Source organism: Lacibacter sp. MH-610 (assembly GCF_045780045.1).
Classification (GTDB): Bacteria; Bacteroidota; Bacteroidia; order Chitinophagales; family Chitinophagaceae; genus Lacibacter.
In genome coordinates, this window is record NZ_CP116002.1 from 1,727,915 (window position 1) to 1,785,585 (window position 57,671).

At 39.3% G+C, this 57,671-nt stretch carries 49 protein-coding genes (1 of these 49 cut by a window edge); 38 read left to right on the forward strand and 11 right to left on the reverse strand.

Features of this window, described 5'->3' with window-relative positions; translation table 11 throughout:
* The first annotated feature begins 1,831 nt into the window (after positions 1-1,831).
* From PDL71_RS07930 to PDL71_RS07945, 4 genes are all read left to right on the forward strand, one after another.
* Positions 1,832-3,082: a glycosyl hydrolase family 17 protein gene (locus PDL71_RS07930; protein ID WP_407527742.1), complete on the forward strand. Its 1,251-nt coding sequence runs from the start codon at positions 1,832-1,834 to the stop codon at positions 3,080-3,082.
* A gap of 63 nt (positions 3,083-3,145) precedes the next feature.
* On the forward strand, positions 3,146-4,567 hold the full coding sequence (locus PDL71_RS07935; RefSeq protein ID WP_407527744.1) for an MFS transporter: 1,422 nt from the start codon (positions 3,146-3,148) through the stop codon (positions 4,565-4,567).
* Between the two features lie 283 nt (positions 4,568-4,850).
* Positions 4,851-9,416: a glycosyl hydrolase gene (locus tag PDL71_RS07940; protein ID WP_407527747.1), complete on the forward strand. Its 4,566-nt coding sequence runs from the start codon at positions 4,851-4,853 to the stop codon at positions 9,414-9,416.
* Between the two features lie 104 nt (positions 9,417-9,520).
* Positions 9,521-11,773, forward strand: a complete 2,253-nt coding sequence (locus tag PDL71_RS07945) for a glycoside hydrolase family 3 N-terminal domain-containing protein (RefSeq protein WP_407527750.1) — start codon at positions 9,521-9,523, stop codon at positions 11,771-11,773.
* Between the two features lie 135 nt (positions 11,774-11,908).
* On the opposite strand, the gene PDL71_RS07950 is transcribed toward PDL71_RS07945, so the two are convergent.
* The 4 genes from PDL71_RS07950 to PDL71_RS07965 form a co-directional block, all read right to left on the reverse strand.
* Complete coding sequence (locus PDL71_RS07950) at positions 11,909-14,092, reverse strand: multicopper oxidase domain-containing protein (protein WP_407527753.1); 2,184 nt, start codon at positions 14,090-14,092, stop codon at positions 11,909-11,911.
* A gap of 4 nt (positions 14,093-14,096) precedes the next feature.
* Complete coding sequence (locus PDL71_RS07955) at positions 14,097-14,579, reverse strand: DUF3347 domain-containing protein (RefSeq protein WP_407527756.1); 483 nt, start codon at positions 14,577-14,579, stop codon at positions 14,097-14,099.
* Positions 14,580-14,637: 58 nt separating this feature from the next.
* The gene (locus PDL71_RS07960) at positions 14,638-14,853 is read right to left on the reverse strand and encodes a heavy-metal-associated domain-containing protein (RefSeq protein ID WP_407527758.1); all 216 of its coding nucleotides are present in this window, start codon (positions 14,851-14,853) and stop codon (positions 14,638-14,640) included.
* Between the two features lie 137 nt (positions 14,854-14,990).
* A complete protein-coding gene (locus tag PDL71_RS07965; protein WP_407527761.1) occupies positions 14,991-15,566 on the reverse strand; it encodes a helix-turn-helix domain-containing protein in 576 nt (191 codons plus the stop codon).
* Positions 15,567-15,708: 142 nt separating this feature from the next.
* Between PDL71_RS07965 and PDL71_RS07970 the strand changes: the two genes are divergently transcribed.
* The 16 genes from PDL71_RS07970 (at position 15,709) to PDL71_RS08045 (ending at position 32,866) form a co-directional block, all read left to right on the forward strand.
* On the forward strand, positions 15,709-16,278 hold the full coding sequence (locus PDL71_RS07970; RefSeq protein ID WP_407527763.1) for an AraC family transcriptional regulator: 570 nt from the start codon (positions 15,709-15,711) through the stop codon (positions 16,276-16,278).
* 85 nt (positions 16,279-16,363) lie between these two features.
* On the forward strand, positions 16,364-18,619 hold the full coding sequence (locus tag PDL71_RS07975) for a heavy metal translocating P-type ATPase (protein ID WP_407527766.1): 2,256 nt from the start codon (positions 16,364-16,366) through the stop codon (positions 18,617-18,619).
* 216 nt (positions 18,620-18,835) lie between these two features.
* Positions 18,836-19,069: a heavy metal transport/detoxification protein gene (locus tag PDL71_RS07980; RefSeq protein WP_407527770.1), complete on the forward strand. Its 234-nt coding sequence runs from the start codon at positions 18,836-18,838 to the stop codon at positions 19,067-19,069.
* Between the two features lie 63 nt (positions 19,070-19,132).
* Positions 19,133-20,629 (forward strand): hypothetical protein, encoded by a 1,497-nt coding sequence (locus PDL71_RS07985; protein ID WP_407527773.1) that lies wholly within the window; start codon positions 19,133-19,135, stop codon positions 20,627-20,629.
* A 161-nt stretch (positions 20,630-20,790) separates the two neighbouring features.
* On the forward strand, positions 20,791-21,849 hold the full coding sequence (locus PDL71_RS07990) for an efflux RND transporter periplasmic adaptor subunit (RefSeq protein WP_407527776.1): 1,059 nt from the start codon (positions 20,791-20,793) through the stop codon (positions 21,847-21,849).
* Between the two features lie 14 nt (positions 21,850-21,863).
* Positions 21,864-24,950 carry an efflux RND transporter permease subunit gene (locus PDL71_RS07995; protein WP_407527778.1) on the forward strand — a complete coding sequence of 1,029 codons (3,087 nt, stop codon included), beginning with the start codon at positions 21,864-21,866 and terminating at the stop codon, positions 24,948-24,950.
* A 25-nt stretch (positions 24,951-24,975) separates the two neighbouring features.
* On the forward strand, positions 24,976-26,322 hold the full coding sequence (locus PDL71_RS08000; RefSeq protein ID WP_407527780.1) for a TolC family protein: 1,347 nt from the start codon (positions 24,976-24,978) through the stop codon (positions 26,320-26,322).
* Entirely contained in the window at positions 26,315-26,782 is a 468-nt protein-coding gene (locus PDL71_RS08005) for a hypothetical protein (RefSeq protein WP_407527783.1), read from the forward strand. Before PDL71_RS08000 ends, PDL71_RS08005 begins: the two co-directional genes overlap by 8 nt.
* A 165-nt stretch (positions 26,783-26,947) precedes the next feature.
* Positions 26,948-28,360 (forward strand): MFS transporter, encoded by a 1,413-nt coding sequence (locus PDL71_RS08010; protein WP_407527785.1) that lies wholly within the window; start codon positions 26,948-26,950, stop codon positions 28,358-28,360.
* A 245-nt stretch (positions 28,361-28,605) separates the two neighbouring features.
* The gene (locus PDL71_RS08015; RefSeq protein ID WP_407527788.1) at positions 28,606-28,839 is read left to right on the forward strand and encodes a hypothetical protein; all 234 of its coding nucleotides are present in this window, start codon (positions 28,606-28,608) and stop codon (positions 28,837-28,839) included.
* A gap of 1 nt (position 28,840) precedes the next feature.
* On the forward strand, positions 28,841-29,794 hold the full coding sequence (locus PDL71_RS08020) for a DMT family transporter (protein ID WP_407527791.1): 954 nt from the start codon (positions 28,841-28,843) through the stop codon (positions 29,792-29,794).
* Between the two features lie 31 nt (positions 29,795-29,825).
* The gene (locus PDL71_RS08025; protein ID WP_407527794.1) at positions 29,826-30,275 is read left to right on the forward strand and encodes a DoxX family protein; all 450 of its coding nucleotides are present in this window, start codon (positions 29,826-29,828) and stop codon (positions 30,273-30,275) included.
* Between the two features lie 3 nt (positions 30,276-30,278).
* The gene (locus PDL71_RS08030) at positions 30,279-30,707 is read left to right on the forward strand and encodes a carboxymuconolactone decarboxylase family protein (protein WP_407527796.1); all 429 of its coding nucleotides are present in this window, start codon (positions 30,279-30,281) and stop codon (positions 30,705-30,707) included.
* Positions 30,708-30,824: 117 nt separating this feature from the next.
* Positions 30,825-31,379, forward strand: coding sequence for an outer membrane beta-barrel protein (locus PDL71_RS08035; RefSeq protein ID WP_407527799.1), 555 nt, complete (start codon positions 30,825-30,827; stop codon positions 31,377-31,379).
* A 123-nt stretch (positions 31,380-31,502) separates the two neighbouring features.
* Positions 31,503-32,081, forward strand: a complete 579-nt coding sequence (locus tag PDL71_RS08040) for a Crp/Fnr family transcriptional regulator (RefSeq protein WP_407527801.1) — start codon at positions 31,503-31,505, stop codon at positions 32,079-32,081.
* 158 nt (positions 32,082-32,239) lie between these two features.
* Positions 32,240-32,866 carry an isochorismatase family protein gene (locus tag PDL71_RS08045; RefSeq protein ID WP_407527804.1) on the forward strand — a complete coding sequence of 209 codons (627 nt, stop codon included), beginning with the start codon at positions 32,240-32,242 and terminating at the stop codon, positions 32,864-32,866.
* Between the two features lie 281 nt (positions 32,867-33,147).
* Here PDL71_RS08045 and PDL71_RS08050 read toward each other — a convergent pair whose 3' ends face one another.
* Positions 33,148-34,035, reverse strand: coding sequence for a carbohydrate kinase family protein (locus tag PDL71_RS08050; protein ID WP_407527807.1), 888 nt, complete (start codon positions 34,033-34,035; stop codon positions 33,148-33,150).
* 125 nt (positions 34,036-34,160) lie between these two features.
* On the opposite strand from PDL71_RS08050, the gene PDL71_RS08055 reads away from it, so the two are divergent.
* Positions 34,161-34,769, forward strand: coding sequence for a Crp/Fnr family transcriptional regulator (locus tag PDL71_RS08055; protein WP_407527810.1), 609 nt, complete (start codon positions 34,161-34,163; stop codon positions 34,767-34,769).
* Here the strand turns inward: PDL71_RS08055 and PDL71_RS08060 are convergent.
* Positions 34,762-35,400 (reverse strand): hypothetical protein, encoded by a 639-nt coding sequence (locus PDL71_RS08060; RefSeq protein WP_407527813.1) that lies wholly within the window; start codon positions 35,398-35,400, stop codon positions 34,762-34,764. The genes PDL71_RS08055 and PDL71_RS08060 overlap by 8 nt on opposite strands.
* 235 nt (positions 35,401-35,635) lie before the next feature.
* Here PDL71_RS08060 and PDL71_RS08065 point away from each other — a divergent pair, with 235 nt between their 5' ends.
* The 6 genes from PDL71_RS08065 (at position 35,636) to PDL71_RS08090 (ending at position 40,346) form a co-directional block, all read left to right on the forward strand.
* Entirely contained in the window at positions 35,636-36,103 is a 468-nt protein-coding gene (locus PDL71_RS08065; protein ID WP_407527816.1) for a DoxX family protein, read from the forward strand.
* An 11-nt stretch (positions 36,104-36,114) separates the two neighbouring features.
* Entirely contained in the window at positions 36,115-36,588 is a 474-nt protein-coding gene (locus PDL71_RS08070; protein WP_407527819.1) for a VOC family protein, read from the forward strand.
* 71 nt (positions 36,589-36,659) lie between these two features.
* Positions 36,660-37,724 carry a flavin reductase family protein gene (locus tag PDL71_RS08075; protein ID WP_407527822.1) on the forward strand — a complete coding sequence of 355 codons (1,065 nt, stop codon included), beginning with the start codon at positions 36,660-36,662 and terminating at the stop codon, positions 37,722-37,724.
* Positions 37,725-37,807: 83 nt separating this feature from the next.
* Positions 37,808-38,128, forward strand: a complete 321-nt coding sequence (locus PDL71_RS08080; protein WP_407527825.1) for a DUF1330 domain-containing protein — start codon at positions 37,808-37,810, stop codon at positions 38,126-38,128.
* Positions 38,129-38,418: 290 nt separating this feature from the next.
* Positions 38,419-38,793: a hypothetical protein gene (locus PDL71_RS08085; protein ID WP_407527826.1), complete on the forward strand. Its 375-nt coding sequence runs from the start codon at positions 38,419-38,421 to the stop codon at positions 38,791-38,793.
* Positions 38,793-40,346: a sigma-54 interaction domain-containing protein gene (locus PDL71_RS08090; protein WP_407527829.1), complete on the forward strand. Its 1,554-nt coding sequence runs from the start codon at positions 38,793-38,795 to the stop codon at positions 40,344-40,346. The genes PDL71_RS08085 and PDL71_RS08090 overlap by 1 nt, the downstream gene beginning before the upstream one ends.
* Before the next feature lie 18 nt (positions 40,347-40,364).
* On the opposite strand, the gene PDL71_RS08095 is transcribed toward PDL71_RS08090, so the two are convergent.
* The 3 genes from PDL71_RS08095 to PDL71_RS08105 are packed head-to-tail and all read right to left on the reverse strand — an operon-like array spanning position 40,365 to position 42,099.
* Positions 40,365-40,916, reverse strand: coding sequence for a GNAT family N-acetyltransferase (locus tag PDL71_RS08095; protein WP_407527832.1), 552 nt, complete (start codon positions 40,914-40,916; stop codon positions 40,365-40,367).
* A gap of 2 nt (positions 40,917-40,918) precedes the next feature.
* Entirely contained in the window at positions 40,919-41,347 is a 429-nt protein-coding gene (locus tag PDL71_RS08100; protein ID WP_407527834.1) for a DM13 domain-containing protein, read from the reverse strand.
* Positions 41,348-41,364: 17 nt separating this feature from the next.
* On the reverse strand, positions 41,365-42,099 hold the full coding sequence (locus PDL71_RS08105) for a hypothetical protein (RefSeq protein WP_407527837.1): 735 nt from the start codon (positions 42,097-42,099) through the stop codon (positions 41,365-41,367).
* Between the two features lie 429 nt (positions 42,100-42,528).
* On the opposite strand from PDL71_RS08105, the gene PDL71_RS08110 reads away from it, so the two are divergent.
* From PDL71_RS08110 to PDL71_RS08160, 11 genes are all read left to right on the forward strand, one after another.
* Positions 42,529-43,233, forward strand: coding sequence for a LytR/AlgR family response regulator transcription factor (locus tag PDL71_RS08110; protein WP_407527840.1), 705 nt, complete (start codon positions 42,529-42,531; stop codon positions 43,231-43,233).
* 9 nt (positions 43,234-43,242) lie between these two features.
* The gene (locus PDL71_RS08115) at positions 43,243-46,263 is read left to right on the forward strand and encodes a two-component regulator propeller domain-containing protein (protein WP_407527843.1); all 3,021 of its coding nucleotides are present in this window, start codon (positions 43,243-43,245) and stop codon (positions 46,261-46,263) included.
* 607 nt (positions 46,264-46,870) lie between these two features.
* A complete protein-coding gene (locus PDL71_RS08120) occupies positions 46,871-47,200 on the forward strand; it encodes a thioredoxin family protein (RefSeq protein ID WP_407527845.1) in 330 nt (109 codons plus the stop codon).
* A gap of 15 nt (positions 47,201-47,215) precedes the next feature.
* On the forward strand, positions 47,216-47,431 hold the full coding sequence (locus tag PDL71_RS08125; RefSeq protein WP_407527848.1) for a hypothetical protein: 216 nt from the start codon (positions 47,216-47,218) through the stop codon (positions 47,429-47,431).
* A 127-nt stretch (positions 47,432-47,558) separates the two neighbouring features.
* Positions 47,559-48,149, forward strand: a complete 591-nt coding sequence (locus PDL71_RS08130) for a Crp/Fnr family transcriptional regulator (protein WP_407527851.1) — start codon at positions 47,559-47,561, stop codon at positions 48,147-48,149.
* A gap of 155 nt (positions 48,150-48,304) precedes the next feature.
* Entirely contained in the window at positions 48,305-49,534 is a 1,230-nt protein-coding gene (locus tag PDL71_RS08135) for a glycoside hydrolase family 57 protein (protein ID WP_407527854.1), read from the forward strand.
* 12 nt (positions 49,535-49,546) lie between these two features.
* A complete protein-coding gene (locus PDL71_RS08140) occupies positions 49,547-50,359 on the forward strand; it encodes an SDR family oxidoreductase (RefSeq protein WP_407527857.1) in 813 nt (270 codons plus the stop codon).
* Positions 50,360-50,406: 47 nt separating this feature from the next.
* The gene (locus tag PDL71_RS08145) at positions 50,407-53,064 is read left to right on the forward strand and encodes an MGH1-like glycoside hydrolase domain-containing protein (protein WP_407527859.1); all 2,658 of its coding nucleotides are present in this window, start codon (positions 50,407-50,409) and stop codon (positions 53,062-53,064) included.
* 143 nt (positions 53,065-53,207) lie between these two features.
* Positions 53,208-55,184, forward strand: a complete 1,977-nt coding sequence (locus PDL71_RS08150) for an amylo-alpha-1,6-glucosidase (protein WP_407527862.1) — start codon at positions 53,208-53,210, stop codon at positions 55,182-55,184.
* Between the two features lie 68 nt (positions 55,185-55,252).
* Complete coding sequence (locus PDL71_RS08155) at positions 55,253-55,663, forward strand: EthD family reductase (protein ID WP_407527864.1); 411 nt, start codon at positions 55,253-55,255, stop codon at positions 55,661-55,663.
* A gap of 35 nt (positions 55,664-55,698) precedes the next feature.
* Complete coding sequence (locus PDL71_RS08160) at positions 55,699-56,454, forward strand: DUF2490 domain-containing protein (RefSeq protein WP_407527867.1); 756 nt, start codon at positions 55,699-55,701, stop codon at positions 56,452-56,454.
* Positions 56,455-56,491: 37 nt separating this feature from the next.
* Here PDL71_RS08160 and PDL71_RS08165 read toward each other — a convergent pair whose 3' ends face one another.
* On the reverse strand, positions 56,492-57,433 hold the full coding sequence (locus tag PDL71_RS08165; RefSeq protein ID WP_407527870.1) for a carbon-nitrogen hydrolase family protein: 942 nt from the start codon (positions 57,431-57,433) through the stop codon (positions 56,492-56,494).
* Positions 57,434-57,491: 58 nt separating this feature from the next.
* Positions 57,492-57,671, reverse strand: the 3' end of a protein-coding gene (locus PDL71_RS08170) for a DUF5694 domain-containing protein (protein ID WP_407527872.1). The gene runs 633 nt beyond the window's last position; only the last 180 of its 813 coding nucleotides appear in the window; its start codon lies off the right edge, out of view; it ends in the stop codon at positions 57,492-57,494.

Below are 57,671 nucleotides of genomic sequence, written 5' to 3' on the forward strand. Positions count from 1 at the left end.
AATTTGCAAAAAACTATTATCCGCAGTTGTTACCGCAACTCTTAAATAAAGACAATTTTGTGTATGCAAATGTGCCGTACAATATCAAAGCATATCAGGATATACTTATTAATCCGAAAGATACTATCACCTTTAATCATCATCTGGATATTGCTATTCGTAAACGTATGAAGGAGTTGGGGGCTGACGGATCCTTACTCACCAATCAGCAACAAAATATCCATCATGTAAGCTTCACAGAAAAAATTCTTGCAACACTTTTAGCGAAGTTAACCAACCTGGTGCCCGATGGCGGCATATGGATGAACACACAGCGCCCGGAATGGAATGATGCTAACAATGCATTAGTGGGTAATGGTATTTCCATGGTTACCTTGTACTACATCCGCCGATTCCTGGTATTTGTAAAACCTTTGTTTGTAGCCAATGGTACAGCAGCATGTTCTGTGTCGGCAGAAGTGCAACGGTATTTTTCGGATGTGGCAACCATCTTTGAAAACCATGCAACTTCATTAGCAGCAGGCATGGATAACAAACAAAAGAAACAGATGCTTGATGCATTGGGTGAAGCAGCAAGTGCATTTCGGATTGCTATTTACAACACCCAATTCTCAGGTAAGAAGGAAACAATATCAGCCACAGCTATTGCTTCTTTTTTTGAAACTGCATTGAAATTTATTGACACAGCTATTCAAAATAATAAACGTACTGATGGTTTATATCATACCTATAACTTATTAAGTTATGATAATAACCAGCTTGAAATTTCTTACCTGAGTGAAATGCTGGAAGGGCAGGTTGCCGTTTTGAGTAGTGGCTATTTATCGCCTGAGGAAAGTTTGCAATTGCTAGACGCATTACGGAAAAGTGCGTTGTACCGCCCGGATCAGAACAGTTATATTTTATATCCCAATAAACAACTCCCATCTTTTCTGCAAAAAAATAATATACCCGCAACTGATGTAGCAAACAGCGGATTGCTGCAGGAGTTGTTAAAAGATGGCGGTGCAGGTATTGTTGAGAAAGATGTTAAGGGCGGCTATCACTTCAATGGAAATTTTAAAAATGCAAATGACCTTGATGCCGCTTTGCAAAAACTGGATAACAAGTATGAAAGCTTACGCAAACAGGAGCGTACGCAGGTGCTGGCCTTGTTTGAAAAAGTATTCAACCATAAAGCATTCACCGGTAGATCAGGTACCTTCTTTGGTTATGAAGGGTTGGGTTCTATTTACTGGCATATGGTGAGCAAATTGTTGCTGGCTGCGGAAGAAGCATACAATCATGCGCTTGCAATGCAGGCGGATCCATCTGTTGTTGATAGACTGGCAAAATATTTCCATGAAATAAAAGACGGAATTGGTGTACATAAATCACCACAGGTGTACGGTGCATTCCCCACAGATCCGTATTCACACACTCCTGCACATAAAGGCGCACAGCAACCGGGCATGACCGGACAGGTTAAAGAAGATGTATTAACAAGAATGGGTGAGTTGGGTGTGAAGATGAAAGAAGGTCAATTACTATTTATGCCTTCTTTGCTCAACAACTCAGAGTTTCTTACTACTGCTGCAACCGCTTCATTTGTATTGTTAGATGGTACAGTATCAGCTGTTGAATTAGAGAAAGACAGCCTGGCTTTTACCGTTTGCCAGGTGCCGGTAGTGTATCAAAAAGCTACGGAAGATTCGATTGAAGTTAGCCTTTCTAACGGAACAACAGTACGGGTGAGTGGTACTGTATTAAGTAAGGAAATAACAGATAAAATTATTTGCCGAACAGGAGAGGTGACCCGGTTAAACATATTTATAAATGCAAATCATCTGAGATGATGTACAAAAATCTTTTGGCCATTGTTTGGGTTCTTCTTGTTACAGCCTGCAACGGCAAACAGGAAGTTGTTTCAGTTACCGCCAAAGATATTTTGGGTAATCCCGGCTACCAGGCTATCTGTTATGGTGGTTACAGAACCGCTACAAGAGATAGTGTGCCATCAGTTGCTGAGATCAAAGAGGATATGATGATCCTGGCAGCAATGAATATTAAAGTAATCAGAACATACAATGTGCATTTTAAAGAAGTACATCATTTACTGGAAGCTATAACCGAATTGAAAAAACAACAGCCCGGTTTTGAAATGTACCTCATGTTGGGTGCATGGATTGATTGTAAAAATGCATGGACCGCCAATGCGCCTATTCATACAGAAGAAAGTGAACGCAATGCAGTAGAAATAGCAGAAGCAGTGAAGCTGGCAAATCAATATCCTGATATCATCAAGATAATTGCAGTGGGAAATGAAGCGATGGTGAAATGGGCTGCGGCGTATTATGTTACACCCAATATCATTTTAAAATGGGTGAATCATTTGCAGGGTTTAAAAAAGCAAAACAAACTTCCGAAAGATGTATGGATTACCAGCTCTGACAATTTTGCATCGTGGGGTGGAGGAACGGCTGATTACCATATAGAAGATTTGAATCAGTTAATTAAAGCTGTTGACTATATTTCCATGCATACGTATCCCATGCATGATACGCATTACAATCCTGCATTCTGGGGTGTGAAGTCAACGGAGGCATCCTTAACAGATAAACAAAAGATTGACTCAGCAATGATGCGGGCAAGAGATTATGCCATTCATCAATATAAAAGTGTAGTGGCCTATATGAAATCATTGGGAGTGAACAAGCCGGTACACATTGGCGAAACCGGTTGGGCTTCTTTTGATAATGAATTGTATGGAATCAATGGGTCAAAAGCTGTGGATGAATATAAAGCGGCACTTTATTATCAACTCATGAGAGATTGGACGAATAAAGAAGGTATTACCTGTTTTTATTTTGAAGCTTTTGATGAACAATGGAAGAACAGTACTAATCCTTTACATTCTGAAAATCATTTTGGCTTGATTGATCTGCAGTCAAGGGCTAAGTATGCTGCCTGGGAGATGGTCGATCAAAATGTTTTCAAAGGATTGACGAGAAACGGGAAACCCATTGTTAAAACCTATAATGGCGATGAAAAGCAAATGTGGCAGGAAGTGAAAGTTCCGACAAACAATGTTCAGCCTGAATAGAGGAATGTAATCTTAAAAGATGCTTTAAAAAAACAATCAACTGTATAACTTAAAACTTTCAACATGTCAAACAGTGTTTCAAGCTCCGTTAATAAAGTGCCGATCGGGCAAAAGATTGCTTTCGGTTTAGGGATGTTAGCTAACCAGATGTTTCCGGCTGCCTTGAGTATTTTCATGGTGGTGTTGGTTCAGGACCTTGGTTTCCCCGGATGGATGTGGGGTGTTTTGTTTTTTCTTCCCAGGATTTTTGACGCCTTTTTTGATCCCATCATGGGATTTATAACTGACAATACAAAATCTGTTTGGGGCAGAAGAAGACAATATGTTTTTGCAGGTGCGCTTGTATTGGGGATCTCGTTCATTATCATGTGGCAGTTGTACAGGGAGAATGGTATTACATTCAATTTCATCTTTTTTCTTTTGATGTCTTTTGCTTTTTATTTTGGTTATTCACTGTTTAGTGTTCCTTATGTGGCAATGGGTTATGAGATGAGTGATGATTTTCATGAGCGTACAACTATTATGGCGATTGCTCAATGGATTGGTCAGTGGGCATGGGTTATTGCACCATGGTTTTGGGTAATTATGTACAAGCCGGAATGGTTCCCCAATGCAGATACTGCAACAAGAACATTAGCAGTGTGGGTAGGGATAGGCTGTATGCTGCTGGCATTAACACCGGCGGTATTTATTAAAAGCAAGTCAACCAAAGAGGATCATAGTTTGAAACCTTTGACGTTTAAAACCATCGGTTCAAGTTTGAAAGATATTATCCAGAGTTTTAAGGAAGCGTTTGTGATTACGCCGTTCAGAAAACTATGTGTTGCTACATTTTTTATTTATAACGCTTTTAATACAGTAGCCGGTTTTACCTTTTTTATCATCGTTTATCGTTTGTTCAATGGCGATACAGGTGCGGCAGGGATATGGCCTACTCTTTTTGGTAGTGTTGGTGCATTGGGAACTACTTTTATTGTAATACCGATTGTGGCATGGATGTCAAAAAAATTAGGTAAAAAGAATGCATTCCTCGTTTCACAAGGTATTTCCATTATCGGCTACATTTTATTCTGGTTTCTGTTCATACCCGGAAAGCCGTATATGTTCCTTTTTGCGTTACCACTCTTTTCCTTTGGTATCGGTAGTTTGTTTACACTTATGATGTCTATGACTGCAGATGTATGTGATATGGATGAGTTGACTTCCGGTAAAAGAAGAGAAGGCATTTTCGGTGCCATCTATTGGTGGATGGTGAAGTTTGGTTTTGCCATTGCAGGATTGTTAACAGGTGTAATTATGGCTATTATCGGTTTTAACTCAGGTGCGGCCACACAAACGGAAGCTGCAATTACAGGCCTGCGACTTTCATTCTCCGGTTTGCCCATTCTTGGAACTTTAATTGCTATTTGGGTAATGTGGGATTATGATTTGAGTGAAGAAAAGGCGAATGAGATCAAAGTAGAATTATCAAAAAGAAAAAGTTGATTGCGGCAGTTGATTTTTTATCTGCAATACAGCTGTTCACTAAAACAAACAATAAGTGAAGAATCTGCATAGTGAGTTTTTTTATACTGATGCATTGATTTATAAAGTATGCTTGAAAAGACCACAATAAAAAAACAACTGCGTAAAAGTGTATCATGCAGTAAATGATACATTGTTTTCTGCCTTAAGACGCAAGCAGAATTGTGTGTTTGTAAACCCGGATTTTTAACAATAACAATACAGGCCCTTTATGGCAAGCCTGGTTGTTATTCAAAAAACAATTATGACACATAACACAATTCTGCTCCTGCAGCAGACAATCAGAAATCTTTTTTTTGCAGTTATCTTAGTGCTGCCAGTTTATTTATCTGCACAAATTGTTCCTGCAGGCAGTGGTAGCTATACGTTACAGTTGCCACCACCTGATGCGGCAGGCAGAAATGTACTGCCCAATGGTACACCAAGAGTTTCCGGCGCTGCCGCATCAAAACCAATCATGACGAATGATTGGTGGACAGGTTTGCTTACATTCAACGACGCCAATTTGTACAACTATCCTCTATCCATGAAAGGAAGTTCCAGTGGGTTGGTTATGAGCTTTACTTTTTTGGGATTAGGTGCGAATGATACACGCCAGCCGATGGGCCCTGAGCAACCCATCATTCTTGGTGTTTCAGGATTAACAGCAACCTATCCAACCGTTTCTGATTATACGGATTGGACGGTAACTGCCAGCTGGAGTAATGCAGGCCGTTCTTTTAACGCAATCATGGGCATGGGTATGCCTTTTGTGTATTGTACCAAAGGAAATGCAGATGTGGCTTCTGTTGTTGTAAATACCGGAACGGTTTCTGTACAGGGTGAAATGTTACTCATCACCAACTCAATCAGCGGAGCTAATTTTGCAGTGTATGCACCGGTTGGATCTGTATGGTCTAATTCAGGAAATACATACACTTCAACATTGGCCGGTAAAAATTATTTTTCTGCAGCCATGTTACCTGCTGGTGTGAGTGCTGCCACTGCTGCTAATGATTTCAAACAATATGCATATGTATTTCCGGCTAATACGTCAGTAAGCTGGAATTATAATAATGCAACATCCACTATGCAATCCACTTTTACTGCAACACCTGATGTAAAAGAAGGAAGCGGGTCAACTGTTTTATTAGGATTGCTGCCGCATCAATGGGCGCATTTAGGCGCAGGCTCACCGTTGCCCGGCTCTTATGCATATACAACATCAAGGGGTGTGATGAAGATGCTTGCATCTAATTCTTTTATTGTTGAAAATAAATTTAAGGGCGTTCTCTCTGCATTGCCGCTGATGGCAAAATACAGTTCCGGCTTTGATCCTGCTGCTTTGAATTCAAAGATTGATTTAGTAAAAAATTCCGGGCTTGATTTGTGGACTGATTCTTATAATGAAGGGTTAGCAATGAACAAGTTGGTTCAGGTAGCTAAGATTGCTGATCAAATGGGGAATACGGAAGCACGTGACAAGTTAATCAACACTGTAAAAACAAGATTGGAAAACTGGCTTAAAGCAGTACAGGGCGAAAATGCATTCATTTTTTATTATAACAACACCTGGACAACATTGATTGGTTACCCCGCAGGTTATTCTGCTGATGCAAACATCAACGATCATCATTTCCATTACGCTAATTTTATCAATGCGGCTTCAGCAGTAGAACAATTTCAACCCGGCTGGGCTGCCAATTGGGGACCCATGGTAAATATGCTGGTACGTGACGCTGCCAACTGGGAAAAGTCAAACACCATGTTTCCGTTTCTACGGAATTTTAATCCTTATGCAGGGCACAGTTTTGCATCAGGACAACTCAATGCAGAGCCACATGGTAACAACCAGGAATCTTCTTCAGAAGCAATGAACTTCGCTTCATCACTGATCCATTGGGGTATTCTTTCCGGTAACAATGCCATTCGTGATTTAGGTATTTATCTCTACACTACGGAGCAAACTGCCATTGAAGAATATTGGTTTGATATGAGCGACCGGAATTTTGCGCCTACTTATTCGCAAATGATGTGTGCACGTGTGTGGGGCAACGGCTATGACCGCAATACATTCTGGACGGGAGATATCGCTGCCATGTATGGTATTCAAATGTTTCCTTTAACAGGATCTCATCTTTACTTAGGTCATAATAAAACTTATGCAGCAAGTTTGTGGAATGATATGACTGCAAAAACAGGCGTACTCAGCAATACACCAAATGATAATTTATGGTTTGAAAATTATTGGTCTTTCCTTGCATTTACCAATCCATCTGCCGCAATAAATTTATATAACAATTATCCAACCTATAAAATAAAAAACGGAAATTCAGATGCACATGTATATCATTGGCTGCATGCCTTTAATGGTATGGGCACAGTTGATGCTACAGTAACGTCCAATTATCCTGTTGCAACTGTTTTTAATAAAGCTGGTGATAAAACCTATGTCGCACATAATTATGGTTCTTCAGAAATAACTGTTACTTATTCTGATGGGTTTTCAATGGTGGTTCCTGCAAGAACGTTAAAAACAAGTAAGGATATAGCCGTAGCAGCAACGCTTTCTTCATCAAGTACACAGGTGCCTACTAATGGGAGTGTTACCTTAACTGCGGCTGTTACAGGTGCCGGAATTACTAAAGTGGAATTTTATGATGGCGCCACACTTATTGATACAAAAACCGCTGTGCCCTATACAACAACAGCTAATAATTTAGCTGCAAGAATCCATGGCTTTTATGTGAAAGTGTATGTGGGTGCTTCTTTGGAACTTTCAAATGTAGTGTCAGTAGTGGCAGGTTCTCAACTTCCTTACCAGGGCAATATCGTTTCCATTCCTTCGCAGGTGATTGAGCCGGGTAACTATGATTACTATGAAGGTGGAGTGGGGCAGAACATTTCTTATTTTGATGCAACTATCTGGAATGATGCAGGAACATTCAGAAGCCCTGAGTATGTTGATGCTGGTCCAACAACAGGTGAAGGAAATACCGTAGGCTGGATTGATGAAGGCGAGTGGTTGGAATATACTGTTAACATTGCTCAGGCCGGCACTTACAATCTTTCAATCAGGTATGCTTCCGGTGTTGCTACTGGCGGCGGACCATTTCATATTGAAGTGGATGGTAATACTGTTGCAAATAATATTACTGTTGGTTTTACAGGTACAAACTGGAATGTATGGGCAACCAAAACGGTAAACGGTGTTATTCTTCCGGCCGGACAACATATCATCAGGTTGGTATTTGATAAACCAGGATTCAACATTGGAAGAATCTCATTTGTTTATGCAGGTTCTGCCAACCCATCATTAGGTGTCTCCTCCAATGCAGTTTCAATTGCCGCATTTGCCAACAGTAAAAAAACAGTAGATGTAACTTCAAATATTACATGGACAGCAGTAAGTAATCAAAGCTGGTTAGCAGTTGCACCAACTACTGCTTTTGGAAATACCACCGTTACATTTACTGCGCAGGAAAATCCAACAACATCAACCAGAACTGCAAGTGTAACGTTTTCAGGTAACGGTGTCACTGACCAGGTTGTAACAGTAACACAGGATGCAGGTGGTGTGCCTTACATACTTGTAAATCCTGCCACAATGAATTTCAATGCAGCTTCAAACACTGCTCAGAATATTGAAATCACTTCAAACGTTGCATGGACAGCATCCAGTAACCAGTCCTGGCTTACATTAAGTAGCACCAGTGGTAATGGGGTTGCTGTGATAACTGCCAATGCAACCGATAATCCCGGTACAACAAGTCGCTCTGCTACGATTACAGTTACAGGTAGCGGATTGCCGGCTAAAACAATCGCAGTTACGCAGAATGGAGCTGCCATTCAAATAACACTTCCCATCAATTTTGAATTAAGCGGTACGTATGTATTTACTGATTTTGATGGCGGTGTGGGTTCTGCTGTTATAAACCCGTTTCAAACAGGAAGTAACTTAAGTAACAAAGTAGGTAAGATCATTCGTAACAGCGGGGCAACATGGGCGGGCAGTTATTTAACATTACAAAACAAGATTGACTTTTCAACGTACAGTACGTTTTCCATGCGAGTATATTCTCCACGTTCAGGTGTTCCTGTTTTATTAAAGCTGGAAGGAGATGTGGCGCCATCAGAAATTTTAGCAACCACAACAACAGCCAATAATTGGGAAACACTCACATGGAATTTTGCAGGCAAGCCATCCAATGTATATAACAAACTGGTATTTATGTTTGATTTTGGATCTGTTGGAAACGGAACTGCCAATTCTACTTTTTACTTTGATGATATTTATCAAATCAGTAGTGCATCTAATATCCTGAATATTTCAAAGTATGCTGCTACCATTGCTGCGGCTCCCAACAGTACACAAACATTCGATATACAATCGAATGTAAATTGGACCATAACCAGCAGCCAATCATGGCTCACACCAAGTGTTGCAAACGGGTCAGGTAATGCTGTTATTACGCTTACTGCTGAGCAAAACCCAACAAGTTCTGTACGTACGGCTAATGTATTAGTCTCAGCGCCGGGTCTTGTTCCTCAAACGCTCATAATTACACAGGACTTGGGAACAACAGCCGTATCAAACATTCAGAATCCTTTGATAAAAATTTATCCGAATCCTGCAAAGGATGTGATCTTTATTGATGGATTTTCTGCAAATGCAGTGGTGAGTCTGTATGATGTAACCGGTAAGTTGCTCATCACACAGGTCTTAAATCAAAAACAATTAGACATCTCTTTTTTGAAAAATGGTATCTACCTGCTTCGTATTACAGAGAAGAAGGGTTTTACTCTGAAGAAGCTGGTTAAAATCAACTAAGACATAGCAAACAGTAAAAATTTAATTGTACTTCATCAAAAAACAGTACAAACTTGAGCAGTCAATGCTAAATTGCAGGGTATAAAATCATGCAATCAATGGGTATGAGATATGTTCAATATTGTAAGTATGCAGGGTTGATAGTTGTTTTGTTTGGTTTTCAAAATAGCTCTGCACAGAAAAAAACAATCGATCAGAAAGTTGATTCTGTGTTGAATCTTATGACACTGGAAGAAAAAGCCGGGCAACTCAACCAATACTCCGGCGATTGGTCTTTTACAGGGCCGGTTACTAAAGACAATACAAAAATACAGCAGGTTAAAGAGGGTAAGCTGGGTTCCATGCTCAATGTAGTGGGTGTGGAAAAGACAAGACTGCTGCAGCAATATGCCATGCAATCCCGTTTAAAAATTCCCTTACTGTTTGGACAGGATGTGATTCATGGTTTCAGAACCACTTTTCCGTTACCATTAGCCGAAGCAGCCAGCTGGGACCTGGAAGCAATTCAGTTAAGCGCCCGTATCTCAGCTATAGAAACAAGTGCCGCCGGTGTGCACTGGACTTTTGCGCCGATGGTAGATATCAGCCGTGATCCCCGTTGGGGCCGTGTTATGGAAGGAGCGGGAGAAGATACTTATCTCGGCAGTTTGATTGCTGCAGCAAGAGTAAAAGGTTTCCAGGGAAAAGGGTTAGGTAATACAGATGTGGTTATGGCCTGCGCCAAACATTTTGCTGCTTATGGTGCGGCTGTTGGTGGCCGTGACTATAACAGCGTGGATATGAGTCCCCGCATGTTATGGGAAACCTATCTGCCTCCTTTTTTTGCCGCCAAAGAAGCAGGTGCAGCTACGTTTATGAATTCATTCAACGATCTTAATGGTATTCCTGCCACCGGTAACCGTTATTTACAAAGAGATATTTTAAAAGGTAAATGGAATTTCAATGGTTTTGTGGTGAGTGATTGGGCAAGCATTGGTGAAATGATTGCTCATGGTTTTGCAAAAGATACCAGCCATGCAGCGCAACTTGGCTTGAGCGCAGGAAGTGATATGGATATGGAAAGCAGGAGTTATATCAAACACCTGCCGCAATTAGTAAGAGAAGGAAAAGTAAAAATTGAATGGTTAGATGATGCCGTGCGCCGCATCTTACGAAAGAAATTTGAATTGGGTTTGTTTGATGACCCCTTTAAATTTTCCAATGAACATCGACAGCAACAGCAATGGAATAATCCGCAACATATAGCAGCAGCAAGAGAGATGGCGAAGAAGAGTATTGTATTGCTGAAGAATCATCCCCTCCCGGGAGAGGTGGGGGTGGGAACATTACCATTAACAAATAATCAAAAAGTTGCACTCATTGGTCCATTTGTAAAAGCAGTAAAAGATAATCTTGGTTTCTGGAGTATGGAGTGGGAGGATGATTCAGCACGCATTGTTCCGTTGTGGAAAGGAATGCTGAACAAAGTAGATCCGGCCAATCTGCTTTATGCAAAAGGATGTAACATCAATGATGCTGATACGTCAGGATTTGCTGAAGCCATTGAAACAGCAAAGCAATCAGATGTTGTAGTAATCACCATCGGCGAGGCAAGAGATATGAGCGGTGAAGCAAAAAGCCGCAGCAGTTTGCAATTACCCGGTGTGCAGAACCAATTAATTGCTGCTATAGCAGCTACAGGTAAACCCATTGTTTTGTTGATACATGCCGGCAGGCCCCTGATATTTGATAAAGCAGCAAGTCATGCATCAGCTATTCTCTATACATGGTGGTTAGGAACGGAAGCAGGTAATGCCATTGCGGATGTATTGTACGGCGATTATAATCCTTCCGGTAAATTGCCCATAACCTTTCCCAGGACGGAAGGACAAATCCCTATCTATTACAATCATTACAGTACCGGTCGCCCGGCAGAAGATGAGTTTCAAAATAATTATGTATCGGCTTACATTGATTTGCCCAACAGCCCGGCTTATCCTTTTGGTTACGGGTTGAGTTATACATCCTTTGTGTTTACTGATTTTAAACTCAGCAGTACTTCGTTAAAAGGAAATCAAACCCTCACGGCATCAATTACATTAACCAATACAGGAAGAGTAAAGGGAAAAGAAACCGTTCAACTGTACATCAGGGACCTGGTGGGAAAAGTAGTTCGTCCGGTTAAAGAGTTGAAAGGATTTAAACAGGTAGAGTTAAATCCTGGAGAATCAAAAGTTATAACATTCACCATCACTACCAACGATCTCAGGTTTTATGATGACCAGCTCATTTATAATTGGGAGCCTGGAGAATTTGAAATCATGATCGGAAGCAATTCAAAGGAGGTTCAGGTGAAAAAAATTAACTGGAGCCGATAGAAACTATGTTTATACATGCACGGGAGATTTTGCGAAGTATTGATTCAAGGGATTGGTTGGTTTCTTAATAAAAAAAGACTTCACTACGAAGTCTTTTTTTATTCTGTCAACAACATTCCACGTTTGTGAAAGATATTAATAGGTTATTGTTATGCCACCCCCAATACCCATATCACTATCGTAGTGGGTTGAAAGCGATATGTATTTAGTAGCGATATAGCGGAAGCCTGTCATATATTCTTTATCTGAATTAACCATGAAGTTAAAACGTAAACGGCTGCTCACCGGTATATCTTCACGTCCTAACTGTAATCTTAATCTTCCATCTGTATCAATTCTTGCATCAGCCCGAACTAACATCGGTAATACATATTGAAAACCGAAGCAAATAACACCCCGTTTATCTTTAGTACTCACCTGTCCGAATAGATTTTTTTCTGCTTCGCTATGCGATCTGTAACGCCAGTCAAAACCAATATAAGGCATCAGCCATTGATTGCGACCAAGCAATCTGCCCACATGAAATTCATTTTCAAAACCTTTTGCTTCAGTTAATCCTAATCTCCATTCATTTTGAAACATCCACCTCGTATTGGAGTACATAATCTCACCATCACTGCCATTACTCTCCAACCCAATTTGAGCACCTAAGAAAAAACGCCGGTCATCACGGTACACTTTGCGTAATGCTTTTTGAGGATCCGGCAACTGTGGATTGGGTGGCGTGTTTTCGTATGTGAAGATTCGGCCCATTCCACTCATCATATGATAGAGAATGTGGCAATGAAAATACCAATCGCCGTATTTTTCGGAAGCATGAAATTCGATAGTATCGGTTTCCATGGGCATAATGTCAAGCACTGTTTTCAAAGGTGAGTATTCGCCTTGCCCGTTCAATGTGCGGAAAAAGTGACCATGCAGATGCATTGGGTGCCGCATCATGGAATTGTTGGTTAGGATAATGCGGATGTTTTCGCCCTGTTTGATCAAAATCTTATCCGACTCAGAAATGGTTTTTTTATCCAGCGTCCACACATATCTTGTCATATTTCCGGTAAGCTCAAACTTTAATTCACGAACCGGTCGTTCCGGTAATGTCGTTTTTTGAGGGGCTTTGAGCATGGCATAATTAAGCGTAACAATATTTTTATTGCTGTCAACAATTTCAGGGTACATTACTGTGTTCATATCCATTTGCTGCAGGCTCATATTCATACCCATATCATTCATGGTGCCATCCATATTCATCATGTCATTCATCATTTTCATGCCTTCAAAATATTTCAAACGGGGCATGGCACCTGCAGCATGTTTTATGCCGCTGCCTAACCAAAGCGAAGTACTCCTGGTGCGGTCTTCTGCAGTGGCAAGTAATTCATAGCTGCCCTCAGCAGGAATTGTTATAATTACATCATAGGTTTCTGAAACACCTACTATAAATCTGTCTACTTCTACCGGTTCTACTTCTGCTCCATCATTGGCAACCACACTCATTTTGCCGCCTGCAAACTGCACCCAGAAATAAGTAGAAGAACTTCCGTTAATGATCCGTAAACGAACCTTATCAACGGCTTTATATTCTTTTCTTTCTTCGTTGATCTTGCCATTCGTAAACAAGGCATCATAATAAACATCACTCACATCCATCGCCAGCATGCGTTTCCATTCATTCGTAATTTTTACTCCAAGCTTATTTTCCTTGATAGCCTGCAGGTAATTCTGTGTTGCTTTCTTTTTGATGGCATACCAATCCGTAGCATAATGGAGAGAACGTTCTACCTGGTTGGGATTTTCATTGGTCCAGTCACTTAACAAGACCACTTCTTCTGGAAGTGTTCCTGTTTCCTTTTTATGAATAACAATGGCTCCGTACATACCGCTTTGTTCCTGTAACATGGTATGCGAATGATACCAATAAGTGCCATGCTGCACAATAGGAAACCGGAAAATATGGGTGCTGTGTCCTTTTACAGGAGCTGTAGTTAAATAAGGAACACCATCCTGCTCGTTGGGAAGAATTAATCCATGCCAGTGAATAGATGTTTCCATGTGCATTTGATTGTGTACATGTATTTCTGCTGTGTCACCCTCTGTAAAATGGAGAGTAGGGGCAGTAATTGTTCCGTTTATGGCAATAGCTTTTGCTTTTTTACCGGTATAGTTTACAATAGTGTCTGTAACATATAAGTGATAAACAACTTTGTGCCCGTTACTGGTAACAAATGCTTCCCTTGTTAATACATCCTTGTTTGCGTTATGTTGTGCAAACGAAGAAGTGTACATGAAAAGCGCCGTTAGTATGCTATATGCCTGTTTCATTTTTTCAGGGGTTAATGGTTTCTTTTACGCTGCCGCAGGTGAGCATGCTGTTACCATAGTATGGGTTTTTAATTGCTTTTTCTCCACTGAGCCAGGAAGCTTTTTTCATAGGGCAATAATCTACGTACACTTCCTTGTCAGTTAATTTAATTCCCCTCGCTAATACGATCATGGCATTGGATAATGATATAAAGGCATCTCTTTGTTTATTAATATCTCCTGCTGATGCAATAATTCCTGCTGCATCAATTAAAGATTGTTGAAGTGGCTCAAATGTTTTTAACTCTGCAGCGTTGAGTTGCTTTATTGAAACAGCCGCTGCAGCATTTTTAAACTGAACTGCTATAGCCGCAGCCTGTTGCTGATTGCCTGCTACCAGTTCATTTTTTAAGTGATAGTAATGGGTAAGTAAATCAGAAAGAGATTTGTTTTGTGCTTTGGCTGAGCCTGTAAAAAATACAGTCAGTGCCAGGAAAATTGATTTCATATTTAAAGTTTTTGCAGATTTAAAAAAGTACACCGGCTATGAATGCCGGTGTAATTGTTTACTTTACAACTTCAGCTTTATAGCCGGCCTTTTCTACAGCTGCTACAACTTCAGCAGCGCTAAGGTTGCCCTCAGCTTCAATACGCAGAATTTTATCAGGGTTGGTAATATCTACTTCCCAGTTGTCTTCTCCTGCTACCTCGTTAAGAAAAGGAGTTGCTTTTGCCACACAACCTGAACATTTAATGGTTGTTTTGAAAGTTAATGCGTCCATCGTTCTGTATTTTTATTTTCTGATCAAATACGCCGGTCTTTTGCCGGTTTTCTTTTACAGTGTAAAATTAGAACTGCCTGCAGGCCTTATTGTTACAGAATAAATACAGAGATGTATATAATTTCAGGGAGTATCACTCAGTCAGTGATTTTATCAAGGGGTTTACGTTTGTTTTCCTTGAGGTTTTTGAAGTGGGAAGGTGTTAAGCCGGTTACTTTTTTAAATTGCTGGGAGAGGTGTTGTACGCTGCTGTAGCCCATCTCGTAGGCAATTTCGCTCAGGCTTTTTTCATCGTACATCAGCAGTTCCTTTACTTTTTCGATGCGCTGGAGTATGGCATATTTTTCAATGGTAATACCTTCAACTGAGGAAAACAAACTGCTGAGGTAGTGGTAATCAACACCAATTTTTTCTTCCAGCATGGCTGATAGCTTGAGGTTAAATTCCTCGGCATCTTTACCATGTATTAATGAAACAATTTCAGTTTTAATGCGCTCTACCGTTTTGGTCTTTTTATCATCCAGCAGCTCAAATCCCTGTTTTTGCAGATGTTCTCTTAATACTTCTAATTGTTCTTTACCGGGTTCAGTTGTAAGCTCAACCTGGCCAAGATCTACATTTTTATAAGGAAGCTGCAGTAAATCCAGCTCCTGGCGCACCACCATTTTACAACGGTCGCAAACCATATTCTTTATGTGAAGTACTACCGGCATGGTCCTGCAAAGATAGAGAGAGAATTTATATCTAAAAGACGTTGCTGTTCTGTTCCCTTCAAGGGATTTTATACATTTTTCACAAAATCATATAACAATTCCGGCGTCTGTTCATAGTTTCTTTGAAGTAAAATTGACGCTTATGCAACAGACAATATTTATCAAAGGAATGGTTTGCAACCGCTGCATTACCACTGTAACCAATGAATTAAACCGGCTGGGCATTGAGTTAGATGAAGTGAACCTGGGCGAAGTAAAGCTGGCGGTGAAGGATCCGTTTTCTGATTATGAAGCGTTGAACAATAAATTAAACCCGCTTGGTTTTGAAGTGCTGGAAAACAAACGCACCAAACTGGTGAAACAGGTAAAGAATATTGTAGCTCAGGTGTACTCAGGGGATTATGATTTTCCTTACCACTTCCGTATTTCAGATGTATTGGCAAAATCTCTGGGCAGGGATTATGAATACATCAGTCACGAGTTTTCTGCTGAAGAAGGAACTACCATTGAGCGGTATGTAATTGACTACCGTATTGAAAAAATCAAAGAATTCCTGGCTTATACTTCTTTATCTCTTGCTGATATTTCGTTCCGGCTTGGTTTCAGCAGTGTGGCACATTTATCACGCCAGTTCAAGCAGGTTACAGGATTAAATCCTTCACATTTTAAACAAATCAGGGATGATCGTTCCGGCATTCAGCCCGGCAACTGAAATTATATACAACCGCTACTCAATTGTATAACAATCCTCCCTCCACCAGATAATAGCTTTGTGATATTAATAAATGACGAATTATATGCAAACAATAACTACCGGTAAGCCTGTAAAAAGCAATTCATTTGTAAAAGAAACCTTTCCCGTTCTGGAAATGACCTGTGCGGCCTGTGCAGTAAGTGTGGAATCCATGTTAAAGTCAGTGGAAGGTGTAAAAGATGCCGGTGTAAACTTTGCCAACCAGGATGCGTGGGTAGAATACAATCCTGCTATTGCCACACCGGAGCAAATGCAGACAACCATCCGTTCTATTGGTTATGACCTGGTAATTGAAAAGGAAAATAAAGACGAAGTAAAAGAAGCCGCACAGCAAAAACATTATGAAGCTGTAAAACATCGTACCATCTGGTCTTCTGTTTTATCAGTGCCCGTGGTGATTATCGGAATGTTTTTTATGGATATGCCTTATGGCAATTATATCATGCTGCTGCTTTCCACACCCGTTGTGTTTTATTTCGGCCGCAGCTTTTTTATCAATGCATGGAAGCAGGCAAGACATGGTAAAGCAAATATGGATACACTGGTAGCATTGAGTACCGGTATTGCCTGGCTCTTCAGTACGTTTAATACCTTCTTTCCTGATTTCTGGCATGCACGTGGGTTACATGCACATGTGTACTTTGAAGCAGCGGCAGTGGTGATAGCCTTTATCTCACTGGGCAAGTTGTTAGAAGAAAAAGCAAAATCCAATACTTCATCTGCTATTAAAAAATTAATGGGTCTGCAACCCAAAACAGTAACACTTGTACTGGAAGATGATGCTACTAAAGAAATACCGGTGGCAGAAGTAAAGCCCGGTTATATTTTACTGGTAAAACCCGGTGAAAAAATACCGGTAGATGGTGTTGTTACCAGCGGACAATCTTTTGTAGATGAAAGTATGATTACCGGCGAACCTGTACCGGTGGAAAAAACAATTGATGAAAAAGTATTTGCAGGAACCATCAATCAAAAAGGAAGTTTTCGTTTTCGTGCTGAAAAAGTAGGAGCAGAAACTTTACTGGCACAGATTATAAAAATGGTGCAACAGGCACAGGGCAGTAAAGCGCCTGTTCAAAAACTGGTGGATAAAATTGCCGGTGTTTTTGTGCCGATTGTAATCGGTATTTCAATACTCACATTTATTGTATGGATGATCTGGGGTGGAGATAATGCATTTACACATGCTTTGTTAACGGCTGTTACCGTATTGGTAATTGCATGTCCATGTGCACTGGGGTTAGCTACTCCTACTGCTATTATGGTAGGTGTAGGTAAAGGAGCAGAGCATAACATTCTTATTAAAGATGCTGAAAGCCTGGAGCAGGCACATAAGATTAATGCCGTCATTCTGGATAAAACCGGTACGATTACAGAAGGTAAACCGGAAGTAAGTGATATTATTTTTGCCTATGGCGTACAGGTAAATTATCTCAAGTCAGTGCTTCTGGCAATTGAATCACAATCGGAGCACCCGCTGGCAGAAGCAGTTGTACGCTTTTTGCAAAAGGAAAAAACATTAGCAGTTAACGTTAACAGGATTGAGAGTGTAACCGGTAAAGGTGTAACGGCACTGTACCAAGGAAAAAATTATCTAATCGGAAATATTGCTTTGTTGAGAGAGAATGGTATTAAAGTAAGTCCCATACTGCAGGCTTCCATCAGGCAGTTGCAGGAGCAGGCGAAAACAGTTGTAGCCTTTGCTGAAGATAATGATGTGGTTGCAATCATAGCTATCTCTGATAAAATAAAAGCAACTTCAAAAGCCGCTATACAACAATTGCAGGACAGAGGTATTGAAGTGTATATGCTCACCGGCGATAATCAGCAAACTGCTGCTGCTATTGCAAAAGAAGTAGGGCTTAAGTCTTTTAAAGCTGAAGTGCTTCCTGCAGATAAAGCAGCATTTGTGGAAGAATTACAGGCCAAGGGCAAAGTAGTGGCGATGGTGGGGGATGGTATTAACGACAGTCATGCATTGGCCCAGGCAGATGTAAGTATTGCAATGGGTAAGGGCAGTGATATTGCAATGGATGTAGCTAAGATGACGCTCATTACTTCAGATCTTACCAGTATACCCAAGGCAATCCGTTTATCTAATCAAACTGTTGCAGCTATTAAGCAAAACCTGTTTTGGGCATTTATTTATAACCTGATTGGTATTCCTGTAGCGGCCGGTATTTTGTATCCCATAAATGGTTTCCTGCTGGATCCTATGATTGCAGGTGCAGCCATGGCGCTGAGCAGTGTGAGCGTGGTAAGCAATAGTTTACGTTTAAAATATTCTTCATTATTATAAAAGCAGTTCGTACAGTAAGTTGGTTTTGGTAGCGGCCCGGTATTCTTACCGGGCTTTTTGTTGCTGCTGAATTATATAAATCTTATGCTCTAAAGTGCAACAGAATCGCACAGGATAGGTTTTAGTTTTGACAATAAGAATACAGCAAACGAAAAACTTAATGTAGTTTATTTTTTGAGACATAAACCATTTGAAAATTTGTAAAAACAAATAGTTATGGAACTGGTAACCTTCAAAACAAATATCAGTACTGAAAAAGCAGTACAGCGTGTGGCTACCTACCTCAACGCTGCGGTGGGTACCGCCAACTGGCAACTCGATATCAGGGGCGCAGATAAAAAGCTCATGGTGTATTCACCCGGTATGGTAAATGAAATGCAGGTAATTGATGCCGTGCATAAAGCAGGTTATTATGCCATAAGTATGGAAGATTATTATTCCGTTTATTAAGCGCAGGCCTTCTTTAAGATGGCTGAATCATATTTTTTTATTCATTAATCATTAAACCTTTTTATGAAGTTGTCCTTTCATCTCTCCTTATTTGGTGCTGTCCTGCTTTTAGCAGCCAGTTGTAAAAAGCAGGATTTTGCACCGCCTGCCGTTCCCGGCTCTGTTGATACTACTGCTTACCTGCAGTTTGCCATACAAAATATGGCTGCAACTGAAACCGGAACTCATGCTATTATAAGCCTGGTAAACAGCAATGGTGATACAACAGTTAATAACCGCAAAATTCCTGTTACAAAAAAGAACCAGCAATTTATTACGGAGCCTATCGCTTTGCAGCGGAGCAGTTATTCCTTAGTAAAGTTTATTGTTGTTAAACTGTCTGATACAGCTTTGTATGCCGTGCCCAAAAAAGAAAGCAGTAAAGCTGCTCTTGTTACTGCACCGCTGCCTGCAGTTGTTGCAGTTGCAGCAAAGGGGGTGAATGCAGGTACAGTAGGAGTGCTTCCGGTAAACAGTACAGATATGCCGGCACAGTTTGGCTATACAGTAAATGATTTTGGATTTGTTCCCTATATAAATATTACAGCACATCTGCAGATAAAAACAGGTTCTGTTTTGTATGATAGTTTGCCCGGCACCATAAAAATGGAAGCAGTGGATGCAAACGGCACAAAATGGATACGGGAGCAGGTAATGAAAGCAGGACTTTATACTTTAAGTGTGCCTGCTAATTATCATTCCTATACCTTTTCTGTAAACAAGTGGAATACGACTATTCAAAAGCATTACACACAAAACACGATGCAGAGTGGAATGCATATGAAATTGTATGCCGAAAAAGAGAGTAAAAAACTAAAAGAAGAAATGGTGTATGTAGAAAACGGTTATGATCTCATTCCGGAGAACCGCTCTGAATTTTTCTATAATACCAATGGTACACTTAAAGAAATTAAGTTTTATCAACGCTCTACTGTGGTGGCCGGTTTGCCATTGAGTTACTGGTACCGGTTTCATTATTCACAGCCACAGGCATGGGATACTATGTTCCGTTATGATGCACAGCAGCAGCTTATCGGTTATACCGCAATGGAGCGTAGCGGAGACAGGATTGCTTCCATGTATCAGAAAAGTTATGATCAGCAAACCGGAGTTGCAGTGAGCTATTCTTTGTTGCAGCCCTTTGAAGTGATTACTGCCGATTATCTTTTTCATAATTCCAACTCCATGCGTTACCGTATGAAGTTTTATAATGGAAATAAAACAGAAGACCAGGCACAGTCATCTACCGGCGGCGCTGAGTCTTCAACGTACAGTTACGATCATGAAATCAATCCGTATCATCAATTAGGTTATGATGATTTGTATTTCACCAATGCATCAAAAAATAATATCACAGCAGTGCTCAAAGGCTATTCCGGTAATATTCCTTCTGTAGTGCCGTATAAATATGAATACCTCTATGATGGTGATGGTTATCCCAAAGAGTTATACATCAGCTATAAAGGATATACTTCACAACAACATTTGTACAGGTTAAAGAAAGTTTTCAGGTATCAGTAGGTTTAAGGTCAACAGATAGCAGAATCTGTAAGCGAGGGGATTGTTTTCAATCCCCTTTTATTTTTATTTGAAATGTTATACATCTGCATCGCAATAGTATAATAGATACCGCTCTGCCTGCATCTACTTTTGATTTTATTATCATCATTAAAACATAAGTTATGCAAGCAAATTATTTAAAGGCCGGATTTTTTACAGTTGTTATGACTGCAGCTTTTATAGCATGCAACAGTAAAGCATCTGATAAAGACCAGAAAACCCAGGCAGCAGCACCTGCAGGATTGCCGGTAGATGTAAAAGTTGTTGAAGAATCATTTATTGATCAGAGCGAAGTAGTAGCAGGCTCAATTGTGCCAAACAGAACCGTTGAGATTGCTGCTGAGTTGCCCCGCAAATTAGTAGCAGTTCATTTTAAAGATGGCGCTTTTGTAAGAGAAGGAGCTGTTTTGTACAAGCTGGATGATGCAGACATCAAAGCAAAAATCAAACAATTACAGGCTGATCTGAACCTGGCACAAATTAATGAGCAACGCCTGGCTGCTTTGCTTAAAACGGAAAGTGTAAGAAGAGAAGAGTATGATGCAGCTTATGCTAAACTGCAATCTTTAGAGGCTGCTAAAGAATTGCTTCAGGTTGAATTAAGCAAAACGGTAGTGCGTGCGCCTTTTTCGGGCATCATCGGAATCAGTAAAGTATTTGAAGGTTCTTATGTGGTGCCGGGCGCTCCTTTAGTGAGTTTGCAGGAGCAGCATGTATTAAAAGTTCAATTCAGCATTTCAGAAAAATATTTACCCATACTCAAACCCGGAGCCAGAATTTATTTTACCACAACATTGGGTAGTGATAAAATAACAGCTACCATTCTCTCTGCGGAGGCATCAGTAGATGCACAATCAAGAGCCATATTAGTTCAGGCTTTGTTTTCCAATACCGCTGGTAAGTTAAAACCGGGAATGTCAGCAAAAGTATTTTTCAATACTTCTTCCAACTATGCAAAAGGTATGATGGTACCTACGGAGGCGTTAATGCCCGGTGGAAAGGGATATAGTGTGTTTGTTGTAAAAAATGGCGTTGCTGCAGTAAGGCCTGTAACCGTATCAAGCCGTAATGAAAAAGAAGCAATGATCAATTCAGGTATTACAGCAGGGGATACTGTAATTGTTTCCAATATTCTCCGTACAACTGACGGTACACCGGTAACCATTGTTTCATCTAACTAATTAAAAATATTATTATGAGTTTACCATCATTAAGTATAAAAAAACCGGTACTGGCGGCAGTATTTTCTGCTCTCATCGTCATCGCCGGTCTTGTAGGCTGGCGTTACCTTGGCGTGCGGGAGTTTCCTATGACAGAACCACCTGTTATTGCAGTGGTTACATTTTATCCCGGTGCCAGCCCTGATGTGATTGCATCAAAAATTACAAAGCCATTAGAAGAATCGATTGCAGAAGCAAATGGCGTTCGAACCATCTCCAGTGAATCAAGAGAACAGGTAAGTGTGATTTCAATTGAGTTCAACCGTGATGTTGACCTTGAAGATGCGTTGAATGATGTGCGTGATAAAGTAGCCAAATCAAAAAATCAATTACCTGCCGATGTGGATCCTCCCATTGTAGAAAAAGCAACTTCACCCGATAACCTGGTGGCGTTTCTTGAAGTAGAAAGTGATACAAAGGACATAAAAGAAGTAAGCCATCTTGCTTCAACTACTATCAAAGATAGAATGCAATCTATACCCGGTATTCAACGGGTGGCTATTGTAGGTGAGCATAAGTATGCCATGCGTTTGCGGTTTGATCCTGTAAAACTTGCAGCGTATCAACTTACACCTGAAGATATCCGCATTGCTCTGCAGAAAGAAAATATTGATTTGCCTTCCGGAAGAATTGAAGGAAATAACAGTGAGTTAAGTGTTCGCACATTGGGAAGGTTAAGCAAGCCGGAGGAGTTTAATGAAATGATTATTAAGCAAACACCCACCGCCGTTGTTCGCTTAAAGGATATCGGCTTTGCAGAACTTGGTGAGTTGAATGAACGGAATGCAATCATTAATGAAACAGGCGGTAAGAACGTAGTAGGTGTTGGTGTGGCAATTCAGATTCAGCGTGGTGCCAATGCCATCCAGGTAGTAGATGAGTTTTACAAACGCCTGGAGCAGCTACGCAAAGAGATTTCCAAAGAGTACCGTTTGATTGTTGGTTTTGATTTTACAAAACCAGTTCGTGAATCTATAACGGAAGTAGAAGAAACTTTATTCATTGCATTTGGACTGGTGGTAATTATCATTTTCCTGTTTTTGAGAGACTGGCGTTCTACCATCATTCCGGTAATTGCCATTCCTGTTTCCATTCTTTCTGCATTCTTCATCATGTACATTGCCGGCTTTTCTATTAACGTACTCACACTTTTAGGTTTGGTACTGGCCATTGGACTTGTGGTGGATGATGCGATTGTGGTGCTGGAGAATATTTATAAAAAAGTAGAAGAAGGGATGAACCCGGTGCAGGCTGCCTTTGCAGGTAGTAAGGAAATTTATTTTGCAGTCATTTCTACTACCATCACCCTTGCTGCAGTGTTCATGCCTATCATTTTTATGGGAGGCATCAGCGGACAGCTGTTTAAAGAGTTTGCTATTGTAGTTTCAGGTTCTGTATTGGTATCTGCATTTGTAGCGCTTACATTATCACCCATGCTCAGTGCTTATTTACTCAGGAAAGCTGATAAGCCTAACTGGTTATACCGTGCTACTGAACCATTTTTTGTGCGTTTGACTAAAGGATACGGAAAACTCTTGCGTTTGTTCATGCGTGTACGCTGGATGGCCTGGGTATTTCTTGTGGCAACTGCTGCTATCATTTATGTAGTGGGTAAAAAACTTCCCTCCGAACTGGCACCTGTAGAAGACAGAAGCAATATGAGTTTGATTGCTATTGCGCCGGAAGGTGTTTCATTTGAAAAAATGAAAGAGAATATGATGCAGGTAGGTAAGTATGTAAATGATTCTACCGATGGATTGTATCAAACTTATTCCATGGTGGCCATCTCGTTCATTCCTGCACCTGCACCCACAAGTTTTGCAGTACAATCTATTTATCTCAAAGATCCAAAAGAACGTAAAACTTCTATACAGCAATTGTATAACCATTATGCGATGGCTTCCGGAAACTTCAGAAATATTTTGATGTTCCCCTATATGCCGCCTACAATTGGTACACGCTATGGAGGTGGTATGCCGGTTCAGTTTGTATTACAGGCTGCTGATCTTGAAAGTGTGAATGCTGTATTGCCGAAGTTTTTGAATGCAGCACGTCAAAGTAAGAAACTGATGTTTGTGGATGCTGATCTCAAGATGAATAAACCCGAGCTTAAAATTAATATTGACAGAAGTAAAGCTGCATTAATGGGTGTCTCCATCCAGGAAGTAGCAAGAGCATTACAGCTTTCTTTCTCCGGTCAGCGGTATGGTTATTACCTGCAAAACGATCGTCAATATGAAGTGATTGGCCAGGTAGAGCGTGTAAACAGAAATGATCTCAGTGATCTGCGGTCTATTTATGTACGTTCAGCGAATGGTACTATGATTTCATTGGATAATCTTGTTACCATAGATGAAGGAATCAGCCCTGCTGCTATTTATCGTTATGATCAGTTTACATCAGCTACTGTTTCCGCAGGTTTAGCCCCCGGTGTAAGTCTTGCAGATGGAATTGAAGAAATGGAACGTATTAAAAAAGAAGTGCTGGGTGAAAATTTCAAAACTTCATTGGCAGGTCAGTCAAGAGATTTCCAGGAAAGCCAGGGCAATATCAACTTCACACTTATACTCGCCCTGTTGCTCATTTATATGATTCTTGCAGCACAGTTTGAAAGTTTACGGGATCCGTTGATTATTATGCTTACGGTGCCTATGGCTGTTACAGGAGCATTGTTGAGTCTTGATTGGTTTGGTCAAAGTCTGAATGTGTTCAGCCAGATCGGAATTATTACACTCGTAGGCCTGATAACCAAGAATGGAATTTTGATTGTGGAGTTTGCCAATCATTTAAAAGCCACTGGACTTTCAAGATTAGATGCTGCCGTACATGCTGCAGAACAACGTTTCCGCCCCATACTTATGACTTCCTTAGCCATGATTTTTGGTGCATTGCCCATTGCTATGACTCATAACAGCCGTCAATCACTCGGTATTGTGATTGCAGGTGGTCTCATATTCGCAGGTATCCTTACGCTGTTTATTATTCCTGCAGTGTATTCCTACCTGTCATCCGGTAAACGGAAAAAAGAAGTGGAAGAAATAGTGGAGGTGCAGGAAGCCTGATTTTAATCATTATAAAAATAGTTTTATGAAAAAAATAGTATTAAGAAGTCTGATGCTGCTGTTACCGGCAGTGTCATCTTCTGTAAGCTTTGCGCAGGTGCAGCCCATGAGTTTAAAAGATGTGCTGCAAACTACAGCCGCCGGTAACCGGCAATTACAGATACGTACGCTGGAGCTGAAACGTTCTGAAGAATTAGTGAAAGAGGCAAAAAGTTTTTTACTTCCTTCTGTTCATTTTAACAGCAGTTACCTGTTTTTTGCGGAGCGCCCGGTAATTTATTTAAGGGATGAAAATGCAACACCAAAGGCAAACGATATCAAGTTTGGCGGAAGACTGTCCTTTGATGCAAATGTTACAGCTGTTTACGGACTTACCAATCCATCAGCAAAAAACCAGGTAAAAAATGTACAGTTGCAACAGCGGACAGAAGTGCAGAATAAAAAAATGCTGGAAGAGCAATTGGCATTTGAAGTATCTCAGTTGTATTATACCGTTTTGTTTTATGAACAGCAAAAGCAGGTGTTGCAGCAAAGTCTTTTACGAAATGAAAGAGCTTTAACCGATGCACGAAATTTGTTTTTGCAGGGAAAAAATTTAAAAACAGATACGCTCAGTCATTTTATTGCGGTTCAGAATATCAAACTGTCTGTTTCTTCGCTGGAAAACCAGGTGCAGATAGCGCTTATGCAAATGAAGCAATTAATGGGTGTTGAATTATCAACCTCATTGATGCTGAGTGATTCGTTAATGATTGAGGAGCATCATGCGCATCAGATTATTTCATCATCTGCCATGGAAATAGCCGGTAATAATCGTCCTGATATTCACATTGCTCAATTACAGATAGCACAAAGTAAACTGCAGTTGGAGCGCATCAGGGCAATGTATAAACCACAACTCCAGGTGTTTGCTCAATACCAGGTTCAATCACAGGCAGATGATTATCGCTTTAAGTATTATGGATTGCCCCGTACATCTTTTGCCGGTTTGCGTTTTAATGTACCTATCTATTCAGGTAACCGTATGAAGTACCAGTCAGCCGCTGTTTCTTTTTCAGTAAAACAACAGGAACTGGCCTTGACAGATCTCACAACAAAAGTAGCAACTGTAATTGCTTCCTTAACTGTAAAGTTGCAGGATGAATTAAAGCAATGGTCCATACAAAAGCAGAATGTTGATGCGGCATGGATCAGTTACCAGATGGTGTATGAACGTTACAGGGCCGGGCTGGGTAACCGATTGGAACTGGCAGATGCTGAATTGGTTTTAACCAAAGCAAGATTGGAAGATACCCGCCTGCAGTATTCCATCAGGTTAGTAATGATGGATTTACAGAAAGCGATGGGCAATTTAAAACTCATAAATGAATAAAATCAATATGGAAACTACAGCAACCACACAATGGTATCAGGCGGAACAACTGGTGGTAACAAAATTATCCGGTAAAGTTAATTCCAATCATGTACAGCAATGGAAAGAATCATTAGATGCGGTTTTCAAAAATATCCCTGAACATACTTCCTTTAAAATGCTGGTTGATCTGCATGGATTTGAAGCTGAAAGTACAGAGGTGCATAAAGAGTACCGCAGCATCATTCCTTTATTACTGGCTGATTATGGTTATCGTATCGGCTACCTGGATATGTTTCCGGAAGCAACCGTTGAGCTGAGAAATATAAGAGGAATACAATGTGTAGCAATGGCGAATGTGCATCATAATGCTGATAAGATGCAGGATTATGAAACCAGGTTCAGTAAGCCGCATGAGCATTATTTTACAGACCCGGATGCAGCTATGAACTGGATCAAAGAATTCAATATGAAAAACTGATCAATCAAAACATTGATCTTGGAGTTGAACAGGCGCCATACAAGGCGCCTGTTTGTTATTTAATATGGCAGTAAGGTGTTGACTGTTGAAATTATATACAAGCTATCCTGTTTAGTATAAAGCAGCCGCCCTTTGCGAAAGCTACTTTCGTATAAAATATTAAGTATGCAAACAATAAATCATTCAATCGTAAAAAATGAAAAAAGGTGGACAGCGCTTGCATTGCTCTGTACTGCACAGTTCATGGTAATTATGGATACATCTATCATTGGTGTAGCCTTACCCGCCATTAAAAGTGAATTAGGATTTACGCAAAGTGGTTTGCAATGGATCTTTAATGCGTATGTTATTCTTTTTGGCGGTATCTTATTATTAGGTGGCCGTTTATCGGATCTGTTTGGAGCCCGTAAAATTTTTATGTGGGGTTTTGGTTTCCTGGCTATTGCTTCTTTTTTTGCGGGAGCAGCCTGGTCACCTGAAGTATTAAATATCAGTCGTGCGGTACAGGGCTTAGGCTCTGCCTTGATTGCACCTGCGGCCATGACTTTACTCATGACCACATTCACTGATCCGCAGGAATTAGGAAAAGCATTTGGTTTTTGGGGCGCCTCTGCTGCTGCAGGTGGATCTGCCGGTGTGTTTCTTGGAGGTGTCATTACAGAGTGGCTGGATTGGCGCTGGGTGTTTTACATTAATATTCCAATTGCATTGGTTGTTTTAGCTTTCAGTAAACAATATCTTGTTGCAGGCCGCAAAGCATTGGGCCGGGTTGATTGGACAGGTGCAATACTCGCCACATCCTCTTTAATTCTGTTCGTTTATGCCATTGTAACTGCAGAAGCTGCAGGATGGCTTTCTGCACAAACACTTGGTTTGCTTGCTGTAGCTGTTCTTTTGCTTATCATATTTATTAATACGCAAAAGAAAGCCAAAGAACCTTTATTACCCTTGCAGATTTTTAAAGTACCCAATCTTACAGCAGGTAATATTGTAATGGCATTAATGGCTGCTGCATGGATACCGCTTTGGTTTTTTCTGAATCTTTATCTGCAGCAGATTTTGCAACTCAATGCCTTTAACAGTGGATTAGCTTTATTGCCCATGACGATTGTTATTATGATTGTAATGGTTGGTCTTACAGGTAAACTGGTTGCTAAATTCGGTTTTAAGAAAAATCTTGTTGCAGGTTTAATTTCACTTACACTTTCTTTAATACTGTTCAGCATCGTTCCTTCAAACGGAACCTATCTGCTCAATGTATTACCTGCATCTTTATTAGGTGCATTAGGAATGTCGCTGGCATATATTCCCGGAACGATGGCTTCCATGTCAGGCGCCAAGCCGGAAGAAACAGGTCTTGCTTCAGGTATTGTTAATACCAGTTACCAGATTGGCTCAGCTATTGGCCTAGCTGTTATTGCAGTAATTGCTGCAGCTGTAACAAAATCAGGAATTACTGCCGGCGTAAATGAAACAGAAGCATTAAACAATGGATTTCAAACCGCATTCATCAGTGCTGCTGTAATAGGAGCTGTTAGTGTATTGATTGCTGTGTTTAAAATCAAACATTCAAAATAGTTGATACAAGTTTTGTTTCAAAGCCCTGCATTATAACGCAGGGCTTTTTTATTTATAACAGGTATAAAATATACAACTCATAGTTTATAGTATAACAACACCAGGTGAAGCCAATGGTACTTTTATGTTGTGAATGAATCGATGCTTACCCGGTAAAAAATTAATCAGGATTAAGCTGAAATCTTAAGATAGTTTATTGTTCATCGCTTCTAATGAATTCAATTTTGACTTACAAATTCATCGTTATGGAACTCATTACATATAAAACTGAAATTAGAAATGAATCAGCCGCCGGAAAAGTTGCCTTGCTTTTAAATCAACTTATTGGTTCTTCTAACTGGCAATTGGATTTAGAAAGCGCTGATGGTCTTTTAACTGTCTTTTCGCCCGGAGCTTTGAATGAGCCTGAGATAAGAGCTACGATACAGCAAGCAGGGTTTGAAGCAAAAAGTATTGAAAGAATTTATTCAATCTATTAATATGAAACCAAGAGACATTTTCAATATGCTGGTCTTAGCTGCTATCTGGGGCAGTTCATACCTTTTTATCAGAATGGTAGCGCCGGTTATCGGTGTTTCATTAACAATGGGTACAAGGGTGCTTATTGCTGCTTTATTCCTTTCTGTGTTGTCATTAGTTTACGGGCAATTTCCTTCTTTTAAAAAATATTGGTGGCAATATATTTTATTGGGCGCTTTAAATATGGTATTGCCCAATCTGCTGGTAGTATTTTCTGTAATGCAGTTAAACGCTTCAATGGGTTCTGTTTTAAATGCAACTACACCTTTGTTTACATTACTGATTGCACGAATATGGTTGAAAGAAAAACTTAGTGTTGCAAAAATTACCGGTTTGCTTTTGGGTATTGCCGGAATTGTAATACTGGTGGGATGGAACCCTGTTGCTGTTAATGGAAAAGCAATGATTGCAATAGCAGCTTCCATTCTTGCAGCGGTAAGTTACGGTGTTGCAAATGTATTTACACGCATAAAATTTACAGGAAGCAAACCGATGCAAACTGCCTCCGGTCAAATGATCGGTGCTGCTGCTTTAGTACTGCCGTTTTTGTTTGCCGGAAGTAATACTCAAACGTTCTCCTTGCCTGTATTTACTCCGCTTCTTATCCTGGGAATTGTTTGTACTGCACTGGCCTTCATCATTTATTTTAAGCTGGTGAGCAGTATGGGATCCGTAAATACTTCAATGGTAACAATACTGGTTCCTTTTTTTGGAATTCTATGGTCAGCTGTTTTCTTGAGCGAACCGGTTACAATCGGATTATTGATCGGATTGATTTTTATAATCACCGGACTCACTTTGGTAATCCGCTCGGCTAATAAATCAGCACGTACTATGGTAAAAGTACCGGGCATTGTTTCAAGTGCAAAAGATGTATCGCCTTTATTAACCGTAGTTTCTAAGAAAGTTTCGTAAAGACAAAAGTCATAATCATAAAAGTAAAATAATGAAGAAGAAAATATTTTATACGGATAACCATTGGACGGGTTTGATTGCAAGAGTTATACTTGGTTTATTAATGCTGCCACATGGTTTGCAAAAAACATTCGGACTATTTGGTGGGTACGGTTATAACGGAACAATGGGATGGTTAACCCAAACCATGCACATCCCTTCTCTAATTGCTTTCCTGGTAATTGTTGCAGAGTTTGTAGGTGCTGTTTCTTTAATTGCAGGTTTTGCTACAAGGTTCTGGTCGTTTGTGATGATTCCTCTCATGCTCGGTGCTGTTTTAATGGTGCATATGCCTCATGGATTATTTATGAACTGGAGCGGAACAGCAGGTGGTGAAGGTTATGAGTATCACATCGCCATCATCGCTTTAGCTGTCATTTCTTTAGTTAACGTAGCCGGAAAATTTTCAATAGACAGACAGATTGCTGCAATTAAACATTGATATATGAACGAAAGAATAAATTTAAATGAAACTGAACCGGCAGCTCTTAAAGCGATGCTGACGCTGGAAAAATATGTAACAGAAACCCCTGTTTCTGCAATTCATAAGGAATTGATAAGGATACGAGTCTCTCAACTGAATGGATGTTCATTTTGCCTCGATATGCATATAAAGGAAGCCAAAAAAATAGGGGAGGATGAACAAAGGCTACACATGCTGGCAGTTTGGCGGGTGTCAGATTTATTTTCCGGGGAGGAGAAAGTAATTCTTGCACTCACGGAAAGAATGACGCTCATTCACCAGGAACGGATACCGGCAAAGCTGCTGACCAAAGCAAAAGAATTATTTGGGGAAAAGTACCTGGCACAATTGATTATGACAATCGTAACCATTAATGCCTGGAACAGAATAGCTATAACTACAGATTTATAATGCCTTTTTGCCCGGCTTTCTCTGGCTGTGTTACAATAGGCTTATCAGAAATATTTGAAAAGTGTAAAAAAAACAGATGAACGTCAAATTATGAGTAACATTTAAAAATTAAGAACAATGAAACAGTTATTTACGATTACAACAGCAATTGCAATGATTATTTTAACCATGGGAGCAAACGCTCAGTCAAAGAAAACCGCAGCCAAAGGTGTACGTTGGAGCTTTGGTGCTGAGGCAGGAGTTCCTGTGGGCAAATTTAATACCCCTGCACAATGGAACCTTGGCGGTTCTATCCAGGCTGATTTTAATGTAGCCAAAAGAGTATTGTTTATTACAGCTAATACCGGCTATAATAATTTCTTTACTGAGAGTGGTGTTAAAGGTGATGTACAGATGATTCCTGTAAAAGCAGGTTTAAAGTATTTCCCTGCTAAGAATTTTTATCTTCAGGGTGAAGCTGGTGTATCTTTTCTTACCAGCAAAGACAAGAACCAGGCTGATAAATCTGCCTCTTTTGTATATGCACCTCAAGTAGGTTATCTCATTCCTTTGGGTAAAAGAAATTACCTGGATGCAGGCATCCGTTTTGAGAGCAATTCCAAATTCTATGATAATGGCAGCCAGGCCAATTTCCTTGGTTTGCGTGTTGCCTATGCCTTTAATTCAAAATAAATATTCCAACCTCATAATTTGATAAAATAGCCTCTTCGGAGGCTATCTGTTTTATATGCACGCTGATAATTTCGTAATTTACCAACACAATTGTTGCCAAAATCTTTAAATCATGATTCGTTTATGAGTGAGTTATATTCAAACATTTTCCGCCACATATCTGCTTATGTGCCGCTGCAGGAAGAAGATGAGCAACTTATAGCAGGATATTTAACTACAAGAAAAATCAGAAAGCGTCATTTTCTTGTATCAGAAGGTGAGCACTGCCGAAGTGAAAATTTTGTGGTGAAAGGGTGTTTCCGTGCCTATTATGTAGATGATAAAGGCAAGGAGTACCTGTTGCGTTTTGCTATGGAAGATTACTGGATTACTGATCTGAATAGTTTTACAAACAACGTTCCTTCTCGTCAGTTTATAGAAGCGCTCGAAGATAGTGAAGTGATATGCATCACCCGCCAGGCGTTAGATGCATTGCTGATGGATTTACCAAAACTGCATAAATATTTTATGCTTATTTACAGGAATGCCATCATTAATAATTATGACCGTATTCAACAGAATTTTTCTTTACCGGCGTTAGAACGGTACCGCAATTTTCAGAAGCGATATCCTCAACTGGAGCAACGGGTGCCACGTTATATGATTGCATCTTATCTTGGTATAACTCCTGAATTTCTCAGTAAAGTAAGCGCACATAAATAATTCGATGGTATTTTATTTTCTTAATCTTGGTTAAGTAAAAATCTTAAACTGTTTCATTGTACACCTTTTTATTTCTGAGCAATTTTACATCGTCAAAAAAAACAGATTGCAATCTTTAAAGTGTTGACGATTTAATTAAAGTTTAAAAAATAAAAAGAATGGAACAGAAATCAATATTTCAGAAAGTAGCAGATCCTGTTACACCGGAAAACTCTGTATTGTTATTGGTAGATCATCAGTCAGGTTTAATGGCCGGTGTTGGTACTACTGACCCGCATTTGTTAAGAGATAGTCTTGTGGGTGCTGTAAAAGCAGCTAAAGTATTAGGTATACCGGTTATTTTAACGGAGGTGACACCCAATATCTGGGGGCCCTTTATTCCCGATGTTACCGCCATTGTACCGGAGGTAAAAGTTATCAGCCGCAGTATCATTAATGCCTGGGACGATCCCGAAGTAAGAAAAGCAATTGAAGCAACAGGCCGTAAAAAAATCCTGATCGGCGCTGTAACTACCAATGTATGTCTTGCATTTCCTGCGGTATCCTTAACTGCTGAAGGTTATGATGTACATGCCATGATGGATCTTGCCGGTACGTATAACGACTTGCTGGATCGTTCAGCATGGGAATATCTGAAGCAGGGCGGAGTGGTTATCAGCTCATCTTACACAGCATTTTGTCAAATGATTTATGATAATGCAAGACCTGTGGCAAATGAGGTTTATGCAGCGTTGGATGGTTCTCCCTGGAGATATACATTCCATGCGTTGCTCAATAAAAAGTAAAGACGTAGTTGTTTAGTTTTCATGAGTAGTTTTGGTTGATGAAAAGCCGGGATTCTTCCCGGCTTTTTTACGTTAAATTTAATTTTGGCTTAACTCGAATCAGGATTATACTATTGTTTTACTGAATAACGGGAGTAATATCCTTACATCAAAATAGTTGCTATTGCAGTCGTGGGGAAGAGTTATGTCGGTACTGTAATTGAAAGTTATACTGCTGATGAATTAAGAAAGGCTTATTGAATCATTACAGCTATTACCAACTAATCATTTTATTTAAAAAATTATAATTCTTTTATTTTGTTATCAATAAATCCCGGGGATAAACTTTCAAACACCAAGGTAGGAGAAGTAACTGCCATAGCTCCGCACACCGCTCCATATTGCAAACATTTTTGTAGTGAGTAGTTTTGGAGATAGGCATACAGGAAACCGGAAAAGAAACTATCACCGGCGCCATTACTATCTGTAATCGGAACATTTTGTAAAGCAGGCTGCTCCAGCCATTCGCCGTTTTTAGTGAGCAGGCTGGCACCTTGCTTCCCGTGGGTGCAAATCACTAATTCTTTACCCCTGTTCATCAATTGCTGCATAATTGTTTTGTAGTCTGGTAAATTATCAGAGCTTAGGTGGATGTATTGAGCTGCATCAATAAAGTCTTCATGATACATATTTTTCCCATCGTAGTCATGCAAGTCAGTCCACACCGGTTTATTATGTTTTTTTAGTAGCGGAATCAAATGCCGGCAATAAGAAATAATATTCAGTACAATCAGGGTGGAACGTTCAAGCAATTGCTCAATGGCAGTTGTGTTGTGCTCAATAATTTCTGACGATTGAGTAATGAATATGGATATTCTTCCGCCATTTGCATCCATAATATTAATATGGCGTTCGGTTCCTGCAGGGTCTGTGTCAAATAAAGTTTCCACACCCTGTGCTGTTAAAAAGGATTTTATCTGTTCGCCAAAATGATCATTGCCAATAACAGAGTATAAAGTATTAGGTATCTCTAATTTGGTTAGTGCCAATGCTTTGCCGCTACCCGTACTTCCCACTCCTTCATTAAAGGGAGCTTTATGAATGGTTTGTGGTATGGGTTGAGGAAAACCGGGGAGGTAAACAATATGATCAAAAGTTGTTCCGCCGATAATGGCAATATGGTGATTCATATAATGATTCAATTAAAAAATAATTTGCAAATATCTTTTATTTCCTTGTGTAATCAACCGGAAGGCTGTATAGAATTCTTATAAAATATACTTTTAAAAGCAACTGCTTTTCTTATTTTTAGTATATGAATACAGAACTGCTCTTATCCAATTTCAGGAACTATATCAATCTTACTGCAGAGGAAGAGCAGGAAATACTGCCATACATTTCTGAACGAAAATTCAAAAGGGGTGATTATATCAACGCAGAAGGAGAAGTAAACCGCTTTACTAATTTTATTGTAGAGGGGAGTGCCAGGGTATATTTTATAGATCCCCAGGGCTATGAACATGTGGTGCAATTAGGTATTCCAAACTGGTGGGTAGGCGATTTTCCCAGCTTTATTACACAAACACCCGCAACCATGTACACAGAGGCGCTGGAAAAAACCACCACACTATCTTTTTCCTATGATGATCTGCAGATGTTGTATGAAAAAGTACCGAAGATGGAACGTTTCTTTCGATTGTTGATTCAACGAGCTTATGCTTCATTCCATAAGCGTACATTACAGGCGTTAAGTATGGATGCGGAGCAACGTTATATAGCTTTTGCCGAAGCATATCCACAAATGAATCAGCAGGTATCAGCCAAGCATATTGCTTCCTACATTGGTATTTCCCCGGAGTTTTTAAGTACCATTAAAAAAAGAATACTGCTCAGGCAACGGGAACAACGAAAAGCTCCTAAATAATTTCTTTTCTTACAAAGATACCTGTGTTCACATGTGTCTTTGAGGCTCTTCCATATTCATTGAGGTTCACACCTACACCAATTTGTGTTTTATTAATCGTTACTCCAAACCGGAATCGTTGATAGCTGCGGTTATGGTGGAAGGGTCCGTAATTGCTCATAGCCTGTAACCTGATATAAAGTTTTGTTTTGTCAGAAACCGGTGGCTGCAGCTCGAGCATACTCATGATTTCTACAGCACCCCGATCTTTAATATCCACTCTTGGTACTGTAACCCATAAACCATTTTTAAAAGGGAGTGCATATTGAACGCCTGCAGCTAACCGTATGCCGGTAACATTGGTGTAAAACATCCCTGTAAGTAATGTGAATGATTTACTGAGATTAGTAGTGAGGTAAGCCTGGTTCATAATCTCATTCGGACGGCCGCCTTTGGTAACATCCGTTTGATAAAGACGGCTTACATTGGCAATATGCATCATGCCAAATGGAGATTCAGGCGAAAATTTCTTTACGATAAGATGCTGATAAAACAAGTATTCATTGCCGGCCATTCCTTCAAATAGTACAGGTTGTGTTTTTGCGGCAATTGACAGTAACGATACTACTGCCAGAATTATTAATACTCTCATAATTATAATAAAAAGCTGTTTTAGTTTCTGTATTAAAAAGAGCTCTCTCAATTATTCATAACAGGGTATCAACTTTTCGCAACAAAATTGAAGACGCCGTGAAGCATAAAAAATAAACTGGTTTAAGATTATCAATCTTCAAATCAAAAATGGAGCAGCTAAAAGCAAAGAACTTAAACCAGATTATTTTTTTATGATAGACCCGAACTGATTTTTGCAATCAAAAAAACGGATTATGAAACTTTCAAAAACAATTCTCTTCACTAACAATCATATTAGTGGATTGATTTTACGTCTTACATTAGGTCTTGTTATTTTACCACATGGTTTGCAATTATTGCTGGGCTGGTTTGGTGGGTATGGATTTAGCGGAAGCATGAGTTATTTTACCGGTGCAGCAGGACTTCCGTGGATTGTAGCTTTTCTTGTAATTATGTTACAGTCAATCGGTGCTTTGTTGATCCTGGCCGGTGCAGGAGCAAGACTTATGGCATTTGCTTACATTATCATGTTTTTTGGAATGATTGTAACTGCACATGCTGATTATGGTTTTTTTATGAACTGGGCCGGTAATCAAAAAGGGGAAGGTTTTGAATATCATCTGCTGGTGATGGGGCTTGCCGTACTTTTGATGCTGAACGGTTCCGGAAGGTTTTCTTTTGATTACTTTATGTCTAAATCATTACTTAAGCAATCTGCGTAACACATTTTCATATGATTACTGGTTTGTTTGAAACACATGTGGATGTAAAAAATCTTGAGCAGTCTGTAGAATTTTACAAGCAGTTGCCGGGCTTAACACCCTGTCATTACGATGAGCAAAGAAGGATCGCTTTTTTTTGGGTAGGGGCTCCACAGAAATTTATGCTGGGACTTTGGGAGAAACCGGCTAAGGAGGTAGTTCCCCGGCATTTTGCATTTCAATGTGAAAGTGAATGGATTCTGAAGGAGTCAGTAGCATTTCTTCATTCAAAACAAATCCAATCCTATAATTTTTTGAAAGATGGAACTGAAAGACCCATGGTGTTTGCCTGGATGCCGGCTGTGGCAATTTACTTTGACGATCCTGATGGTAATATCCTTGAGTTTATAAGTATTATCGATGGTGAAGCGAAGCCTCACCTGGGCGTTCTTGCATATGAAGAATGGATACATCTTCAAGGGAAAAGTGGTTCAGCAGGGGTTTAAAATTTTATACATCACACCTGTAATAATGTAACGGAAATGCTTTATTGTGGAGATAGATTTGTTCAAAAAAAGTGAAACAGCATTTTTTCTGGACAACTGCCTGCATCATCAGGGAAACAGCACAAACTGTAACCATTATATTTAATACAAAGGGAGATGACCTTGTTTTTAAAGCCGGACAGTTTGTAAATATCACTTTGCCGATTAATGGTGAAAAAGTTACACGCTCTTATTCATTAAGCAGTGCACCGGAACATAGTAAGCATCCGGCCATTACTGTAAAGGCTGTGGAGGGCGGTGTAATGAGTAATTATATCGTAAGTCATGCAGAAGAAATTGATGTGTGGGAAGTTGAAGGTCCGCATGGTTTATTTCATCTTACTGAAGCTATCGAACAAAAGCCATGGATTGTTTTAGTAGCAGGAGGCAGTGGAATTACACCGCTTTATTCCATCTTAAAACATGTACTTACTACCTCTGCTGGAAATGTGTTATTAGTCAATTCTAATAAAACAGAGGCTGATGTAATTTTTGCTGATGCACTGGCGTATATGCTGCAATCTTTTTCTCATCGGTTAAAAATTGTACAGGTGTTTACACAACCCGGCACCTACAGTACAGCAAGATGGAATGAAGTAGTTGACGGTAGAATCAGTCGTATCAGGTTAAAGAAAGTTATTAAACAATATACAGGTGATGCGTATTTGGATGCCGACTATTTTGCCTGTGGTCCCGGGGGATTATTAAAACTGGCAGAAGAAGTAACAGAGCAATTGGGAATTCCATCAACTCAATTTCATAAAGAAAGTTTTGTACCTGTAACGGATGAAAGTGCCTCCAAACTTCCTGATAGTGTTATGGAAGTATTACTTCATCATTATGATCAAACAAATCTGTTGGAAGTAGCGCCCGGTAAAACCATACTTGAAACAGCGCTGGAAGATCATGTGCCAATACAGTATTCCTGCAAAAACGGAGCTTGTGGTGTTTGCATGGCCAAGTTGTTAAGCGGTGATGTGTATATGCGGCAGAACTATGTATTAACCGGAGAACAAGTGAATGAAGGTTATATTCTTCTTTGCCAAAGTCATCCTTTAAACAGCCATGTTACAGTTGAAACAGTAGCGGCAATCTGAAAGAGTCCTGAATGGAATTCCTGTATTAGCAACAACTCCTGAAAGTGAAAAAATGATTTTATAAAAACAAAATAAAATATACAATGAAAACAGAAACACAATCTCAGGTTGCAGGTAAAGCGTATTGCCTGTTTGATAACATTGAAATTAATGACACCGCAAAACTGGAAGAGTACAAAGAAAAAGTTTTTCCGGTTGTGTCAGCTTTTGGCGGAAAGTATCTCGTAGCCAGTAACAGGATTAGGGTAGTGGAGGGCAGTTGGGAGCCAACACACCTTGTAATGATTGAATTTCCGAGTTATGAAGAAGCTAACCGCTGGTACGATTCAGATGAGTACCGTGCGTTGAAAAACCTCCGGAAGTCCTCCGGTCATTTTGAAGGAATTATATTTGAAGGATTATGATTTTATCCGAACTGAAAAGTTAATCGGTTTCAAAAAATTAAGTTCTACCAGATTTTAAAAGCAGAAGGTGATTCGTAAACGAATCACCTTCTGCTTTTATTATGTGCCCGGGACCGGCCTGAGTACGAAAATGGTATTGTCTGATTTAGTAGATTTCGCAGTTTATTATGTAAAGTAAGAGAGAATATAGAGAAAGGGCACTGTCAATTCTGCGACAAAGCTGTTTGATTTTATTTGCAACCTTTGTTCCGATCAATTACCTTTAAATACGCTTTAACCCTTCATTAACCATGCCTGAAACAGCCGAACATAAACATGTTGCGGATGATTTATTATTAAAAGTATCGCAGGCTACCTCCGGCTATGTGGGTCATGATTACCTGCAGGAGCTTACCAAATTCATCACTTTTACCCTGGGTGTTCGTTATGCATTGATTTCGGAATGTGCTAATGAAAGTAAAACAAAAGTTAGAACCATCTCTTATGTTGACAGGGGCGAACCACTTGAAAATATTGAATATGATTTAGCAGGTACACCCTGCGAAATTGTAATGAATGGTGAAGATTATTTTGTCCCCAAAACCTGGAGCAGAAATTTCCAAAAGAAGAGCATCTTGAATCATATGTTTCAGTTCCCATCTACAGCCCATCTACCGGCGAAGTAATGGGACATATTGCAGCATTGGACACCAAACCCATGCATCAAAATCAAAATCAAACGGCTATTTTAAAAATATTTGCGGCAAGGGCAGGTTCGGAAATTGAAAGAATCCGTAATGAAGAGAAGCTGTTAGAGTTGTTGCGAAGTGATAATATTCAGCTTCAGAAAAAATTAAAAGAAAGTGAAGAGCGATACCGTGATTTGTTTGAAGAAGCCCCCTTTGCCTATGTGCACGAAGGACTTGATTCTAAATTTATACGGGCTAACAGGGCGGCTCTGAAAGCCTTGGGTGTAAAGCCGGAGGAAGTGCCTTTTACATTTGGTAAAACCCTTGTAGCAGACAACCCAGAAAATCAAAAGCGTTTAAAAGAAGCCTTTGAATCTATCGGGCGTGGTACTGATACCGGTGGCGTTATACTGGAGTTAAAACGTAAAGACAATGGTAAACCGTTATGGATAGAATGGTGGAGTAATCCCGATCCCAGCGGTGAGTTTACAAGAACCATGTTTATTGATATTACAGAAAAAGTGTTGATGGAGCAGGAACAGGTAAAGCTTAAAGCCCAAAACAAATACCTGCAGGAAGAAATAAAACTCAATCACAACTTTGAAGAAATTATAAGTAAGAGTAAGAATTTTCAAAAAATATTACACCAGATAGAACAGGTAGCTTCTACAGATGCAACTGTTCTTATAACAGGCGAGTCCGGCACAGGTAAAGAATTAATTGCACGGGCAGTACATAATATCAGCAACCGCAACCGAAGACCTTTGATTAAGGTTAATTGTGCCACTTTGCCAGCAAATCTTATTGAAAGTGAATTGTTCGGTCATGAACGGGGTGCTTTTACAGGTGCAATGGAACGAAAGATCGGTCGTTTTGAATTGGCTGATGGGGGTACAATATTTTTAGATGAAATTGGTGAACTGCCGGTTGAATTGCAGGCTAAATTACTCCGTGTTTTGCAGGAAGGTGAATTTGAACGTTTGGGTAACCCCAAAACCATGAAAGTAAATGTAAGGATCATAGCGGCAACTAACCGTAACCTGCAGCAGGCAATACAAAGCAAAGAGTTTCGGGAAGATTTGTTTTACAGGCTCAATGTTTTTCCTATCCTTACCCCCTCTTTACGGGAGCGAAAAGAAGATATCCCTTTGCTGGTAAAACATTTCATCAAAAAGTATGAAGGTAAGATGGGTAAGAAGATACAGGATGTTGAAGCAGGTGTGATGGAAGCATTGATAGAGTACGACTGGCCGGGTAATATACGGGAACTGGAAAACCTCATTGAGCGTGCCTTGATTCTTACAAACAGTAATGTTATTGAATATGGTGACTGGATCCCAGTGAGTAAAATTTCAAGTAGCAGAAATGCAGTGAAAGAGGAAATTAAAAAGCTGGAAGAAGTTGAAAAGGACTATATCATCCGTACACTGGAGCAAACAAACTGGAAAGTTAGCGGCGAAAAGGGTGCTGCAAAAATTTTAGGATTAAATCCTACAACACTCGAAGCAAGAATGAAAAAGCTGGGGATAAAAAGAAATGGTGCTTTGTAAAGAAATGGCTGGCGCAAGTTATTTTACCAACAGCATCCAATTTAGCCCATTGTCATCTTTGAAAGTCTCTTTACTTGAAAAACCTGCTTTCCTGTACGATTGGATAGCTCGTAAATTTTCACACAAAGCATATAGTGAAAATACAATTGCAGGGAAGCAGGAACGTAAATAGCCGGTCAATATAATGAGTGCTTCCGTGCCAAAACCTTTACCTTTATGCATATCACTTGCAATAATGATATCCAGGTCAAAATACTGTGTACCATCTATCTCTTCTGACTGGTAATTAATTTCGCCGATCTCCGTATCAGTTTCTGAAATACAAATAACAAATCCTCTTTTATGCTGCATGATGGGCCCGGTAAAATACGCATCATCCCAATCAACAAAAAAAGTACCGGGGTCGGGAATTGTATTCCTGTACAATTCACCATACCAAAAAGGAGTGGCATCTGAACATGTAGCCCACCTGTAAAATTTTTCTTTATCCGAAATTTGTAATGGACGCAGGTAAATGAGGCTGCCGTATAGTTTTTTTTCTTCTGTATCGTTATGGTATTCTTGAATCACAATTATTGCTTCAGTTCTGCACTGCCAAACAAATGATTAAATTGCTGGCAATGAATTAGTGCATAGCGATATTGTGTAAAATCGGGAGTTCCGTTAATGGTATATACCTGTGTGCCGGATATGGATTTTAGTCTTCCCAAATCAATGAAGTTGATAGGTTGCACTTCCTTTGAAAGATATACATGCAAATCCGGCCCGTTATTGACGGTAAAATTTTTTAATACCAGTGTTAAGCTTCCATTCACCGCTCTCCGTATTTCAGCCTGGCCCGTGGGTGCTCCAAACGGCCCTGCAATAAAATTTCCCATGAGTAATACAGTTGAATTTGGATCCGGCATATCAGTGCCGGGGGTAGTAGAAGTCAGATTGTCTTTTTTACAGGCAGCTAAGAAAAGTGAAGCTGATAGAATAATTGCAAATACCTGTTTCATATTACTATTTTTAAATTTTAAAAATGATAGGCAACACCCAAGCCAAAGTTATTGGCCTTGTTACGGAAGCGGTCATTCAATGTTCCGTCAGGAGCCGTTTGCTTGATGTTAGTAGTTTTATACTCCACAAATAAAAATTGATAAATACCTTTAATGCTCCACTTTTTATTGATATTATATCGTAGAAAAAATTCAGAGTTCAGGGTGCCCAAGTCATGATCGCCGGTGAGTAATAAATTAAACGCTGCCGGTTTGGCTTCCGGCTCTGTTCTCGTAATACCATTACTAACTAATATACCCGAAGATTTTTGACCTATAGTAAAACCGATAACATCAATATTAAAACCAGCATAAAGTTTATTGTTGATGTGATAACCAAGATTGGCAGAAATATTTAACGAGTTGGTAAATGCCCGTTGAACGGTTAATGTATCCCAGTTCTCTGTTTTTTGTCCTGCAAAGAAGATGAGGAAAGGTGTAGTACTGGTTCGGGCAAGATTTGCAGGAGCTGTCCAGTATTCACGCTTCACACCAAAATAGGCAGTGTTACGTAAACCAACACCTAGCTCAAATTTTCTTTTTTTACCAATGCCCCAATTATAAACATAAGAGGCGGCAAGCGACTGCTGTGAGGTACCGATAGTAGCACTGAAATCTACTAACTGATTTGTTTTGGGCAGCTTTGATTGTTGTGCAAATGAAACTGTGCTTCCTCCAATAAGAAACACAAGTACAGCAATAAATTTTTTCATGAGCGTAATTTGAATGTGAAATTAACGGCGGTGTCTGCTAATTTTTGTCTTTGCGATGACATAATTAGCCCAATACCGTTAAAGGATTGCAAAAGGGGCGAATTGTAAAGTAGCTGACTATTCTCAAAATCCTCCGAATCTACTTTTACGCAAATACTATAATATAATATGAAAAGGTTTGTTTTTTCTCACGGGGATATAAAGCAAAAACAGAAGGCGAAGCCTTTACTATCATAAACGGCAAACTTTATCTCAATTACAATTTAAAAGTTCGCAACATTTGGAATAAAGACCAGCAGGAATTTATTAAAAAAGCAGAAATAAACTGGCCTAAAGTTAGAAATACAGTTTTTGAAAACTGATACAAAAAATATCATGGAGGCAATAACAGCCCTAATTATCGATGACGAGTTTCAAAGCAGGAATATTTTGTCAAAGCTCATTTTACAGGAAACTCCTGAAATTAAATTAGTAGGCCAGGCTGCTGATACTAATGAAGCTTTTATTGCCATTAACGAACTAAAACCGCAACTTATATTTCTTGATATTATGATGCGGGATGAAACTGGTTTCGATTTGCTTCAGCGGTTTAACAATTATCCTTTCGATATCATCTTTACAACCGCTTATAATGAATTTGCCATAAAAGCGTTTAAGTACAATGCTATTGACTATTTATTAAAACCGGTTGACAGGGATGAATTACGTATGGCTGTAACAAGGGCAAAAGAAAGAGTCAATAACCGGCACCATGCTTCACCTGAACAAATGGAAATATTTTTTCAATCGGTTAATGGCCAGCAAGCAATACAAAATAAAATTGCAGTGCCTACATCAGAAGGTTTTGAAATAATTGAACTCGATGATATTTTATATTGCCAAAGCAGCAGCAGTTATACTTATTTTCACCTGCACAATAAACGAAAATTAATTTCCAGTTATCCATTAAAACAGTATGACGACATTTTAAGTGAGCGGAATTTTTTCCGAGCACATAAATCCTTCCTCATTAATCTCTCTCATGTAAAATTATACCGTAAAGGCGAGGGCGGCACTATTGTAATGAGTGATGGTGAAGAAATAGAAGTATCACGCAGAAACAAAGAGGCGCTTATAAAAATATTTAAACCCTGACGGCCGTGAATGCGTTACATTTTTATTACCATATCCAATTTTGCAGTTCTTGTTTTTTTGCTTACTCAAAGCCGGGCACAGTCATTTAGTAACCCTTTTTATACAAAACTATATACGGCTAATGACGGACTTCCTGATTCATATATTTTAAATACCTACCAGGATAAAAGAAATTATTTGTGGGTAGGGGCCTACCGTGGGTTGAGTTTATTTGACGGCAAAAATTTTCATAATTACAGTTTCAGTAACGGTATGCCGGATTTATATATTAATAATGTCATAGAAGATGATGAGCAGCGTATATGGGTAACTTCACGCAAGGGTATCGGATACATAAAAAATAAAACATATTATCATACTGTGCAGAATGACTCTATGCAGGTGAATTATGTGTTTTCTTTTTTTGTAAACCCTGATAAGCGTTTTTTTGCTCTTACTTCAAGCGGGTTATATGAATGGAAAAAAAATGTTTGGGAAAAACGAAACTGGATAAAACGGTTTGAAAACATGCCTGTTCGTACAATGGTATACGATAGTGGCTCTTTTTATATTGCCTATTTTAATTATTTTGTAAAATATTACCCGGATGGCACACATAAAATACTTGACAGTAATTTTAAGAGCAGCCCACAGTACCTCAGTATAAAAAAGTATGGAGATGATATTATACTTCAACAACCTACCTCCTTATATCGGGTAAAAGGAGAACAATTAATACCTCTTTTCCAAAATGCGCTTAAAGGCCTGTTTGTATATACTTCATTAAAAGATTCGCAGGGCCGCTTTTGGGTTTCTACTGAAGAGGAGGGCCTCTTTGTTTCTCAAAGAGGCGAAGAGCAAAAATTTGCATACAAGATACCGCTTCCCAACAATTTGGTGTCAGGGATATATGAAGATAAAGAAAACAATGTATGGCTTTCAAACTACCAGGGGCTAATTAAAGTGAAGGAACTCTTCTTTAAAAAGTTTCCGCCTATTTCAACGCCAATGAAAGAAGTAAAAGACTTTTTTCTTGATGGGAATAATCTGCTGATGACTCACAGTTTTGCAAATGGATTTTATACATATAGAAATAATGTATTTCAAAAAGATGTTGCTCATAATTACTCCTATTTGAAAGTTTTAAGAAAAGACGGCGACACCCTTCTTGATTTTATTATACCTGCTGCAAAACGGACTTTATGGGCCATAACAAGAGGAAAAAAACTGGTACAGATAAATGAAAAGCAAACATCAGTAATTGATGTAAAAGACAGCACAGGAAAAAAAATGCGTTTTTACAATGCAGCATATAACCCGGCAACAGAAACAGTCATTGCCTGTTCCCGAGTATTATTTGAAATAAAGAATGGAACAGTAACTGAGTTTACAGCAACTAATAAAGTAAAAATTTCAGACCCGGTAAATGCATTTGTAGCAGGTAATGGTAACATTATTGTCCTTAATCGGAAAAGTGAATTTTTTGTGATTGATAAAAACAGGAATGTAACAGAAGTTACCAAGGATTTGGATTTTAATGTTTTTATTCCACACATCAAATATGCCGAAAGTCCTGATAAATCCATATGGATTGCGGTGCCCGGTTTGGGAATGCGGCAATACCAATGGCAAAATGATAATCACTTAAAACTTTTGGTGTCTATCACCAGCCGGCAGGGATTACCAAACGATGTGGTTACCAGCATGTGTTTTGATAAATTTCAGCGGTTGTGGGCTTCCACGCTATCCGGGATAGTCATACTTGAATCTGCCAGGCAAAATACAGAAGGCATTTTGCCAATGATTCTTATTGATAAAAAGAATTTTGATTTAACTGTGAATATCAATGAAAATTTCAGCAGGATAGTGACAGATTCATTGAACCGGGTATGGCTGTCAACCGGTACTGAACTGCTACTGTTCTATCCGGAAAAATTTGGGACCATGCTGAAGGCGCCTGTAATGAATATGGAGAAAGTAATGCTGAACCTGCAGGAAACAAACTGGAAAAAATACAGTGATTCAATTACAGGTTTTTTTGAAATTCCGCTTAACCCCGTATTGCCTTATGAAATGAATAATTTCATTTTTAACTTTAAGGGTGTTTCATTTGCTGATGAAGGAGAAATATTTTATTCCTATAAAACAGAAGGGGCCGATAATATATGGAGTCCGCCTTTCACTAACAGTGCTATCACTTCTATTCGGTTTTCACCAGGCACATACACCATATCTATCAGGGCCAAAAAGGCCAACAGTGAATGGAGCACACCCGTGAGCTTTACATTTACCATTAAGCAGCCTTGGTGGAATACCTGGAGCTTTCGTATTGCAGGAATTATTATTACTTCATTAGTTCTCACCATTATATTCCGCAATCAACTGAAGAGTATCAGGAAAAATGCAGCTTTGCAAAACTTATTGCGTGATTTAGAGATGAAAGCATTAAAAGCTCAAATGAATCCGCATTTTATTTACAATGCACTTAACTCCATACAATCGTTGGTAATGGATCGTCGTAATGCAGAAGCACAGGATTATATGGTTAAATTTTCAAGGCTCCTCCGGCAGGTACTCAATCATTCAGAAGAAAATGTGATTACTTTAGAGAAGGAACTTTCAACACTTACTTTATATATTGAACTGGAAGCGTTGCGTTTGAACTATTCATTTCAATACTTTATTCATGTAGAGGAACATATTGTAACCGAGAATGAGTGGGTGCCTCCGTTAATTATCCAACCTTTTGTTGAAAATGCTCTGTGGCATGGCATAAGTGAAAAGCAGGGCGAAAAGATACTAACCATAAACATACGTGAAGAAGATAGTTGGATAATTTGTGAAGTGATTGATAATGGTGTTGGTCGCCGCCAAAAAAATGCGGGTAATACCGTTTTCGGCAAAAATGGGCCAAGGGGTATTGATATCACAAGGGCAAGACTGGCAGCCTATAACAACACTAAGGCCGATAATACATTCGCAATAACTGATTTAAAAGATAAAACAGGCAAAACCGCAGGAACAATGGTAGTATTAAAATTTAAGCGGTAGCATTTGCACCTTAAATAGTATCAATCCCGCCGTAAACTTTATATAGCACATTGGTAGGTTAAACAGTTATTAGTTTTGGCTCTATTTTTTATTTACTATGTTTAGCTGGATAGACTTATTAGCAATCTGCGCCCTTACTCTTCTTGCTACAAATTGGAAAGAAGTAAAATCCTTCTTCAAAAAAAGGAAAGAATAAAGTAATAGAAAAGTAAAATAATACCTCAAACTGTATAATCCCCGCCGTAAAAAAGATCTCACCCAAAATTGCCATCCTGCACAATTACTTTGTATTGTGATGACAGATATCCGACAAATAGTAAAGGTCATACACATAAAAACTCATTTTATGCAGCATTGTGTAGGTAGCCTGGTACTCATTGGTCGTGATGTTTCAATTGATTAAAAGTTCTTTATGTTTTTTGGGAAGAATTCCCAACATTTCAGGAAGCTCACAAAATATTGGGAAAAGAGTGGTCCATCTGCGACATAATTCGTAGAGCGCTGATTCCCTGAAAGGCTTACCTGCAAAGGGTTTCAGCAATTGCCGGCAGGTCATAATAAATGTGGCATGCCGTTTTCCTTAAATATTGTGCCAAACGTTTTTTACATGTGCAAAGAAATTACATTAGAAAGTTTTGACGCAGAAGTCATCAACAGTAAGTCTTTAACTCTGGTAAAATTTAAAACAGAGTGGAGCGGGGCTTGCCAAATACTGGAGCCTGTTTATAAAGATGTATCAAAGCATTATAAAACCGTAAACTTTTTTACAGTAGATGTAGAAAAGCAACCTGGTCTTCAAAATAAGTACGGAGTTATTGAAATTCCAACAGTAGTACTGTTTATGAACGGAGGTATCATTGATCATGCTGCAGGTCTGTTCTCCAGGAATATGCTGATTGCTAAAATTGAAAATGCGCTTTCGTTTAAATCTATCTGATACAATATGAGTGTCATGAATTTGGAACTAAAATATTATTACCGTAAGCATTTTGATCAGTTTCAGCATTTATCGGTTACTGAAATTGAAGAATTAAATGAATATGAACAGAGGTTACAATTGCTGCCTGATATGTTTTATAAGGAAAGGCAACGGCTTGCAGTGTACACGAACCCGCATTACAGGATGCAGGATGTATTGCAGAATATTTTAAGAATTTACATAAACTGATTGTATCATTTATCATTAAACCTTAAAACAAAATTATATGACCAGCGAAGTGTTATACGTTTACCTGAAGAGTCACCCATTATTTCAATGTGCGACAGAACAGCTTTTACAGGAAGCAACATCCTTAATGAAAGTACGAACTGTGTACCGGGGCGAAAGCTTTGGCTATGGTGATGGGGCTTTCAGTAAAATTTACCTGCTTATTAAAGGGAAAGTAAAAATTGCTGAATTTAATTCAGATTCAAGCGAACTTATTAAGGATATTCTTACATCTCCTGATATGTTTGGTGATTTGAGTATGGACGGACAGTTCGCTCCTGATGAATATGCTGAAGCGCTTACAGCCAATACCGTTGTATGCATGATCAACAGTCAGGATTTCAAAAAAATAATGGCAGCATATTCTTCAATAGCCGTGGCTTATGCAAATATGATGAATAAGAAACTCCGCAAAGTGGAAAGCCGGCACTCTGATCTTGTGTTTTACGATGCGAAGGTTCGATTGCTCCGGTTTATAAGAAACTGGGCGATTACTGATGGTAACAAAGTGGGGGATAAAATCATTCTTGAAAATTATCTTACCCATACTGATATTGCCAATGTAATAGCCACCTCCAGGCAAAGTGTTAATGTATTGCTCAATGAATTAAGAGATGCAGGATTGTTAATCTATGACCGCAAACGAATAGAGTTAAATGACCGGATTCTGTGGAATTGATTTCCATATTCTGTAAATAAAACGACAATAGTAACCATATCCGTTTTCTAATTTCGTCCCTGTTTGATTTTTTAGCAGCATGTTTTGGTTGAATTGAGTTGCGGCTTTGAATCATCAAAGCCGTAACTCTTCTTTAAAGCCCTTAAACAATTAGTATGCCTTTCATCAATCTTAGTTTCAGGATTCATGTTCCGCTGTGTTTGCGTAACTATACATCATTGGATGTAGAAGCATCGCATCAGTATTTTGACAAAGCCGCCACTATTGAATACCTGGATACATTAGCTGATGAAAGTTTTATTCCGGCTACAAAACTGTTACTAAAACTGGCGAAACAGTTTAAAGGAAGATTCAAAATATCTTTATCCATCAGTGGTACTGCACTTGAACTGTTACAGCAGTATCGGCCCGATGTCCTGGAACAGCTGAAAAAACTGAACAAAACAAATTGTGTGGAATTTTATGGCGAAACCTATCATCATTCATTAGGTTCCCTTTATTCAGTAACAGAATTTGCCGAGCAGATACAACTGCATAAAGAACTTATCAGGAAAACATTTGGCAAGGAGCCGGTGGTATTTCGTAATACAGAGCTGATCCACAACAATAGCCTTGCAACTGTTATTCAGAAGGCAGGATTCACCGGTGTTTTGTGTGAAGGTGCGGAGCGTATTTTGAAAGGAAGAAATTGTAACCGGGTTTATGCCGCACCGGGTGAGCATACAATCAAAATAATAGTACGTAATCAAGGACTGAGTGATGACCTGGCTTTTCGTTTTGATGAACAAAGTTGGAATGAATATCCGCTCACGGCTGAAAAATATGCATCATGGATTCATACACATGGAGACAATGCTGAGATTATAACACTATTTTTTGATTATGCTACACTGGGTGCCCATAAGAAAAAAGAAACAGGCATTTTTGATTTTTTTGAAGCACTGCCTGATGCCGTTCTTTCAAATGAAGCTTTCTGTTTTGCAACCCCTTCTGAAATTATTGACCAAATAGCAGCATGTGATGTATATAACGTAGCCGAAACCATATCCTGGAAAGACAAACGGGAAGAATGTTGTGTTTGGTGCGAAAACATGATGCAGAACAATATGCTTAAAAAAGTTTATTCACTTCAAAAATCAGTAATGGCTACTAAAGATCCTGTGATTATTGATACATGGCGAAAGCTGCAGCTGGCTGATTATTTCTATTATATGGCGGAGTCGAATCTTACAGAAAATTACAGGCGGGTAAATCCTTTCGTATCTGCAGAAGAGGCATTTAAAAACTACTTCAATATAATTACTGATTTTGAACTTCAATTAATACACAGGGATATCGACAGCTTTAGAAAGCGTAACCCCCGTTTTATGACATTCATATTTTAAACCATAATACAAATGACTAATAACAAAAAATTAAACGGACAGATTGCTATTGTAACAGGGGCCAGCAGCGGTATAGGTGCCGGTGTTTCAAAAGAACTGGCAAAAGAAGGAGCTACTGTTGTAGTAAACTATCCGGTAATAAATGCAAAGCAAATGGCTGAACAGGTGGTGGCTGAAATAGCTGCATCGGGCGGTAGTGCTATCAGCTATCAATGCGATGTGAGCAAGGAAGACGAGGTGCAGAAAATGTTTAAAGACATTATTGCACAGTTTGGCACCGTTGATATTCTAATCAACAATGCAGGATTGCAAAAAGATGCTCCGTTTACTGAAATGACATTGGATCAATGGAATTTTGTGATAAATGTAAATTTAACCGGTCAGTTTCTTTGTGCCCGTGAAGCCATCAGGGAATTTTTACGTCGTGGTGTAAACGGAAAATCAAAAAGTGCCGGTAAAATTATCTGTATGAGTAGTGTGCATGAAGTAATTCCCTGGGCCGGCCATGCAAACTACGCTGCAAGCAAAGGTGGGGTTAACTTAATGATGAAAACCATAGCGCAGGAGTATGCTCCTAAAAAAATCCGCATTAATTCCATTGCCCCTGGAGCTATTGCAACGCCTATTAATCATGATGCGTGGGATACGGCTGAGCATTTGCAGCAACTTTTAAAATTAATTCCTCAAAAAAGAGTAGGGCAGGTAGAAGATATCGGCAAAGCGGCTGTGTGGTTGGCCAGTGATGATGCAGATTATGTAAATGGTACTACACTTTTTGTAGATGGAGGAATGACGTTGTATCCGGGCTTTGAAGACAACGGATGATCATCCAAATGTCAAACACACTATTATCAACTAATAACATCAAGATCATGAATGCCGAAGAAAAAAGATTGCAACAACATGAATGGAAAAAATGGGGTCCTTACCTGAGTGAGCGTCAATGGGGTACAGTTCGTGAAGACTATAGTGAACATGGAAATGCGTGGGAATATTTCCCGCATGATCATGCACGCTCAAGAGTATACCGTTGGGGTGAAGATGGAATTGCAGGCATCAGTGATGATATGCAACGGCTTTGCTTTGCCATTGCAGTATGGAATGGTAAGGATCCCATTTTGAAAGAGCGTTTATTTGGCCTTACCGGTAATGAAGGTAATCATGGAGAAGATGTAAAAGAGTTGTATTACTACCTTGATAGTACACCTTCGCATTCCTATATGAAACATTTGTACAAGTATGTACAAAATGAATATCCGTATGCTGACCTGGTTAACAACAATCGAAACAGAAATCGTTTTGAAAAAGAATATGAATTACTTGATACCGGTCTTTTTAATGATAAAAAGTATTTTGATATTGTTACTGAATATGCAAAAGCTGATGCAGAAGATATTCTCATCCGTATCACCATTCATAACAGGGCTAACGAAGCAGGGCATATTGCTTTATTGCCAACATTATGGTTCAGAAATTTGTGGAGCTTTGGTTTGATGAAACAAAAACCAACTATGAAGTTGCAGAGTGAGAACGAACTGTTACTGGACCATGAAGAAATTGGGAGCTATCATTTTTATTTTGAAAAAGGTCTTTGTAATCTGTTTACAGAAAATGAAACCAATAAAGAGCGTCTGTATCAAACTTCTAATGAAACACCTTATGTTAAAGATGCTTTTCATACAGCTGTTTTGTCAGGTAATTATGAGTGGCTGCAACAAAAAACAGATGGAACCAAATTTGCTCCCTTTTATGAATTCAATATTCCAGCTCAATCATCGGTAACCATTAAACTCAGGTTGAGTAAACAACAATTGAATGAAGCACTGGGAAAAGGATTTGATGATGTATTTCAACAACGTATTTCAGAGGCTGATCAATTTTATCAAACCATCATTACGACTCCAGATAAAGATCAACAAAACATACAACGCCAGGCTTTCGCAGGAATGTTATGGAGTAAGCAGTATTTTAATATTGATATTCCCAAGTGGTTGAACGGCGATAAAGGACAAATTGCACCTCCTGCAGCAAGAAAAACAGGACGTAATCATCATTGGCATTCACTCAATAATGAAGACATTATTTCAATGCCTGATAAATGGGAGTATCCCTGGTATGCTGCATGGGATCTTGCCTTTCATTGTGTTCCATTGGCCATGATTGATCCGGGATTTGCTAAAGAGCAATTGTTATTATTCATGCGGGAATGGTATATGCATCCTAATGGACAATTGCCGGCTTATGAATGGAACTTTGGTGATGTAAATCCTCCTGTACATGCATGGAGTTGCTTACAGGTATATAAACAGGAAAAAGAAAAAACAGGGAAGGGGGATTTTGATTTTCTCGAAAAGGCATTTCAAAAACTGTTGATCAATTTTACCTGGTGGGTAAACCGTAAGGATCATAAAGGAAACAATGTTTTTGAAGGTGGCTTTTTGGGGCTTGATAATATTGGTGTGTTTGACAGAAGTAATATGATTCCCGGAGGTGGAACGCTGGAGCAGGCTGATGGTACAAGCTGGATGGCTATGTATTGCCTTAATATGCTGGAAATGGCGTTGGAACTGGCACAGTATAATAAAAATTATGAAGATGTTACAACTAAGTTTTTTGAACACTTTGTATATATCGCAGAAAGTTTGAACCGCATTGGTGAAAACTGGACAGGAAGCTGGGACGATGAAGAAGGATTTTTCTATGATGTTCTTTCGCTCCCGGATGGCCGTTATATTCCTTTAAAGGTACGTTCACTGGTAGGTCTTTCTACTTTGTTTGCTGTACTGGTACTTAAAAAGGATTTACTGGAAAAAGTACCTGAATTTCACCGACGATTAAAATGGTTTCAAAAGTACCGGGAAGATAATGGGCAATACCTGGTGATTGAGGATTTAAAAGAGCATGATGATCTCTTGTTAAGTCTTGTGCCTAAAGAACGTTTACAAAAATTATTAAAAGCTTTGCTGGATGAAAATGAGTTTTTAAGTAGAGGTGGCATCCGTTCTATTTCAAAAATTCATGAGCATGGATACAGTGTAAATATCAATGGCCAGGAATTTGGTCTTGATTACCAGCCGGGGGAAGGCACATCAGCCTTATTTGGCGGAAACAGTAACTGGCGTGGCCCTGTGTGGATGCCGATGAATTATTTATTGGTAAAAGCCTTAAAGCAGTATTGTGATTATTACGGTGAAGATTGCAAAGTGGAATTTCCAAGCGGCAGCGGTACATCTGTTTTGCTGAGTGAGGTATCAAACGAAATATCCAAACGCCTGGTGAGAATTTTTGAAAAAGATGAAAACGGCAACCGCCCTGTAAATGATAATTATGAAATTTATCAGGATGAGCATTTTAAGGATTTGATTTTGTTCTATGAATATTTTCATGGCGATACAGCAAGAGGAGTAGGGGCTTCCCACCAAACGGGGTGGACAGGTGTGGTGGCAGAGTTGATACAGAGTATGGAGAAACATGGTATGAAAGAACGAAAAGAGAAACAAGTGAGTGATCCGGCTGTAGTGCATGAATGACGCTTTAATGGCGTCGCATTGCAAATCCCGACTTTAGCGGGAATCTTGTACAGTAGTAAATCTATTCAACAGTAATTGAACGAAAAAATGCTAAGTAAAGAAGGCGCAAAGAAATTTTGTGCCTTTGAGTGAAAAAAAGTGTTATGCAACTCAAAAAAAATAAAGCAGTCCTTCAAAACTTTAAGGATGCTACGCAGTTCGAATGGTTGGAAACAAACGGTTTGGGCGGGTGGAGCGGTTCATCCATCGTTGGTGCAAATACGAGACGCTATCACGGATTATTAGTAGCGGCAACCAAACCTCCTGCGGAAAGAACAGTACTGTTGAGTAAACTGGATGAAACGATTATCCTGAACGACAAACGAATTGAACTCGGTTGCAATCTTTATAACGGCGATGTGATTCATCCCAATGGTCATCATTATTCAGAAAGTTTTGAGAAAGATGTTTTTCCGCATTGGGTTTATAAAGCAGTTGGTATTGAACTGAAAAAAACCATCGCCATGATTCATGGTGAAAATACCGTAGTTGTTATCTACGATGTGCTGAAAGCGCCATCAACATTTACATTAGAGTTACTTCCCTTGATGGCGGGTAGATTTTATCATACGCTGCAGCACGAAGGTCCGCAAATGCATTGGGATGCGGAATTTAACAACGGCATCTTTCACAACAAGCCTGATGGAAATCTGAATCTATTTATAAATGTACCCGGCTCAACGTATCAGCATTCACCACGATGGTTTCAGAATTTTAAGCACAGCGTGGAAGAATACCGGGGACTTGATTTTACAGAAGACTTATTGAATCATGGTGTTTTTTCAGTGGAGATGCAAGAAGGTGATGCATTAGAAGTCATTATTTCTACAGAAAATCCTGAAGGAAGAAAAGCACGTCAATTGTTATTGATGGAATCTAAGCGAAGAAAAGATTTAATTAAAGATATTCCTGCTGATGAAACATTAAGACAATTAGTTTTTGCAGCAGACCAATTTATAGTGAATCGGGGTGAGGCGTTGAAGACAGTAATAGCAGGCTATCACTGGTTTACCGACTGGGGACGTGATACCATGATTTCACTTCCGGGCTTAACATTAAGCACCGGCCGCTTTGATGATGCAAAGAAAATTATTGCAGCCTTTGCAAAGAGTGTGAGCATGGGCATGCTGCCCAACCGTTTCCAGGATAATAGTGAACCGCCGGAGTATAATAATGTAGATGGCACACTCTGGTATTTTATTGCAGTGTATAAATATTTACAGACAACCGATGATAAAGATTTTGTGCTGAATGAAATATTGCCTGTGCTTAAAGATATTATTGATTGGCATTACAAAGGCACACGCTTTAATATTCATGCAGATAAAGACGGTTTGTTATACAGTGGTGAGGTTGGCCAGCAGTTAACCTGGATGGATGCAAGGATAGGAACATGGGTGGTTACGCCTCGCATGGGCAAACCCGTGGAGATACAGGCTCTTTGGTACAACGCATTAAAAATATTTGCTGAATTACTTGCACTAAACAAACAACAGAAAGATGCAATACAGCTTAATGAAAGAGCTGAATATGCGAAAGAGCAATTCAACAAATTGTTCTGGAATCAAGGGAAAGGTTATTTGTATGACAACATTGATGAGAATGGAAGTCCTGTTGATGAATTAAGGCCGAATCAGCTATTTGCTATCAGTCTTCCCTTTGCATTGATGGATGATAAGAAAAAGGTAAAATCAATTTTGAGTGTTATCGAAAAAGAACTGTACACCCCTGTCGGGTTAAGAACTTTGCCGCAAAACGACGAACATTATGTTCACAAATATGGCGGCGATCAATGGCACAGGGATTCGGCTTATCATGAAGGCACGGTTTGGAGTTGGTTGCTTGGAGCTTATGTAGATGCAATCATGAAGGTACGAGGTACAAGTGGAAAGAAACAGGCAATGAAGGTAATTGAAAACTTTTCTTATCACCTCAATGAAGGATGTATTAGTTCTGTTTCAGAAATATTTGATGCAGATGCACCGCATCATCCACGTGGTTGTGTGGCGCAGGCATGGGGGGTAGCCGAAGTGTTAAGAGTGATGGTAGATTATGAGTTGTGTGATTCAGCAAAAATATAAACTAAAAATGGGCGAAGCTGAAGCTTATCAATTATATTTTCAAGTCTGAAACATAAATATCAGGTAATATGAAAGTAAAAGTAGGGTTACTAATAGTATTGCTGACTCTAATTTTAGGTTGTCATCAAACCAAACCGGATAATAATGCTGAAGTTAAAAAAGAAATGATTAAGGTAACTGTATTATATGCAAATGGTGAAGGGAAAATGTTTGACATGGATTATTATACAAACAAGCATTTTCCTTTGCTCAAAAGATTATTTAGGAGCGCCATGAAAACCACTGCCATTGACAAAGGAGTAGGAAGCGGTACACCTGGAACGCCGGTGCCTTATTTGGCAATAGGGTATTTGTACTTTGAAAATTTAGCAGATTATGAGGATGGATTAAAAGGTGGTCATTTAGAAGAAATTTTAGCAGACATACCAAAGTATACAAATATCACCCCAGTGATTCAAATAAGTGAAGTGATTCAGTAAAAGAATTGCAGTGAGGGGCAACATTAAATGTGTTCATGAAAAATTTATTACTCTTTTTGGTTGCTGTGCTTCTTTTCAGTAAAGAAACTATACATGCACAGGATTTGTATTTTGGTGGCGCTGCTCCATCTATTTCTATTACAAGAGCATTTAAAAACCACCTGGATATAAATTTCCTCGCTGTTTCTAAAACCCGCCTGGGCAATTATGATATCAAGCAGGTAGAATACAGAAGCCAGGTTCTGGAACTATACAGTCAATTGCTGCTTTCTTTTAAGATAAACGCACACTGGCAATTTGGTGGTGGTTATGGTTTTCAGCGAAATAATCCATTTGATGATAATTGGCGCAATGAAAACCGGCTGGTGCAGCAGGTTTCATTTATTGTTCCTGGAAAAGGTTTGCGCTTCTATAGCCGTTTTCGGTTTGAAGAAAGATGGTTCATTTTTCCAGCAGCCTCTTCATCTTTTGGTACAAGAGCAAGGTACCAGGCTGGTTTGATTAAGAAGATCAATAAGAGCAATGTATATTGGCAAATTAATGATGAACTCTATGCAATTACATCAGGCCCTAAAAATTCTTTCTTGTCTGAAAACTGGATTTATACCGGCATTGGATTCCCCATAAGGTCATTGGGTCATTGGGAAACAGGTTTTGGTTATAACAGTGTGGTTAGAAACATAAATAAAGATTTACTCAACCTTTTGTTGCTGCAGGTGAGCTGGAGTTATATTTTTCCTTCTGCAAAAATGAAGACGATGCACCCGGTAATGCATTCAAGACATTTCTGAAGCGGCTAACACTTCTTTTAATGTGTTTATTTTTTCTTCATGAAATATTTCTCTTCCTTTTCACAGAAAATTCAAATAAATCAGTACGGTTATAATGCCCGCTAACATCCATTGTCAGTTTTTCTTTAATGGCTGTGTCAAAATTTTCAATGGCACAATAAAGGATTTCTTCTTTGTCAAATTGCGGAGACAATAAATAATTTCCTTTGGGATCAATCACACAACTGCCCCCGTTCAGCAAATATTTATCCGGTTCATTCGTCAAATGTTCAGGCAGTATAAGTTGCACTGGAATATCTTTTACCTGCATCATTTGCCCGGCAGCAATTACAAAACATCTTCCTTCAAATGCATAATGGCGGCTTGCAACCTGGTGGATATCGCCAACAGCAGGCCATAATGCAAAATGAATCATTTCATTTTCATTGTGTAATATTTGCCTGGTCAGCGGCATCCAGTGTTCCCAGCAAATTAATCCTCCCATTCTTCCCCAATTTGTTTCCACAATTTTCAACCCCGCTGCATCACCCAATCCATATAAGAGTTTTTCATTAAAGGTTGGCATCAGCTTGCGGTGATGATTTGCAATTCTGCCTTCATCATTGATAATAATGAAGGAATTATAAATGGTACCATTTCCCGGTCCATGAATTATTTTTTCATTCATGCCAATGACCACATGAACTTTCAACTCTTTTGCAGCGTTGCAAATCAATTTTATTTCTTCGCCTTCAATGGCAGCACTGTTTGCGTGCATCAGGCTAAAAACATCTTTCACTGCTTCATTATTCCAGTTGGCAATTTCAGGGCAATGGTCAATCCATGCAGGATACCCACTTAGCCAGCTTTCACCAAACACAAGCAGTTGAGCTCCCTGCTTTGCTGCTTCATGTAATAAGGCCAATGCTTTTTCTGTACTTAGTTTTAAATTCAGATGCACAGGACGATGCTGAATAATTGCGATGCGGAGCGGTTTCATTTATTAAATGTAAGGCAAATGCAAAAGCGGTTATGTGTTAGTCCAGGCGTAATTGTTTTTAATTTTTAGGCAGATACTGCTGAATATCTTCTACCACAAATTGTGTAGATGATTGCAGAAATTGTTTGAGCATAGCGGTGTGTCCCTGCCCGAAGATCACCAATACTCTTTCATCCTTATTCTTGCCTATTATTTCTTTTATGTGATGGAAAACATAGAGGTTACGTTTATACCAGCT

Excerpts from the sequence above, each read along its gene's own strand:
- PDL71_RS07930 (WP_407527742.1), top strand. The coding sequence starts at position 1,832 with ATGATGTACAAAAATCTTTTGGCCATTGTTTGGGTTCTTCTTGTTACA.
- PDL71_RS07935 (WP_407527744.1), top strand. The coding sequence starts at position 3,146 with ATGTCAAACAGTGTTTCAAGCTCCGTTAATAAAGTGCCGATCGGGCAA.
- PDL71_RS07940 (WP_407527747.1), top strand. The coding sequence starts at position 4,851 with ATGACACATAACACAATTCTGCTCCTGCAGCAGACAATCAGAAATCTT.
- PDL71_RS07945 (WP_407527750.1), top strand. The coding sequence starts at position 9,521 with ATGAGATATGTTCAATATTGTAAGTATGCAGGGTTGATAGTTGTTTTG.
- PDL71_RS07950 (WP_407527753.1), bottom strand. The coding sequence starts at position 14,092 with ATGAAACAGGCATATAGCATACTAACGGCGCTTTTCATGTACACTTCT.
- PDL71_RS07955 (WP_407527756.1), bottom strand. The coding sequence starts at position 14,579 with ATGAAATCAATTTTCCTGGCACTGACTGTATTTTTTACAGGCTCAGCC.
- PDL71_RS07960 (WP_407527758.1), bottom strand. The coding sequence starts at position 14,853 with ATGGACGCATTAACTTTCAAAACAACCATTAAATGTTCAGGTTGTGTG.
- PDL71_RS07965 (WP_407527761.1), bottom strand. The coding sequence starts at position 15,566 with ATGCCGGTAGTACTTCACATAAAGAATATGGTTTGCGACCGTTGTAAA.
- PDL71_RS07970 (WP_407527763.1), top strand. The coding sequence starts at position 15,709 with ATGCAACAGACAATATTTATCAAAGGAATGGTTTGCAACCGCTGCATT.
- PDL71_RS07975 (WP_407527766.1), top strand. The coding sequence starts at position 16,364 with ATGCAAACAATAACTACCGGTAAGCCTGTAAAAAGCAATTCATTTGTA.
- PDL71_RS07980 (WP_407527770.1), top strand. The coding sequence starts at position 18,836 with ATGGAACTGGTAACCTTCAAAACAAATATCAGTACTGAAAAAGCAGTA.
- PDL71_RS07985 (WP_407527773.1), top strand. The coding sequence starts at position 19,133 with ATGAAGTTGTCCTTTCATCTCTCCTTATTTGGTGCTGTCCTGCTTTTA.
- PDL71_RS07990 (WP_407527776.1), top strand. The coding sequence starts at position 20,791 with ATGCAAGCAAATTATTTAAAGGCCGGATTTTTTACAGTTGTTATGACT.
- PDL71_RS07995 (WP_407527778.1), top strand. The coding sequence starts at position 21,864 with ATGAGTTTACCATCATTAAGTATAAAAAAACCGGTACTGGCGGCAGTA.
- PDL71_RS08000 (WP_407527780.1), top strand. The coding sequence starts at position 24,976 with ATGAAAAAAATAGTATTAAGAAGTCTGATGCTGCTGTTACCGGCAGTG.
- PDL71_RS08005 (WP_407527783.1), top strand. The coding sequence starts at position 26,315 with ATGAATAAAATCAATATGGAAACTACAGCAACCACACAATGGTATCAG.
- PDL71_RS08010 (WP_407527785.1), top strand. The coding sequence starts at position 26,948 with ATGCAAACAATAAATCATTCAATCGTAAAAAATGAAAAAAGGTGGACA.
- PDL71_RS08015 (WP_407527788.1), top strand. The coding sequence starts at position 28,606 with ATGGAACTCATTACATATAAAACTGAAATTAGAAATGAATCAGCCGCC.
- PDL71_RS08020 (WP_407527791.1), top strand. The coding sequence starts at position 28,841 with ATGAAACCAAGAGACATTTTCAATATGCTGGTCTTAGCTGCTATCTGG.
- PDL71_RS08025 (WP_407527794.1), top strand. The coding sequence starts at position 29,826 with ATGAAGAAGAAAATATTTTATACGGATAACCATTGGACGGGTTTGATT.
- PDL71_RS08030 (WP_407527796.1), top strand. The coding sequence starts at position 30,279 with ATGAACGAAAGAATAAATTTAAATGAAACTGAACCGGCAGCTCTTAAA.
- PDL71_RS08035 (WP_407527799.1), top strand. The coding sequence starts at position 30,825 with ATGAAACAGTTATTTACGATTACAACAGCAATTGCAATGATTATTTTA.
- PDL71_RS08040 (WP_407527801.1), top strand. The coding sequence starts at position 31,503 with ATGAGTGAGTTATATTCAAACATTTTCCGCCACATATCTGCTTATGTG.
- PDL71_RS08045 (WP_407527804.1), top strand. The coding sequence starts at position 32,240 with ATGGAACAGAAATCAATATTTCAGAAAGTAGCAGATCCTGTTACACCG.
- PDL71_RS08050 (WP_407527807.1), bottom strand. The coding sequence starts at position 34,035 with ATGAATCACCATATTGCCATTATCGGCGGAACAACTTTTGATCATATT.
- PDL71_RS08055 (WP_407527810.1), top strand. The coding sequence starts at position 34,161 with ATGAATACAGAACTGCTCTTATCCAATTTCAGGAACTATATCAATCTT.
- PDL71_RS08060 (WP_407527813.1), bottom strand. The coding sequence starts at position 35,400 with ATGAGAGTATTAATAATTCTGGCAGTAGTATCGTTACTGTCAATTGCC.
- PDL71_RS08065 (WP_407527816.1), top strand. The coding sequence starts at position 35,636 with ATGAAACTTTCAAAAACAATTCTCTTCACTAACAATCATATTAGTGGA.
- PDL71_RS08070 (WP_407527819.1), top strand. The coding sequence starts at position 36,115 with ATGATTACTGGTTTGTTTGAAACACATGTGGATGTAAAAAATCTTGAG.
- PDL71_RS08080 (WP_407527825.1), top strand. The coding sequence starts at position 37,808 with ATGAAAACAGAAACACAATCTCAGGTTGCAGGTAAAGCGTATTGCCTG.
- PDL71_RS08085 (WP_407527826.1), top strand. The coding sequence starts at position 38,419 with ATGCCTGAAACAGCCGAACATAAACATGTTGCGGATGATTTATTATTA.
- PDL71_RS08090 (WP_407527829.1), top strand. The coding sequence starts at position 38,793 with ATGGGACATATTGCAGCATTGGACACCAAACCCATGCATCAAAATCAA.
- PDL71_RS08100 (WP_407527834.1), bottom strand. The coding sequence starts at position 41,347 with ATGAAACAGGTATTTGCAATTATTCTATCAGCTTCACTTTTCTTAGCT.
- PDL71_RS08105 (WP_407527837.1), bottom strand. The coding sequence starts at position 42,099 with ATGAAAAAATTTATTGCTGTACTTGTGTTTCTTATTGGAGGAAGCACA.
- PDL71_RS08115 (WP_407527843.1), top strand. The coding sequence starts at position 43,243 with ATGCGTTACATTTTTATTACCATATCCAATTTTGCAGTTCTTGTTTTT.
- PDL71_RS08120 (WP_407527845.1), top strand. The coding sequence starts at position 46,871 with ATGTGCAAAGAAATTACATTAGAAAGTTTTGACGCAGAAGTCATCAAC.
- PDL71_RS08125 (WP_407527848.1), top strand. The coding sequence starts at position 47,216 with ATGAATTTGGAACTAAAATATTATTACCGTAAGCATTTTGATCAGTTT.
- PDL71_RS08130 (WP_407527851.1), top strand. The coding sequence starts at position 47,559 with ATGAAAGTACGAACTGTGTACCGGGGCGAAAGCTTTGGCTATGGTGAT.
- PDL71_RS08135 (WP_407527854.1), top strand. The coding sequence starts at position 48,305 with ATGCCTTTCATCAATCTTAGTTTCAGGATTCATGTTCCGCTGTGTTTG.
- PDL71_RS08140 (WP_407527857.1), top strand. The coding sequence starts at position 49,547 with ATGACTAATAACAAAAAATTAAACGGACAGATTGCTATTGTAACAGGG.
- PDL71_RS08145 (WP_407527859.1), top strand. The coding sequence starts at position 50,407 with ATGAATGCCGAAGAAAAAAGATTGCAACAACATGAATGGAAAAAATGG.
- PDL71_RS08150 (WP_407527862.1), top strand. The coding sequence starts at position 53,208 with ATGCAACTCAAAAAAAATAAAGCAGTCCTTCAAAACTTTAAGGATGCT.
- PDL71_RS08155 (WP_407527864.1), top strand. The coding sequence starts at position 55,253 with ATGAAAGTAAAAGTAGGGTTACTAATAGTATTGCTGACTCTAATTTTA.
- PDL71_RS08160 (WP_407527867.1), top strand. The coding sequence starts at position 55,699 with ATGAAAAATTTATTACTCTTTTTGGTTGCTGTGCTTCTTTTCAGTAAA.
- PDL71_RS08165 (WP_407527870.1), bottom strand. The coding sequence starts at position 57,433 with ATGAAACCGCTCCGCATCGCAATTATTCAGCATCGTCCTGTGCATCTG.